This window comes from Nostoc sp. (assembly GCF_036918015.1).
Taxonomy (GTDB): Bacteria; Cyanobacteriota; Cyanobacteriia; order Cyanobacteriales; family Nostocaceae; genus Nostoc.
The window spans coordinates 57,672-115,342 of record NZ_JBALEO010000047.1; the positions used below are offsets into that span (position 1 = coordinate 57,672).

At 43.4% G+C, this 57,671-nt stretch carries 52 protein-coding genes and 1 tRNA gene (2 of these 53 cut by a window edge); 25 read left to right on the forward strand and 28 right to left on the reverse strand.

Annotated features, from left to right (window positions below; all coding sequences use genetic code 11):
* Window positions 1-1,176 carry the 5' portion of an ABC transporter substrate-binding protein gene (locus tag V7K61_RS11060; RefSeq protein ID WP_335053370.1) on the reverse strand. It extends 618 nt beyond the left edge of the window, so the window shows 1,176 of its 1,794 coding nt (coding positions 1-1,176); its start codon is at window positions 1,174-1,176; its stop codon lies off the left edge, out of view.
* A 492-nt stretch (window positions 1,177-1,668) separates the two neighbouring features.
* Here V7K61_RS11060 and V7K61_RS11065 point away from each other — a divergent pair, with 492 nt between their 5' ends.
* The 3 genes from V7K61_RS11065 (at window position 1,669) to V7K61_RS11075 (ending at window position 5,421) form a co-directional block, all read left to right on the forward strand.
* Window positions 1,669-1,836: a hypothetical protein gene (locus V7K61_RS11065; RefSeq protein ID WP_335053371.1), complete on the forward strand. Its 168-nt coding sequence runs from the start codon at window positions 1,669-1,671 to the stop codon at window positions 1,834-1,836.
* Between the two features lie 123 nt (window positions 1,837-1,959).
* Window positions 1,960-4,209, forward strand: a complete 2,250-nt coding sequence (locus V7K61_RS11070) for a TOMM precursor leader peptide-binding protein (protein WP_335053372.1) — start codon at window positions 1,960-1,962, stop codon at window positions 4,207-4,209.
* A gap of 15 nt (window positions 4,210-4,224) precedes the next feature.
* Window positions 4,225-5,421: a cupin domain-containing protein gene (locus V7K61_RS11075; RefSeq protein WP_335053373.1), complete on the forward strand. Its 1,197-nt coding sequence runs from the start codon at window positions 4,225-4,227 to the stop codon at window positions 5,419-5,421.
* Window positions 5,422-5,701: 280 nt separating this feature from the next.
* On the opposite strand, the gene V7K61_RS11080 is transcribed toward V7K61_RS11075, so the two are convergent.
* Window positions 5,702-6,418 carry a molybdopterin-dependent oxidoreductase gene (locus tag V7K61_RS11080; protein ID WP_335053374.1) on the reverse strand — a complete coding sequence of 239 codons (717 nt, stop codon included), beginning with the start codon at window positions 6,416-6,418 and terminating at the stop codon, window positions 5,702-5,704.
* Between the two features lie 177 nt (window positions 6,419-6,595).
* Here V7K61_RS11080 and V7K61_RS11085 point away from each other — a divergent pair, with 177 nt between their 5' ends.
* Window positions 6,596-6,721, forward strand: a complete 126-nt coding sequence (locus V7K61_RS11085) for a hypothetical protein (RefSeq protein WP_262984327.1) — start codon at window positions 6,596-6,598, stop codon at window positions 6,719-6,721.
* Here V7K61_RS11085 and bioF read toward each other — a convergent pair.
* The 8 genes from bioF to xseA all read right to left on the reverse strand — a co-directional run bounded on the left by bioF (window position 6,718) and on the right by xseA (window position 19,208).
* Entirely contained in the window at window positions 6,718-7,881 is a 1,164-nt protein-coding gene (gene bioF / locus V7K61_RS11090) for an 8-amino-7-oxononanoate synthase (protein WP_335053375.1), read from the reverse strand. The genes V7K61_RS11085 and bioF overlap by 4 nt on opposite strands.
* A gap of 113 nt (window positions 7,882-7,994) precedes the next feature.
* Entirely contained in the window at window positions 7,995-8,627 is a 633-nt protein-coding gene (gene ruvA / locus V7K61_RS11095) for a Holliday junction branch migration protein RuvA (protein ID WP_109007998.1), read from the reverse strand.
* Window positions 8,627-9,385, reverse strand: a complete 759-nt coding sequence (locus tag V7K61_RS11100; RefSeq protein WP_335053376.1) for a sucrose-phosphate phosphatase — start codon at window positions 9,383-9,385, stop codon at window positions 8,627-8,629. Before V7K61_RS11100 ends, ruvA begins: the two co-directional genes overlap by 1 nt.
* 736 nt (window positions 9,386-10,121) lie before the next feature.
* A complete protein-coding gene (locus tag V7K61_RS11105; RefSeq protein WP_335053377.1) occupies window positions 10,122-14,645 on the reverse strand; it encodes a PAS domain-containing protein in 4,524 nt (1,507 codons plus the stop codon).
* A 106-nt stretch (window positions 14,646-14,751) separates the two neighbouring features.
* Window positions 14,752-15,234 (reverse strand): response regulator, encoded by a 483-nt coding sequence (locus V7K61_RS11110; protein WP_335053379.1) that lies wholly within the window; start codon window positions 15,232-15,234, stop codon window positions 14,752-14,754.
* Window positions 15,231-17,474, reverse strand: a complete 2,244-nt coding sequence (locus tag V7K61_RS11115) for an ATP-binding protein (protein WP_335053380.1) — start codon at window positions 17,472-17,474, stop codon at window positions 15,231-15,233. The genes V7K61_RS11110 and V7K61_RS11115 overlap by 4 nt, the downstream gene beginning before the upstream one ends.
* 245 nt (window positions 17,475-17,719) lie before the next feature.
* Entirely contained in the window at window positions 17,720-17,947 is a 228-nt protein-coding gene (xseB, locus tag V7K61_RS11120) for an exodeoxyribonuclease VII small subunit (RefSeq protein ID WP_094348247.1), read from the reverse strand.
* Entirely contained in the window at window positions 17,940-19,208 is a 1,269-nt protein-coding gene (gene xseA, locus V7K61_RS11125) for an exodeoxyribonuclease VII large subunit (RefSeq protein WP_335053446.1), read from the reverse strand. Before xseA ends, xseB begins: the two co-directional genes overlap by 8 nt.
* Before the next feature lie 147 nt (window positions 19,209-19,355).
* Between xseA and V7K61_RS11130 the strand changes: the two genes are divergently transcribed.
* Both V7K61_RS11130 and V7K61_RS11135 read left to right on the forward strand, forming a co-directional pair.
* Window positions 19,356-19,604 (forward strand): helix-turn-helix domain-containing protein, encoded by a 249-nt coding sequence (locus V7K61_RS11130; protein ID WP_335053381.1) that lies wholly within the window; start codon window positions 19,356-19,358, stop codon window positions 19,602-19,604.
* A 44-nt stretch (window positions 19,605-19,648) separates the two neighbouring features.
* A complete protein-coding gene (locus V7K61_RS11135; RefSeq protein WP_335053382.1) occupies window positions 19,649-20,635 on the forward strand; it encodes a DNA-methyltransferase in 987 nt (328 codons plus the stop codon).
* Window positions 20,636-20,652: 17 nt separating this feature from the next.
* On the opposite strand, the gene V7K61_RS11140 is transcribed toward V7K61_RS11135, so the two are convergent.
* A complete protein-coding gene (locus V7K61_RS11140) occupies window positions 20,653-21,246 on the reverse strand; it encodes a restriction endonuclease (protein ID WP_335053383.1) in 594 nt (197 codons plus the stop codon).
* Between the two features lie 361 nt (window positions 21,247-21,607).
* Here V7K61_RS11140 and recA point away from each other — a divergent pair, with 361 nt between their 5' ends.
* Window positions 21,608-22,687: a recombinase RecA gene (gene recA, locus V7K61_RS11145; RefSeq protein ID WP_099103724.1), complete on the forward strand. Its 1,080-nt coding sequence runs from the start codon at window positions 21,608-21,610 to the stop codon at window positions 22,685-22,687.
* Window positions 22,688-23,179: 492 nt separating this feature from the next.
* Complete coding sequence (locus tag V7K61_RS11150) at window positions 23,180-23,503, forward strand: thioredoxin family protein (RefSeq protein WP_335053384.1); 324 nt, start codon at window positions 23,180-23,182, stop codon at window positions 23,501-23,503.
* Here V7K61_RS11150 and V7K61_RS11155 read toward each other — a convergent pair.
* Both V7K61_RS11155 and V7K61_RS11160 read right to left on the reverse strand, forming a co-directional pair.
* Window positions 23,490-23,723 carry a hypothetical protein gene (locus V7K61_RS11155; protein ID WP_334838410.1) on the reverse strand — a complete coding sequence of 78 codons (234 nt, stop codon included), beginning with the start codon at window positions 23,721-23,723 and terminating at the stop codon, window positions 23,490-23,492. The two genes, V7K61_RS11150 and V7K61_RS11155, sit on opposite strands and share 14 nt — an antisense overlap.
* Window positions 23,724-23,827: 104 nt before the next feature.
* Complete coding sequence (locus tag V7K61_RS11160; protein WP_335053385.1) at window positions 23,828-25,678, reverse strand: S8 family peptidase; 1,851 nt, start codon at window positions 25,676-25,678, stop codon at window positions 23,828-23,830.
* A gap of 118 nt (window positions 25,679-25,796) precedes the next feature.
* On the opposite strand from V7K61_RS11160, the gene V7K61_RS11165 reads away from it, so the two are divergent.
* Window positions 25,797-26,231, forward strand: a complete 435-nt coding sequence (locus V7K61_RS11165; RefSeq protein WP_335053386.1) for a hypothetical protein — start codon at window positions 25,797-25,799, stop codon at window positions 26,229-26,231.
* Between the two features lie 48 nt (window positions 26,232-26,279).
* Here the strand turns inward: V7K61_RS11165 and V7K61_RS11170 are convergent, their stop codons facing one another.
* From V7K61_RS11170 to V7K61_RS11180, 3 genes are all read right to left on the reverse strand, one after another.
* A complete protein-coding gene (locus tag V7K61_RS11170) occupies window positions 26,280-27,467 on the reverse strand; it encodes an RNA-guided endonuclease InsQ/TnpB family protein (protein WP_335053387.1) in 1,188 nt (395 codons plus the stop codon).
* A gap of 219 nt (window positions 27,468-27,686) precedes the next feature.
* Window positions 27,687-30,572, reverse strand: a complete 2,886-nt coding sequence (locus V7K61_RS11175; protein ID WP_335053388.1) for a choice-of-anchor D domain-containing protein — start codon at window positions 30,570-30,572, stop codon at window positions 27,687-27,689.
* A 259-nt stretch (window positions 30,573-30,831) separates the two neighbouring features.
* Entirely contained in the window at window positions 30,832-31,119 is a 288-nt protein-coding gene (locus V7K61_RS11180) for a hypothetical protein (protein ID WP_335053389.1), read from the reverse strand.
* Between the two features lie 426 nt (window positions 31,120-31,545).
* Between V7K61_RS11180 and thiD the strand changes: the two genes are divergently transcribed.
* The 3 genes from thiD to V7K61_RS11195 all read left to right on the forward strand — a co-directional run bounded on the left by thiD (window position 31,546) and on the right by V7K61_RS11195 (window position 33,876).
* Window positions 31,546-32,379, forward strand: coding sequence for a bifunctional hydroxymethylpyrimidine kinase/phosphomethylpyrimidine kinase (gene thiD, locus V7K61_RS11185; RefSeq protein WP_335053390.1), 834 nt, complete (start codon window positions 31,546-31,548; stop codon window positions 32,377-32,379).
* Window positions 32,380-32,568: 189 nt separating this feature from the next.
* Window positions 32,569-33,177, forward strand: coding sequence for a hypothetical protein (locus tag V7K61_RS11190; RefSeq protein WP_335053391.1), 609 nt, complete (start codon window positions 32,569-32,571; stop codon window positions 33,175-33,177).
* Between the two features lie 360 nt (window positions 33,178-33,537).
* The gene (locus V7K61_RS11195; RefSeq protein WP_012410794.1) at window positions 33,538-33,876 is read left to right on the forward strand and encodes a P-II family nitrogen regulator; all 339 of its coding nucleotides are present in this window, start codon (window positions 33,538-33,540) and stop codon (window positions 33,874-33,876) included.
* Between the two features lie 152 nt (window positions 33,877-34,028).
* Here V7K61_RS11195 and rdgB read toward each other — a convergent pair whose 3' ends face one another.
* Window positions 34,029-34,607, reverse strand: coding sequence for an RdgB/HAM1 family non-canonical purine NTP pyrophosphatase (rdgB, locus tag V7K61_RS11200; RefSeq protein ID WP_335053392.1), 579 nt, complete (start codon window positions 34,605-34,607; stop codon window positions 34,029-34,031).
* Window positions 34,608-34,707: 100 nt separating this feature from the next.
* On the reverse strand, window positions 34,708-36,144 hold the full coding sequence (locus tag V7K61_RS11205; protein ID WP_335053393.1) for a phosphoglucomutase/phosphomannomutase family protein: 1,437 nt from the start codon (window positions 36,142-36,144) through the stop codon (window positions 34,708-34,710).
* Window positions 36,145-36,550: 406 nt separating this feature from the next.
* Between V7K61_RS11205 and V7K61_RS11210 the strand changes: the two genes are divergently transcribed.
* Complete coding sequence (locus V7K61_RS11210) at window positions 36,551-37,060, forward strand: pentapeptide repeat-containing protein (RefSeq protein ID WP_335053394.1); 510 nt, start codon at window positions 36,551-36,553, stop codon at window positions 37,058-37,060.
* A gap of 229 nt (window positions 37,061-37,289) precedes the next feature.
* On the opposite strand, the gene V7K61_RS11215 is transcribed toward V7K61_RS11210, so the two are convergent.
* From V7K61_RS11215 to V7K61_RS11230, 4 genes are all read right to left on the reverse strand, one after another.
* Complete coding sequence (locus tag V7K61_RS11215) at window positions 37,290-37,769, reverse strand: plasmid segregation centromere-binding protein ParR (protein WP_094347280.1); 480 nt, start codon at window positions 37,767-37,769, stop codon at window positions 37,290-37,292.
* A gap of 5 nt (window positions 37,770-37,774) precedes the next feature.
* Entirely contained in the window at window positions 37,775-38,929 is a 1,155-nt protein-coding gene (locus tag V7K61_RS11220) for a ParM/StbA family protein (RefSeq protein ID WP_335053395.1), read from the reverse strand.
* 240 nt (window positions 38,930-39,169) lie between these two features.
* Entirely contained in the window at window positions 39,170-39,793 is a 624-nt protein-coding gene (locus tag V7K61_RS11225; protein WP_094347282.1) for a DedA family protein, read from the reverse strand.
* Between the two features lie 700 nt (window positions 39,794-40,493).
* Window positions 40,494-41,576 (reverse strand): Gfo/Idh/MocA family oxidoreductase, encoded by a 1,083-nt coding sequence (locus V7K61_RS11230; RefSeq protein ID WP_335053396.1) that lies wholly within the window; start codon window positions 41,574-41,576, stop codon window positions 40,494-40,496.
* Window positions 41,577-41,914: 338 nt separating this feature from the next.
* Here V7K61_RS11230 and queC point away from each other — a divergent pair, with 338 nt between their 5' ends.
* Window positions 41,915-42,592, forward strand: a complete 678-nt coding sequence (queC, locus tag V7K61_RS11235) for a 7-cyano-7-deazaguanine synthase QueC (RefSeq protein WP_335053397.1) — start codon at window positions 41,915-41,917, stop codon at window positions 42,590-42,592.
* Window positions 42,593-42,640: 48 nt separating this feature from the next.
* On the opposite strand, the gene V7K61_RS11240 is transcribed toward queC, so the two are convergent.
* On the reverse strand, window positions 42,641-44,035 hold the full coding sequence (locus V7K61_RS11240; RefSeq protein ID WP_335053398.1) for a hemolysin family protein: 1,395 nt from the start codon (window positions 44,033-44,035) through the stop codon (window positions 42,641-42,643).
* A 113-nt stretch (window positions 44,036-44,148) separates the two neighbouring features.
* On the reverse strand, window positions 44,149-44,850 hold the full coding sequence (locus V7K61_RS11245) for a hypothetical protein (protein WP_099102321.1): 702 nt from the start codon (window positions 44,848-44,850) through the stop codon (window positions 44,149-44,151).
* Between the two features lie 295 nt (window positions 44,851-45,145).
* Here V7K61_RS11245 and V7K61_RS11250 point away from each other — a divergent pair.
* Window positions 45,146-45,218, forward strand: a tRNA-Ile gene (locus tag V7K61_RS11250).
* A 184-nt stretch (window positions 45,219-45,402) separates the two neighbouring features.
* On the opposite strand, the gene V7K61_RS11255 is transcribed toward V7K61_RS11250, so the two are convergent.
* Complete coding sequence (locus V7K61_RS11255) at window positions 45,403-45,834, reverse strand: hypothetical protein (RefSeq protein ID WP_335053399.1); 432 nt, start codon at window positions 45,832-45,834, stop codon at window positions 45,403-45,405.
* A gap of 106 nt (window positions 45,835-45,940) precedes the next feature.
* On the opposite strand from V7K61_RS11255, the gene pyrE reads away from it, so the two are divergent.
* Window positions 45,941-46,564 carry an orotate phosphoribosyltransferase gene (gene pyrE, locus V7K61_RS11260; protein WP_094347288.1) on the forward strand — a complete coding sequence of 208 codons (624 nt, stop codon included), beginning with the start codon at window positions 45,941-45,943 and terminating at the stop codon, window positions 46,562-46,564.
* Between the two features lie 20 nt (window positions 46,565-46,584).
* The gene (locus V7K61_RS11265; protein WP_334720432.1) at window positions 46,585-46,914 is read left to right on the forward strand and encodes a hypothetical protein; all 330 of its coding nucleotides are present in this window, start codon (window positions 46,585-46,587) and stop codon (window positions 46,912-46,914) included.
* 223 nt (window positions 46,915-47,137) lie between these two features.
* On the opposite strand, the gene V7K61_RS11270 is transcribed toward V7K61_RS11265, so the two are convergent.
* Window positions 47,138-48,652, reverse strand: coding sequence for an ATP-binding protein (locus V7K61_RS11270; protein ID WP_335053400.1), 1,515 nt, complete (start codon window positions 48,650-48,652; stop codon window positions 47,138-47,140).
* Window positions 48,649-49,353, reverse strand: coding sequence for a response regulator transcription factor (locus V7K61_RS11275; RefSeq protein ID WP_335053401.1), 705 nt, complete (start codon window positions 49,351-49,353; stop codon window positions 48,649-48,651). The genes V7K61_RS11270 and V7K61_RS11275 overlap by 4 nt, the downstream gene beginning before the upstream one ends.
* A gap of 148 nt (window positions 49,354-49,501) precedes the next feature.
* Here V7K61_RS11275 and V7K61_RS11280 point away from each other — a divergent pair, with 148 nt between their 5' ends.
* From V7K61_RS11280 to aspS, 3 genes are all read left to right on the forward strand, one after another.
* Window positions 49,502-49,810 (forward strand): hypothetical protein, encoded by a 309-nt coding sequence (locus tag V7K61_RS11280; RefSeq protein WP_335053402.1) that lies wholly within the window; start codon window positions 49,502-49,504, stop codon window positions 49,808-49,810.
* A gap of 123 nt (window positions 49,811-49,933) precedes the next feature.
* Window positions 49,934-50,587 carry a hypothetical protein gene (locus V7K61_RS11285; protein ID WP_335053403.1) on the forward strand — a complete coding sequence of 218 codons (654 nt, stop codon included), beginning with the start codon at window positions 49,934-49,936 and terminating at the stop codon, window positions 50,585-50,587.
* A gap of 407 nt (window positions 50,588-50,994) precedes the next feature.
* The gene (gene aspS, locus V7K61_RS11290) at window positions 50,995-52,782 is read left to right on the forward strand and encodes an aspartate--tRNA ligase (protein WP_335053404.1); all 1,788 of its coding nucleotides are present in this window, start codon (window positions 50,995-50,997) and stop codon (window positions 52,780-52,782) included.
* A 353-nt stretch (window positions 52,783-53,135) separates the two neighbouring features.
* Here the strand turns inward: aspS and V7K61_RS11295 are convergent, their stop codons facing one another.
* Complete coding sequence (locus V7K61_RS11295) at window positions 53,136-53,627, reverse strand: MarR family winged helix-turn-helix transcriptional regulator (protein ID WP_335053405.1); 492 nt, start codon at window positions 53,625-53,627, stop codon at window positions 53,136-53,138.
* A 116-nt stretch (window positions 53,628-53,743) separates the two neighbouring features.
* Between V7K61_RS11295 and V7K61_RS11300 the strand changes: the two genes are divergently transcribed.
* From V7K61_RS11300 to V7K61_RS11320, 5 genes are all read left to right on the forward strand, one after another.
* On the forward strand, window positions 53,744-54,208 hold the full coding sequence (locus V7K61_RS11300; protein ID WP_335053406.1) for a DMT family transporter: 465 nt from the start codon (window positions 53,744-53,746) through the stop codon (window positions 54,206-54,208).
* Window positions 54,209-54,564: 356 nt separating this feature from the next.
* Window positions 54,565-54,912 (forward strand): DUF3011 domain-containing protein, encoded by a 348-nt coding sequence (locus V7K61_RS34080; protein WP_442936308.1) that lies wholly within the window; start codon window positions 54,565-54,567, stop codon window positions 54,910-54,912.
* 342 nt (window positions 54,913-55,254) lie between these two features.
* Window positions 55,255-56,538, forward strand: a complete 1,284-nt coding sequence (locus tag V7K61_RS11310; RefSeq protein ID WP_335053408.1) for a M16 family metallopeptidase — start codon at window positions 55,255-55,257, stop codon at window positions 56,536-56,538.
* A 122-nt stretch (window positions 56,539-56,660) separates the two neighbouring features.
* On the forward strand, window positions 56,661-57,524 hold the full coding sequence (locus V7K61_RS11315) for a fructosamine kinase family protein (protein ID WP_335053409.1): 864 nt from the start codon (window positions 56,661-56,663) through the stop codon (window positions 57,522-57,524).
* Between the two features lie 126 nt (window positions 57,525-57,650).
* Window positions 57,651-57,671, forward strand: partial view of a histidine phosphatase family protein gene (locus tag V7K61_RS11320; RefSeq protein WP_335053410.1) — the start only. 618 nt of this gene lie beyond the right edge of the window; only the first 21 of its 639 coding nucleotides appear in the window; the start codon lies at window positions 57,651-57,653; the stop codon falls past the right edge of the window.

Below are 57,671 nucleotides of genomic sequence, written 5' to 3' on the forward strand. Positions count from 1 at the left end.
TTGTTTTGGATTGTATTCATAAACTTTGCTCCCCGCTTTTTCTAAAGAAACATAGTAGGGACTCTGTACGGGTATTTGGGAGTTTAACTCTTGTCCCAGTCCTCGATAGACATTATTGATTATTGTCTTCCGATCAATGGCGTAGGCAATTGCTTGTCTAAACTTTACGTTATTGAACCAACGAGATTTCTTGGTTTCAACTAAAGGCTTCTCTCCTCTTCTCCCTTGGTTGAGATTGAAGGACATAAAAGTAACTGAATAGCGAATCCCACTGTTATAAATTGTAAATTTTCCTCGTTTTTCTTCATGCTTAAGTAGAGAAAAGTATTCTGGTGAAACATTAATATAGTCTAGTTCTCCAGAACGAAACTTTAATAAAGCTGTATCTTTTGATTCAATAATTGCACATATAATACGTTCAATATAAGGCAGATGATTCCCTTGCTTATCCTTTTTCCAATAGTAAGGATTGCGTCGAAAAATAAATTGTGTACCAGAGATATAATTTTCTAGTAAATAAGGCCCATTTACAATAAGTTGAGCAGGAGGAGTATTAGTTCCCCAAGTATAAAGAAACTGAAGTTTTCCTTCAGAGTCTTTTTTTCTTACTGATGCTTGTAAAGCATGGGCTGGTAAAATAGGCAAATCAACGTTAGATAAAAAAGGAGCAAAAGGTTCAAAAATACTAAATTCTACCTGGAATTCACCAATTTTTTTAACCGTCGGTAGCGCTTGAGTTTCACCAATTCGCAGACTATCTCTATAGCTAGTAGGAATTTCTTTATTTAGATAAATTTCGTTATATGTAAAGACAACATCTTCGACCGTTAATGGTTCTCCATCTGACCACTTTAAACCCTTACGTAAGGTAAAAATAATTTGCTTTTTGTCCTCAGAAAATTGCCAAGATTCAGCTAATGCGGATTCAATCTCTCCTGTTATCGGATTGTCTCGCACTAATCCTTGATAAATTAGGTCAAAAATTTTATGGTTGCTTTCATTGAGAGCATAATTAAAGGTTGTTGTATCACTTGAGATACTGCCAATTATTTGCGATTGAGGATTAATTTTTGGTTGCCAAATTTCTAAATTACAAGCATGAATAAAAAAAATGGTGAGTGAAAAAAGAACACAACGCTTTATATAAGAGCAAATTTTATTTTTTTTAGATTCCATAAATTTACTCTTTAGATAATTGTCTATGTCTGGTTTGACTCGATCCACATATAACTTTACAACACAATATAGTTCAGTTAAGTCTTTCTTCCTTCTCTTTGCGTACTTTGCGGTTCGTTCAAAAACTTGACTTTGACCAAGAGTTTTAGCCTTAACTGAACCGTATTGCTTTACAACATATCCGATATTGCAGATATCTCGGTGGACACCTAAATAGGTAATCGGGAATGCCATATCGACTCATTATTTTTACTTAGAAATATTTTTTACGTTTTTTATTAAGTATTAGCAGCTAGACCGCACTTACACTCCTTTTGAGCGTATTTTAATCTCCTATTTAGCAGCTAAAATCATGACAAAATGAGAATATACTTCTTTTGGTATATGTCTTTAGGATGATCGCGTAAAGAGAACAAGTCGGGGTAGTATACTTTTTAGTTGATTTTAATCAACTCATGATACTTCGGTATACACCATTAATCGAGGAAGATTATGAACAATTATCAAGAACTCAGCGTTACCTCTGAAGAACTCTTAGCAGAGTTGAATGACGAAGAACTTGGAAGCGCTTCTGGAGCGCAACGAGACAATCAAACCATAACTGTAGACATTCCCAATATAACCCCAGAAGATTTTGTCTGGAAGTCTAACGAGTCATAATACTGTGTTTTATTCCCTCCTCTTACTTAGGGGAGGGTTGGTTTTTATGCTAGACAAAACCAGGGCGGGAAAATCCGAAAATTGTGGACGATGTAACAGTGCTAGAAAGGTAATCATAAATCTGTGACGATCGCTCGACCTCAGTTTAGACACCATTTCCATGTCGAAGTTGTATTACCGAAAACGGTATATCTGCTTAGTGAGACAAAAAAAATTGCCCTAACTGGTCGTCTCTACTGTTGGTTAGCTCCACTGTTAAATGGTCGTCATACAGTTGATGAAATTGTTAGCAAGTTAGAAAAGCAAGTCACCTCTGCTGCTGTTGAACAAGCTCTAACCCTTCTAGAAAACAAGGGCTACATCACCGAGGCAGATGGCACTTTCCCTCCTGAAGTTGCTGCTTTTTGGAATCTCCTAAATGTAGATTCGAGCGTCGCTAAAGCTCGCTTGCAATCAACCAAAGTTTCTGTAATTGCCTTGAATACAGTACCGAAAGAACCATTGCTTGCTGCTCTGCAATCCCTAAATATCTGCATTAGCAACGAGCAGGATCTAACAGTAGTCCTAACGAATGATTACCTGCAACCGGAACTGGCTACTTTTAACCAGGAAGCGCTACGAACCAAAAAGCCCTGGATTTTAGTCAAACCTGTAGGAGCCGTAATTTGGCTGGGCCCGATTTTTCTTCCAGGCCAAACGGGTTGTTGGCAGTGTCTGGCTCATCGCTTGCGGGGGAACCGTGAAGTTGAAACTGCTATTGGGCAGCAAAAAAAAATCCTTAACCCATTTCCCACCTCCCGGTCAATATTGCCCTCTACCCTGCAAACTGGCTTGAGTTTGGCAGCAACCGAAATTGCCAAGTGGATTGTTACGGAAGAACACGAACAGCTTCAAGGAAAGCTGATGACTCTCGATTTGGCATCTTTGAATCTGCAACACCATATCTTGGTTCAGCGCCCTCAATGCCCTGATTGTGGTAGCCCAGATTATCTTACTAACCGTGAACCACAACCTCTGGTGCTAGGGACGCAAAAGAAGCAGTTTACAAGTGATGGCGGACACCGAATTTTCTCCCCAGAGCAAACGCTTAAGCGATACGAACATCTCATCAGCCCGATTACGGGAGTTGTCAGTGCTTTAGAGCGGATATCCGAGGATGGAAACGATCTAGTTCACACTTATGTTTCTGCTCATCCTTTTCCCCATGAAGCTCAGAATTTAAACAGCTTGCGGCAGGTATTACGGATCAAAAGTGCTGGGAAAGGCAAAACCGACCTTCAATCTAAAGCCAGTGCCTTTTGTGAAGCCATTGAACGCTACTCCGGCATCTTTACGGGTGACGAAATTCGGGTGAAGGCGACAATGACTCAACTCGGTGAAAGTGCCATTCATCCCAATACCCTGATGCAATTCAGCGATGCCCAATACCAAAACCGCCAGGTCTGGAATCAGAAGCATTTCCAGTTTAATTGGATGCCACAACCATTCCAGAAGGAGCGCGAAATCGAGTGGACACCGGTTTGGTCTTTGACTTCCCAAACGTTTAAATATCTGCCAACCGCTTACTTGTATTACAATTATCCACTAACTGAAGACCATCAATTCTGTGGTGCAAATTCCAGTGGTTGCGCTGCTGGTAATACCCTAGAAGAAGCCATTTTGCAGGGATTTATGGAGTTAGTAGAGCGCGATAGTGTCGCTCTGTGGTGGTACAACCGACTGCAAAGACCTGCTGTAGATTTGGCAAGCTTTAACAATCCGTATTTGTCGGCTCTTTTAGAGTATTACAAAACGCTGCACCGTGAGCTTTGGGTGCTGGACATTACTAGTGATTTGAATATTCCGGCATTTGCGGCTGTTTCCAAGCGCACCGACCAAGAGGCAGAGAATATTCTGTTTGGGTTTGGTGCTCATTTTGATCCGACAATTGCTCTCCTGCGAGCAGTGACTGAATTAAACCAGGTTTTACCGCTTGAGAAGAGTGTCGAACACAATAAAAACCTGATACCTGTCGAGCAAGATGTGAAAAGTTGGTTAGCGACTGCTACCTTGGCAAATCAACCTTATTTAGCTCCAGACGAGGGTGCTATCCCTAAAGTTTTGACTGATTACCCTTGTTGCTGGAGTGATGATTTGCGCGATGATGTTCTCGCCTGTGTAGAGATTGCCGCACAACAGGGTCTAGAAATACTCGTTTTAGATCAAACCCGACCTGATATCAGCCTGAATGTGGTGAAGGTGATTGTTCCAGGATTGCGCCATTTTAAGGCGAGATTTGCACCGGGTCGGCTTTATGATGTCCCTGTTAAATTAAGTTGGCTATCAACCCCTTTGTTGGAAGAGCATCTCAACCCCATTCCGATGTTTATATAAAAGAGGAAATGAGTCATGTCAGTATACGATCTTGATTTTGAAAGACTGCTTAACCCCATAGAAGTACCAACTTTCTTTAATGAATACTGGGAAAAACGTCCTCTGGTTATTCCCAGAAGTGAGCAGGATTACTACGGCGATTTGCTTTCAATGAAAGATATTGACTCGATTATCTGGTTTACTCGCTGTAAGCTTTTGGGAGTTGAACTGGCTAAGGACGAGTATAGAGTTCCTCCCGGTTCTCCAGGCATAGGAAAATATATCAGTAGAGATGGAGTCCCCGATCTTAATCAGTTATATAGCTCCTACTCTCAAGGTTATAGTTTTACCATCAATGACCTTCACGATCGCTGGCAGCCGGTATCAATTTTTCGCAGAAATTTAGAAGTTTTTTTCAATTATCCGGTAACGGTCAATATGTTTATGACCCCCCAAAATACACAGGGGTTTGCACCTCATTTTGATACACATGAGGTTTTTATTTTGCAGGTTGAAGGCTCAAAGCTTTGGAATATATATAACTCGCCGATCGATTTGCCCCTTGTTTCTAATCAAAAAGACCTACCCAAGTCGAGAGAGGGACTCGGCGAACCTTTAGAAATCTGTTTGAATGCTGGTGACTTGTTGTATATGCCTCGTGGGTACATTCACGAAGCTCGGACTTCTGACACTTTCTCTCTTCATCTGACAGTCGGTGTCCACGTCTTTAGGTGGTCTGACTTGATGCTTAGTGCGGTCAAATTATTAACTCAACGAGATGTCCGCTTTCGACAGTCGCTGCCTGTTGGCTTTTTGCAGCAGGGTGAAGTCCACGAATCCTTACAAGACCAATTTCAAGAACTTCTCCAACTCCTGGCAGATAAATCACAGGTTGAGGATGCCGTTGAAGAAATTGCCGAACGTTTTTTGATGGAGTCACCTCCCTTAGCTGATGAACATTTCTACCAGCTTGAAAATATTAATAACCTGAACCTAGATACGATTGTTAAAAAAAGAGCAGGTATCTGTCGTGTCGTTAAAAAGCAAAGTCGGATTGTCCTTCAATTTACGGGAAACAGCGTAACAGGCCCAGAGACTACAGAGCGAGCGTTCCGCTTCATTGTTGATACTCAAGAATTTCCGATTAAAGCACTTCCCGGCCTCACCGATAACAGCAAGCTAACCTTAGGCCGCCGCCTGATTCGGGAGGGACTGTTAACCACTGTGGGGTAACTAAACTAATCGGCATTTAAATTGGGGCAGATATAGCGTAGCTGACACAAAGTACAAGCTAAACAGCTTAGACCAAGTTTACTGGTCATACGTGAGCTTATTCACTAACTTTTTCTTTGCCAGACGCTACGCGTAGCTTGCTTTTCAATAGATTAGCTTTTTGCCTGCCTTATAGCCCAATACGGTTCAGTTAAGGGCTACTGGCAACAATTCTGGGTTTTTAAGACGCGATAAATCGCCGTCTCTACAAGTGTTTTGGGCTTATCTGAACTGTATTGCCTTATAGCCCTGCAAACCACTCATAACCTTGATCCTCCCAATAGCCTTTAGTAGGTAACAAATTGCTAACGAATGTGATTTGAGTTACCCACTTGCTTTGCTTGTAGCCCAGTTTTATTGGGGATGCTAGGCGCATCGGCGCACCATTATCAACTGATAAGGGTTGTCCATTCTTTTGATAAGCCATGAGAGTTTGAGGATGTACAACAGAAGCAAGATCCCAGCTTTCATAGTAGCCATCAGCAGATTTGAAGTAGACATAGCGGACGTTTGACTTAGGCTGTACCAGCGCTACTAAATCTCGTAATCGCACGCCTCCCCATTGAACGATCGCAGCCCAGCCTTCAACACAAACATGGCGAATCACCATTGAAGTCAAGGGCAGTTTTTGAATATCTGCCATGCTCAATTGCATTGCATTATTGACCTCACCATCAATTATTAAGCGAAACTGTGCCGGATCGATTTGCGGGGTGAAGTCAAAGGTATTAACTAGTAATTTATCTGCTTCTATGGCACTGGCAGGAAATTCAGGTATAGGTTTTTGAGTTAATAGAAGTGCTTCAAGACTTTGGTTTAGTGGCTCAGATATTTGCCGCAGATTATCTGAGAACAAATTTGTCCCACAGCCACCAAGAAGAAAGCCTACCCCTGAAAGTCCAGACACTTGCAATAACCGACGACGGGATAGGGTACGTTTGGGAAGAATCAGACTCATAAAACCTCTACAGAAACATAGATTTCACTAAACGGATGCTTCCTACCTTCTGGGCAAGCAAGGAATGAGCAATTGTAAACAGTATGACAGTAGGAACAGCGATAAAGTGAACAGTTCGTAGAGTTTGCCAACTACCAAACAGCCCGGAAAGCCACTGCTAGCCTGGATTTCTCACAAGTGAGAAATCCAAGAGGTGTGGGAGGTGTGGGAGGATGGGGAAGAAGTCTTACCCCCCACACTCCCCACACTCCCCACACTCCCCTTCCCCTGAAGCCTACACTATGCGTGAGAAATCCGGGCTAGCTAACATCCTTTAGTACTGCTACCAATTTTTCAATATGTGCTACTTCATGAGTTGCCATCACGGATATTCTGATTCGACTTGTGGGCACTGTGGGGGGACGAATTGCTGGGGCAAAAATGCCAGCATCTCTTAGCTGTTTTCCAGCTTTGAGCGCATCTGTCGCATTAGGCAATTGAAAACATAATATGGGTGATTCAGAAGGCAGCAATTTCAGGTTAGGTAACTGTTGCAGCAAAGTTTTCAAGTAATGTATATTTCCCCACAATTGGGCACGGCGTTGCGGTTCTTGTTGCACGATCTCGATCGCTGCTAAGGCCGCGGCTGTATCAGCAGGTGAAAGCCCAGTGGTATAAATCCAACTGGGTGCGCGGTTCCGCAAAAAGTCAATTAGGGCGGTACTTCCTGCTACATACCCGCCTAAACTACCTAAAGCTTTACTCAAGGTGCCAACTTGAATTAATTGCTTTCCTGTACACCCGAAATATTCGACGCACCCAGCACCAGTTTTTCCTAGTACCCCAGTGGCATGAGCTTCATCGACTAGCAGCATACAGTTAAATTCATCAGCGATCGCCAACAGTGCAGGCAACGGACATAAATCGCCATCCATGCTGAAGACGCTATCAGTCAGAATCAAACAGCGTCGGTAATTTTGCCGCTGCTGACTCAACTGAGTTTTTAATACTGCCATATCACAGTGTGGGTATTCCACAACTGCTGCACCGCTGAGAATCGCTCCATTTTTCAGACTGGAATGATTGTACTGGTCAGAAAATATTAGATCGCGCTTGCCTACAAGGGCAGTAATTGCACCCAGATTGGCTAGATACCCAGAACTAAATACCAAGGCATCTTCTGTTTGTTTGGTAGATGCGATCGCCAACTCTAACTCCCTGTGTAATTCTCGATGCCCACTGAGTAATCTAGAACCAGTACTACCAGTGCCAAATTTTGCGATCGCAGCCGTTGCCGCTGCCATCAACCGTTCATCCCCAGCCAATCCCAAATAGTCATTGCTGGCAAAATTAATTACCTCTTGCCCAGCTAAAACCACCGTTGCACCCGGACGACCATTGATAGGTTGTACTGAACGATACCAGTCCGCCCGATGAATTGTTGCTAAGGACTGTTCTAGCCAGGCATAAGGGTCTGTGGGCATAAGTAAGGCAGGGGGCAGGGGGCAGGGGAGGCAGGGGAGGCAGGGGGAGGATAAGAAATAACTAATGACTAATGACCAATGACTAATAACTAATGACTAATGACAAATGACAATTAAACTTGTTCGCTACTGAGATGAGCGATCGCTTGTTTAATCCAGTCTTCGACATAGGCATCTTTGGGTAGTCCGATGTCTTCGCTGACTACGTGCAGGGCGTGACTGACCTCATGGGCAGTGTATCCCAAGGCGAAGAGGGTCATTTGCACCTCTTCGAGAATTCCTGGTGCAGGCCCGCCTGTGGCAACGAAGAACCCGGCTGATTTGCGCCACTCGACCAATTTGCTTTTCAGTTCCAAACAGATGCGTTCAGCGATTTTTTTGCCCACACCTGGAGCCTGAATAAGGATTTGTGTATTGCCAGCGATAATTGCTTGGACTAAATCTGGTAGTTCCAGAGTGTCCAAGAGAGCGATCGCTAAGGCTGCACCAATCCCTGTGACAGTCAGCAAGTGGCGAAATAAATCGCGTTCGGCTGGGGAAGCAAAGCCATATAGAAAGGGCACTTCTTCCCGAATTTGCAAATGGGTAAAAATTTGCGCCACTCCTCCTGACTCTGGTAACTGGTTTGCTAGCCGTTGGGGAACTTGCAAATCATACCCCAAGCCATTCACTTCCAGAGTCAGAATCACGCGATTAGCGCCAATTGTTTGGATACCAGCGACTATACCTTTTAAATAACTAATCATTACAAGAGACCAAAATAATGTAAGCCTTCGATAATTCCACCTGCACAAAAACCTTTTGCCAGGTAGCGGTAGTCTGCGGGATACTCATTGTGCCATTGGAGTAACTCTTTGCGGGCATTCCCCACAATGATTCCCCGTTCGTTGCCTACAGCAAATAAAGCAATATCATTACCTGAATCACCACAGACAACTGTTTGTTCTGCTGCAAATTTCCACTTCTGGCGTAAAAATTGCATTGCTTGACCTTTATCGCTGGTGCGGGGTACAATGTCAAGGTCTATATCGCTACTGTAGATTAACTTTACATTTAATTTATATTTTTGCAACTCCGCTTCAAGTTGTGGTAGAACATTTGCAGATGCTTTTTGTTTTAAAAAGAAGCTGACTTTGAAAGGACGCTGTTCTGAATCTGGTTGCCGTACTAAGTCGTGGTATTTCTCCGTAACAGATAATATTGCTTCGCGTTCCCATCCCGGAGATAAGATTTCTGCCCAATCTGAATCTTGTGTATCAGTACCATTGAGGTAAATTTCAGTACCCACAGAAAGGACGAGGGCATCTGGTTGCAAAAGATTTTTTTGAGCTTGGAGTTCTTTGTAAAGTACAGGCGATCGCCCGGTAGAATAAACTATTTTAGTCCCGTATTCTTGGCGATGTTGACTCAGCAGTTGATTCAGTTCTGGTAAAGCGCTGTCATCGCCAACGGTGCGATATACGAGGGTATCATCTAAATCGGTTACAAACAGAAATGGTTTCATGATTAAACCTCTTGCAAAATTTCGTTATTCTACCGCGTGAAAAAAATTTTGCAATAATTTTGCTGCGGTATTCTTTCTGCAAACACTGCCTTTACTGCAATACTCTTAAGTTAAGGCTAAAATCCTTTTTTTAACGAACCGCATACTCCTACGGAGAAGCAAGCTACGCGTAGCGTCTCGTAGAGAAGGACGCATACTCCTACGGAGAAGCAAGCTACGCACAGCGTCTCGTCAGAGAAGGACGCAAAGGAAGAGAAGCTTAACTGAACTGTATTGGACTTTGCTGTTATGTTTCAGGTAATAAATAGATTTATAAGTTCATTACAATGATTGTTACAAGGGCTTAAGCGTTTCTTATACATGGAAAAGCATTTGTTGCAAAGCATTAAACATTTGCAACAACTAATTATACATTTGCAGCAAATGCTTAAGCGTTTCTTATACATGGAAGAGCATTTGTTGCAAAGTATTAAACGTTTGCAACAACTAATTATACATTTACTGCAAATGCTTAAGCATTTCTTATACATGAAAGAGCGTTTGCAACAAATGCTCCAATTTTGACAACTGATGTTTAAATTCGAGCTATATCTACAGAGAGGTAGCACCGAAAAACAATGTAGAGACGTAGCAATACTGTTCGGTTAAGGCAAGAGACGCGATGAATCGCGTCTGATTATTGTAGAGACGGCGATTTATCGCGTCTTTGTGATAAATTATCATAGATTAAACCAAATCATTTTGAGGAATGAGATGGTTTACTGTGTACAAGTGCCACCACAGATTGAACTAACTCTTCTGGATCGAGGGGCTTGGTAACGTGTCGTTGATAACCACTGGTTATAGCTCGTTCGTAATCATCAACTCTGGCATAAGCAGTCAAAGCGATCGCGGGGATCTCTCCCCCTTTTTCGGGCGTTAAGATGCGGATCTGTTGAATTAGGGAATAACCATCGACTTCGGGCATCCCAATATCACTGACTAAAACATCGGGTTTAAAAGACTCCAGATTTGCTAAAACTTCTGCCGCAGAGGCAACAGTTAAGACTGTAGCTCCGTATTCAGTAAGCAATACTGTTAGTAGTTCACGAGCATCGGGATCGTCATCAACTGTGAGGACTCGAATCCCCGTAAGTTCGAGTGCTGGTTGTGGCAATTCATCTAGCTGCTTGATTTCCGGTTCAATATTTAGCAGTGGCAACTGGACTGTAAAGGTTGCTCCCAAGCCTTCACCAGGACTATCAGCCGCGATGGTGCCGCCGTGAGCTTCAACTAACTGCCGGACGATCGCTAACCCCAATCCTAACCCCCCATACTTGCGGGTAATTGAGACATCTTCCTGACGGAATGATTCAAAAATATATGGGAGAAAGTCTGAGTTAATGCCTTTACCAGTGTCACTGACGGTAATCTGTGCTTGCTCGTTGACTCGCTCTAGTCGGGTTTCTACGCGTCCTCCCTTGGGGGTAAACTTGATCGCGTTGGAAAGTAAATTCCAAACGATTTGTTGAAGGCGGTTGGAATCTCCACAGACTTGCCCAATATTTGGCAGTATGGAATGCAACACAATTGATTTGGAAAGGGCTGCTGTATTTACTGTATCGATCGCAGATTCAATCACAGATGCCAGATTCACAGGAGTAGCCTCGATGCTGAGTTTGCCGCGTAGAATCTTGGCGACATCGAGTAAGTCATCAATCAGTTGAGTTTGCAATTTGGCGTTGCGTTCAATGGTGGCTAAGGCTTCGGCTGTTTTGGCTTCACTAAATTTGCGGGTTTGCAGCAGTTTTGTCCAGCCGAGAATTGGGTTAAGAGGCGATCGCAATTCGTGGGAGAGAACCGCCAAAAATTCATCTTTGATCCGATTGGCGCGTTCGGCTTCGGCTCTGGCTGCTTGTTCTAGTTGCAATAGGCGATCGCGTTCGATTTCAGCTTGTTTGCGATCGGTGATATCCTGTACATTACCGACCATCCGTACCGCATTGCCCGCAGCATCATAGAAAATTTGTCCTTTAGATGCTAACCAGCGAATGCCATCAAGATGTATAGTGCGGAAGTTATCTTCATAGTACTCTTCCTGTTGCTGGATGGTGCGACTCACCGCTTCATTGGCTGAGGTGCGATCGTCTGGGTGCAAGAGACTTAACCACAGTTGATAGGTGATTTCCTTTGTGGTTGGGTCAAGCCCATACAGATTGACGTACTCTTCAGATACATGAGCTTTGTTGTGGATAATGTCCCAGTCCCATAATCCCGATTGCGTGGCTTTGTACGCCAATTTCAACCGGGCTTCGCTCTCCTGCAAGAGGAGTTCTATCTTTTTGCGATCGGTAATGTCTCGTGAAATCAACAAGATTCGTTCCATCTGCCCGGAGGCATCCAAAATCGGGCTAATGACCACTTCCCACCATTTCGGAGTACCTTTTACAGTTGGGCAGTATCCGTTAAAAATGCTGACTTTGCCTGTTTTAGTGGCAGCAAGTGCCTCCTCTGCTTGTTGCCGAGAACTGCCTTCCCAGAAACAGAGCCATTCATTATTGAGATGGGCATTTAAGTCGTCAATTTCCATCAAACACAGTCCACCTGTATTCATGTACAGCAGACGCCCATCAAGGTTTAATACCTTGATGCAATCAGAACTGCTGTCTAAAATGCGGTTTTTAAATTCTTCACTCTGGCGCAAGGCTTCTTCGGTTTGTTGGCGAGTGGTGATATCTCGCCAAGTGGCAACAAATCCATCTCCAAATTTAGCCACGCGGATATCAAAGGCTCTAACTAAGCGTTGCTGTCCGTAATCATCCTCATAAACTAGGCTGTCTTTAATGAGCGGTTGTCCTGTTTCTACTACTTGGCAGTATTCATCAAGCAATCCACTGTCACGATGCCCTGGTAGTAATTCACACAACCCATGCCCAATCTGCTGCTCATAAGTCATTTGATTGTTGAAACAAGCCGCACTATTCACATATTCAGTCACAAAATCGACAATCTGTCCCTGCTCATTCCGTACAGCACGGTATACCCCAAAGCAGTCCAGCATATTTTCAACCGAGGTGCGGAAACGTTCTTCGCTCTTTCGCAGAGCAAGTTCTGCCTGTTTGCGGTGGCTGATATCATGATGGATGCCTGAAAGGCGGAGTGGATTGCCCTGTCGATCGCGCGAAACTACCTTTCCGTGGTTGGCTATCCATTTCCACTCCCCAGACTTGGTTAACATTCGATATTCAAATTTGTAAGATACCGAATCGTCGTGAAGATGAGCATTCAACCGTTCCATCACCCAAACTTTATCTTCAGGATGAATCAGTCGCTCCCAACCGCTAAAGTCCCCAGGTAAATCTCCTTGCTCATATCCCAGCATTTCCAGCCATTGGGAACTTAAATAATCTTCATTGGTAACAATATTCCAATCCCAGAGACCGCCACCAGAGCCTTCTAGTGCCATTTGCAGGCGTTCTTCACTGTCTCGTAAGGCTTGCTCTGCTTGCTTGCGATCGCTAATGTCTTCGGCAATGCCTGCAAACCGATAAATCTCTCCGGTTTCATCTCGAAGGGGAAAGCAGCGATCGTGAACCCAGCGAATACTACCATCGGCTAAAATAATCCGGTATTCCTCATCAAATTTACCTGCAATAGCTTTTTCATGAAACGCTCTGTCTGTCGCTTCTCGATCTTCTGGGTGGATACGATCGACCCATGCTTGTTGTCCTTGATACAATTCTTCCGGGTTCAATCCCCACAGGCGTTTATATGCAGGACTAACATAGCTAACTCGATTTTCCAACACTTCTTTGATCCAGAACACCGCATCAATATTTTCTGCAAGCTGCCGAAAACGTTCCTCACTCTCGCGCAGAGTTTCGGCTGATCGTTTGCGTTCGGTGATATCGAGATCGATACCCGCCATCTGAATCGGTTGCCCGTGTTGGTCGTAGAATACCTTACCCTGACTCAGTGCCCACCGAATCGTACCATTAGGATATACTACTCGAAATTCAATATCATAGTCTTCTCCGGTGGCGATGGCACGATTGACGACTGCTAGAACGCGATCGCGATCGTCAGGGTGGACTCGCGCGGCAAACATCTCGAATGAGCCGTCAAACTCTCCTGGCTCCATTCCAAATGCGGCTTCCAGGTTATCCGACCAGGAAATTTTTCCGGTTTGGATGTTCCAGTTCCACGTTCCCATCCGCGAAGCTGATAGTGCCAATCGCAGCCGTTGTTCGCTCTGGCGTAGTTCTGCTTCTACCTGCTGGCGTTCCTTTAGTTCATGCTGTGCCTGCTGATACAGTTCTGCCTGTCGTAAGGCGATACTCATCTGAGTTGCCAACTCCTTAAGCAAGTCAATTTCTAAGGGCTGCCAAAATCGAGTGGAGGTACAATGATGAGCAATTAGCAATCCCCAAAACTGGTTGTCTTGCAGAATTGGTACAACCAGATGAGCTTTGACTTGAAACTGTGCCAACAATTCAGCGTGGCAGGGGTCAATACTGCCATCGTGAATATCTGATACTGCCGTTACTTGCCCCTGATAATAACGTTCGATATAATTCTTAATCGAGGCGGTATCGTGCCTGACAGGTTGCGGTCGATTCGAGACAATGTAGCTCTCAGCAAGGCAGGGATCGTACATAGTAGACGAAAGCAGCGATCGCCACTGTGTCCCAACTGATTCTGCTATTACTGTGCCATTCCCGTCAGGTTTTAACTGAAAAACCAAGACGCGATCGGTGTGCAGAAATTCTCGCACTTCGGCTACAGTTGTTTGAAGAATTTCATCCAGATTCAGCGATTGGTGAATTTTCTGGGTAATATGTGCGACTACGCGCTCTCGTTCAATACGCTGTTGTAGTTGGGTGCGTAGCCGCACGGTTTCAATTGCCCCATTGACGGCTATTTGCAGCCCTTCTGGGGTGATTTGCTCTTTGATAATATAATCTTGTGCGCCCGCTTTGATCGCCTTAACTGCGATCGCCTCATTGCCCTGCCCAGTGACGACAATCACAGGTAGGCAAGGCTGTTGGGTGGAGGGTTGCAATTGTGCCAGAAATTCCAGTCCGTCCATGTCGGGCAGTCGATAATCAAGCAACACAGCATCAGGCTGATGTTGCTGCCAAAGTTCTAGCCCTTGTTGTCCCAGCGTTGCTTCTAGGATAGTGTAAGAAGACTCGCGATCGCGCAACAAATATCGCCGATAAAGTTCTCGATCTTCTGGGGAATCATCGACAATTAGGAGGGTGCGCTGTTGCTGAGACATCGTAAAATTAATTGAGCGGATAGAGTTAAAGCCCACATTCCGCAGGTTATCATAGAGAGATTACTATTTTAAAAATAGCGCTAAAATCCTCACCAATGTAAAGATTTTAACATAAGGAATCCTGCGGGTAATCAGGCAATGTCGTTACTTCAAACCAATATTCCACGAGCATTTGAATATCTCTTTTCAGTTGAGCAAAATTGATTGGTTTAACAATATAGCTGTTGACACCATATTGATAGCATACTTCAATATCTTTAGGATTGTTAGAGGTAGTAAACACCACCACCGGAATCATCTTCAAGTTGTCATCCTGTTTAATCCGGCGTAACACTTCTCGTCCATCGGTTCCAGGCAGGTTCAAGTCAAGCACAATCAAGCCGGGACGGGGCGCACTCTGGCGCTCTACATAGCTGCCAGTTCGATAAAGAAATGCCAAGGCTTGTTCCCCATTCACACACCTCTGAATAGCGATCGCAATGGTAGATCGCCCTAGAAATCGTTGCAGTGCCTCAAAGTCTTCGTTGCTATCCTCGACAATTAAAAGTAGTGGCATTTGCTGCATCGGGGAGACTGAAATCTGAGTCATGTATTTGCCTCCGCTGAAAGGGTGAAGTAAAATGTACTACCTTCAGTGGGGGTAGATTCCACCCAGATTCTACCACCGTGACGCTCCACAATTTTGCGGGCAATGGTTAATCCTACCCCAGTGCCACCGCCAAATTCGTCCCGTCCATGTAAGCGGCGGAAGATTTCAAAGATTTTGTCGAGATGCTCTGGGGAGATGCCAATGCCGTTATCACGAACGTAGAAAGTTAGAGACGTGGAAGTAGCTCCTTCGATGAAACCAATTTCGACCCACTTCTGGGGTTTATCATTATACTTAATGGCGTTGCTGATTAGGTTGCTGAAGAGTTCATTAATCTGAGCGCGATCGCATTGAATTGTCTTAAAGGGGTGAGGAATACGAAACTCGACTTCGCTTTGCGGTCGGGAAATGGTCAAGGTGGCGATTACCTGGGGTACTAACTCGTTTAGATTCACTGGTTGCCGGATCAGTTCGGCGCGTCCCAACCGCGAAAAATGGAGGAGGGAATTGATCAAGTCTTCCATTCGCTGCGTCAGCCGCACCAAGGTTTGGAGTTTTGCTATTCCATCGCCATCTAGTACGTCTGCATAGTCTTCCATTAAGAAGTTAGCGTAGTTGTGAATGCCCCGCAGCGGTTCTTTGAGGTCATGGGAGGCAACGTAGGCGAAAGAATCAAGTTCTTCGTTACTCCGTTGTAATTCAAAATTCATCGATGCCAGTTTGTCTGCCTGTCGCAACACAACGCCCACAACCAGACTTCGTAGTTCCGCAACCGCTTCAACTTCGCAAGGTTTCCAGGGTAGGGCAGATCCTTGCACCGTTTCTTGCCATAATTCAAAAGATTTGCGAGGAGACATTCTTAAACTGCCATCTGAGAAAACTTCTACAGGCTTGTTGGGGTTGCCGCCCCAATTTACTGTTTGAATCACCTCTGGGCGAAACCAGAGAATGTAATTGTGATGAACTTTGGAAATTTCCAGAGCTAACACGCCACTAGCGATCGCTTTAAATGACTCGGCAGCAGGGTAATCTTTAGTGAGCGATCGCGTCTCAAACAAGTTATGATGCAGTTGAGGTTTAATCCAATCAAGTAAGGTGTGAATCTCTGACTCCGATGGCGTTTTACCCACTTGAATATACTGGTCGCCACTACATATCACCGCTCCCGTGGCACTGACTAGATTGAGTAATTGAGATTTCAGTTGCACCATGCCATCCAGGAAATACTCAGCCTGAGACAAGCCTTCCACAAATTGAGTTTGTAATGACTTTAATTGATTTTTGTAATCAATATCTTCACTTGCTTCTTTATTTGCCAGTTCCACAGACATCACCTGTCCAATGAACTCGCAGATGGTGCGGATATTGTAAGAAACATATTTGGGCGACGAATGATGACAGGAAATCAATCCCCAAAGCTTTTGCTCGTGCATCAGAGAAATAGACATGGAGGCAGTCACGCCCATATTTTGCAGATATTCTAGATGTAATGGAGAAACACTCCGCAACACCGAGAGACTGAGATCCAACGGTTGATTTGTCAAAGGATTGTTCGCTGGAATTAAGGTGGCAGGCTGATAGCTGGCATCTGGAATCAGCCGCAGCCAGTTGAGAATGTATAATTGTCGGGCTTGCTTGGGAATATCAGAGGGCGGATAGTGTAAATCCAAATAGGGCGTTTCCTGATTAGTATCTTCAGCGATGACACTGCCTGCCCCTTCCCGATCGAATCTATAGACCATGACGCGATCTAAACCAGTGATTCGCCGGACTTCTGTAACTACAATCTGGCACATTTCCAGTAGTGTGAGTGCTTTCTGAATGCGGGTAATGGTTCCTCTTACCTGTTGATAGAAGTCAAAAAAGCCTGTTTTGTCCTTCGCTTTTTTCGGCTCTAATTCGAGAATAATAATATTATCTAAACGATGGATAATGCCATCAAAATGAATTGATTTATTTTGATGTTTGATGGATATATTTAGGGGATTAACGCTCTCGAAATCCTCTGACAGACATTGTTGAATCAGCTTAATCTGCTTGACATTGAGTAAATCTGATAGCGGCTTGCCCAGCAAATCATCAGGTTGACGGCCAACGACTTCCTGGGTGTTGCTGCTCACCTGAAGGATTTCCAGGGTGGGATCTTGCAAAACCAGTAAAATCCCGTGAGGCTGGATCAAACTGGGAATGTGGATCGGTTCGCGATCGCAGTTTGTCAAATCAATGATCTCATCAGTCATTCTCTGTTTATCCAACTCTTCATTAGAACTCTGGCTTGAATAATTCGTAATTCGTAATTCGTAATTAAGTTTTGTGACAGGGATTTAGACGCGATAAATCGCCGTCTCTACAAGTGTTTTGTTGCTCATTGTGAACTGTATTGCTTTATATATGAAATTTTGAGTCCTGTATTTTGTACCTCACTTAAAAAGCGAACTCCTATATTCACACTACTAGCCTAGACTCAAACTAGAGTCTCCGACATCTACTCTTGGCTTAATGTTTCAATCAACAAATCTACCTGCTGTTGTCGCTGCTGCAAAAAACCTTCGCACTGACGCAAATACTCTACAGCAGTTGCAAATTGGTCAAACACAGCTTCCAATTCCAACTCACCCGCCTCAATGCGAGTAATAATTCCCTCTATTTCAGCCACCTTCGCCTCATAATTCCAACCTTCCTCAGAACTAGAAGCACTCTTACGTTTAACCATTAACCTCTCTGTGTCCTTGGCGTCTTGGCGGTTCGTTTATTTCCATAACCTTCACTTTAACCCCACCCTGCCCCAACTGAATCACTAACTCTTCTCCCACAGCCAACTCTGCCGCCGAACGAGCGATCGCTCCATCTTCCCTTCTCACCACCGCATAACCACGCTGTAACACTGCTTTCGGGTCAAGACTAGCCAACTTTTGCCGCAATAATTCTAAATGCTGCGTTGCTTGCTGCGATCGCCCAGTCGTAATTTGCACCAAATGTTGACGCTTCCAGGCTAGCTTTTCCACCTCCTGCTGCACTTGCCGATCTAACCGCAAACGTCGCAAACGATTACGTAATACTTGCAGTTTATTCTCAGCATTTTCTTTAAAGTCATGCACCGCCTCATGTAAAGCGACAACTCGCTGCCGATGCTCAATATACAACTCTAAAAGTGCTGGCACAACCATTTCCGCCGCCGCAGTGGGTGTATGCACACATACATCTGCAACTAAATCTGCTAAAGATTCATCTCGTTGATGCCCGATCCCAGTAATTATAGGAATGGAACAACTAGCCAGCGATCGCACCACTCGTTCATCATTAAAGCAGGCCAACTCTTCCACCGCACCACCACCCCGCGATAAAATTAGCACTTCGGCACGACCATCTCTTTCCACGCGCTCAATTGCTTTAACGATAGATTCTGGTGCTTGTTCGCCTTGTACGGTCGCCGGAGAAAATAAAACGTGTAAACCTGGATACCTTTGCTTGAGAGTTTTTTGAATATCGCCCCAAGCAGCAGCCGTTGGTGAAGTGACAACAGCGATCGTTTGGGGATGAGTGGGGAGCGATCGCTTTCTTTGCGCGTCGAACAACCCCTCAGCCAGCAAACGGTTTTTGAGTTGTTGATAGCGTAACGCCTGTAAACCAACACCAGCAGGTAGAGTTTGCCAAACTGATAACTGATACTCTCCCCGTTGCGGATACACGCGAATACTACCCAAAATGATTATCTGTTCACCAGGAACAGGCATTTGGGCGAGTTTTGGCAATTGGCTATTCCATACTACACACTTAATTCCGGCGGTGCGATCGGGATCTTGCAGCGTGAAAAACAACCCACTGCGATGGTGGTTAGCGCTGGAAACTTCGCCAGTTACCCAAACTTGCCGCAATTGTTCATCTTGTTCTAACAGCAAGCGGATATAGTCAGTTAATCCAGATACCGAAAGAGCCGTATCAAGAATCAGAGAGTCGGGAAGGTCGAGAGTCATCAAAGATGCCTGAAAGCATTTGTGCTGGAGAGATTCTAGCATTTTTAATGAAATCCCAAGTTTATGCTAATAAACGCTTTAATCTTTTGTAGACATCATCAATTGCGCTTACCGACTAAAATGTAAATCTTGCTCAAGAAAACATGTATGACAGACTCTGCTTCTAACAAAAGTTCTGAATTAGTCTCTGTAGCTCAAACTGCCAAGTTACTTGGTATAACCCGTCAGCGAGTACACGACTTAATTAAGAATGGTCAGATTATAGCCTGCAAACTAGGGCGTTATTATTACATGGAAGTTGCTGAAGTAGAGAGATATAAGAATCAGCCTACTGGAAAACCCTATCAACCCCGTAGTACAACCTCTCAGAAAAACTCTATTGACAATTGTCAATAGAGTTTGTAAACTCAAGCTACAAAAAAGTACTAAAGGTAAAATCAATGCTCCCTTTTCAACTGATTGCGACTGATGTTGCAACTCAACAAGGATTGCAACAGATTTATAAAAGTGAGTATGGAATTCTCTATCAGGGAGATTGTGTTAAACTCCTTTCAGCATTGCCTAATGAGTCTGTGGATCTGATATTTGCTGACCCACCTTTTAACCTTGGTAAAGAATATGGTGAAGGTGTAAGCGATCAAATGGAGGCAGATAAATATTTAATATGGTCGCAACAGTGGCTTAGTGAGAGCATTCGAGTCCTTAAACCAGGTGGAAGTCTATTTGTATTCAACTTACCCAAATGGTGCATAGAGTATAGTGCATACCTCAATAGGCAAGGAATGTGTTTTCGGCATTGGATTGCTTGTAGAATGCCAAAATCTTTTCCAAGAGGTAAGAAGATGTCTCCTGCTCACTACGGACTAATTTACTACACCAAAGGAGAACCAGCAGTCTTCAACAAAGTCTACACACCCATTCAAGTTTGTCGACATTGCGGTGGAGAAATTCGTGACTATGGTGGGCATCGCAAAAAACTTAATGAGAAAGGTATCAACTTAATGGATGTTTGGGATGCGCCAGAAGACGTTTGGGAAGATGCTTCTGAAGCCGACTCTACTGAGGTTTTATGGACATTGACAGAGGAAATATGGACTGACATTCCACCAGTTCGGCATCGTCGGCACAAAAAACGAGTTCCCAACGAACTTGCTCCTATTATGCTAGAACGAATTATTGCAATGGCATCTAATCCGGGTCAAATTGTGGTTGATCCATTTGGAGGCTCTGGCACTACATTTTACGCAGCAGAAAAACTACAACGTTACTGGATTGGCTCAGAAATAGGGGATACACATCCAGCGCTAGAACGATTAACTAATCTGGCTAATGGCATCATAGAACAATGGGAATCGGCAAGAGGAAGCAAGAAATTAAAACAAAGCAACCCAAATGCGTTACAACTTCCAATTCCTTATTCTACATAGAATGTATGCAGGAAACTTCAGACCAAGGCGCGACCATCAGTACCTTTAGTAAGTGTTGGTACATTGCTATCTAAGCGATCGTGTTCAATTACAAAGATTACAAGAAAACCCTCTTGGATTTGAACTGCCCGCCAAACATCAAAGTATGGCTCTAACTCTTCGTAGTTCCCAATTCGATCCGTTAGATAAGGATAAAGTTTCCTGCTAGGGAGTACCAACGCAGCACCTAGAAAAATACCACGTAGTAATCCGAGAATCATTTTATTGACTGCTCGATGGCTTGAGGAAATATTACCAGTTTCCCACTCAAGAGCGAAAAGATAATTGTCAATGACCTTTGTTGCATCAATCTTTCCTGGTGATTTAGTTGCATATTTAATTCGAGTTTCAAGACTCCATCCAAACCGATCTCTTAACGCAATCATGCAAGCTTCTTTAATTGGCTTGACACCATTCCCATGCCTTATTGGATTGATTGTAAAGCTGGATGTACCTGGAGGATAGACAATTAGAGAGATAGCATCACGAATTTCAGTGCGAATGATACACCAATCGTTTGATTCTTCAAAACTTCCAACACTAATTAAAGAAACTTCTTGAACAATCTTCATCCATAACTCTCACTTGACTTTGTTTCCACCACCCTAGAAGCCATCTACATCTTCCCTTTACCCGATGATGCTCATGTCCTATCGATGATAAGCTGAATAACATTGCCTGTGTTGCTTAAATAATTTTTCTTTGAAAACCCTTGCTTACCCAGCCAAAAAAAGCTATCTCTGAATGCAAGTTGGTATCATTGTGCAAAACTACCCTAATCTGGTAGCGATCGAGTTACGATCTTGTCACACCCTTTTTTGATTTGAGAAGTCCTATTCCAGAATTTTCTGGTTAAAATAGTATATCTGTTCTACTCAAACTCCGACACCAACACTCCTTAAAACCATATATTAAGAGGCATTAGAGACAAGAATGGCTATCAACACCGATACTTCTGGCAAGCAAAAAGCACTGACTATGGTGCTTAACCAGATTGAGCGCAGCTTTGGTAAAGGGGCAATCATGCGCCTGGGCGACGCTACTCGAATGCGGGTGGAAACGATTTCTAGTGGAGCGCTTACCCTAGATTTAGCATTGGGTGGTGGTTTACCCAAAGGTCGGGTAATAGAAATTTATGGGCCGGAAAGTTCCGGTAAAACCACAGTAGCGCTACACGCCCTCGCCGAAGTGCAAAGAAATGGCGGTATTGCTGCCTTCGTTGATGCTGAACACGCCCTAGACCCTACTTATGCTGCTGCATTGGGTGTAGATATTGACAATTTGCTGATTTCCCAACCTGACACTGGCGAATCAGCTTTGGAAATTGTCGATCAGCTTGTGCGCTCTGCTGCGGTTGATATTGTAGTCATAGACTCAGTAGCAGCACTGGTTCCCCGCGCTGAAATTGAAGGCGATATGGGTGACACCCATGTTGGACTGCAAGCGCGGTTAATGAGCCAAGCCCTACGTAAGATTACTGGGAATATTGGTAAATCTGGTTGTACAGTAATTTTCATCAATCAGTTGCGACAAAAAATCGGTGTTACTTACGGTAGCCCAGAAACTACTACTGGTGGTAACGCATTGAAATTTTACGCATCGGTGCGCTTGGATATTCGTCGGATTCAAACCTTGAAAAAAGGTACAGACGAATATGGTAATCGCGTTAAGGTCAAAGTCGCCAAAAATAAAGTAGCGCCGCCTTTTAGAATAGCGGAATTTGACATTATTTTTGGTAAAGGTATTTCTACCTTGGGTTGTGTTGTTGACTTAGCAGAAGAAACTGGCATCATTGTCCGCAAAGGAGCTTGGTATAGTTACAACGGCGATAATATCTCTCAAGGACGAGACAACGCCATTAAGTATCTAGAAGAAAAGCCGGAATTTGCTGAAGAAATTAAGAAACTGGTGCGTGAAAAGTTAGATAAAGGCGCTGTTGTTTCTGCTAACTCTGTAGCTAAAGCCAGTGAAGAAGATGAAGAGGAAGAAGTCGATTTAGAGCCAGAAGAATAAAAAATGTGGATTTATTAATCTGCAATTGCTAATAGATGGTGCGTTACCAAGATAGATAACGCACCTTATTTTTTCTAAAAATCTCGATTTTGGTATGTTGAATGCAAGCCTAAATCCAGACAGTGAATAGCTTTGGAGTGATAAACACATCCTACTTGATATCTTGGCGTAGTGGCCTGTCTTGGCTAAAATGTTGCAAAAAAATTGTAGGTTGGGGAGCCACTGCGTTGCGCGGGTTAAGAGCGTTGTAGCAAGTGGCGTTGGAGGCTTTGCCAAAGCCAACATCCTGATATCTGTTGGGTTGCGCTCCGCTCCACCCAACCTACGTCTAATGCACAATTTTTTTGCTTGTCATGCCACTAGAAGCAGAGAATGAGGAAAAATATTGAATTAGGCTTTCAGCCTAAAGTTGACACTAATGGCCAGCTATATGGTAATATTTCATAGCATTATGCTAAAAAACTTTGCCTAAAATCAAAGAGTAGCCAACCCATGAGTTTAGCTGTAATTAAGTTCTCTTCTGAAGATTGCGGCATCTGCCACAAAATGTCTTTTTATGACAAAAAGGTGGCTGAAGAACTGGGTTTAGAGTTTATCGATGTCAAGATGCAAGATACGACTGCTTACCGCAAGTATCGCAAGATTTTATTAACTCAATATCCCGATAAATCAGAAATGGGATGGCCTACTTACATCCTCTGCAATTCTCCAGAAGGGGAATTTCAGATTGTGGGTGAGGTAAAAGGAGGTCATCCCAAAGGGGAGTTTAGAAGCCGTCTGCAAGAGGTTCTGAATTCCACAGCTAATCAGAACTAATTGCCTCAAAAGATTTGACCTCTAGGACAGGGCCAATCATGGCAGTTGTCATGATATCTTCACGCACCTGTCCTTTAACTTTTGCTTTTTGTCCGGCTTTGAGTAAGTCTTTGTCAGCCCCTCTGAGGATTTCGTAAGTAACACCCTCTTCTGTGACTAACGCCCATGCGCCTGTACCAATATCACGGCGTTCGATTGTACCTGTAAGTGTGATGCTCATAACAGTTCTGAGTGCTGAGTGGGGAGTAGGGAATTAGGAGAGACGCGATTAATCGCGTCTCTACAAGAGTTAGGAGTTATAAAAATTGATTTTCCATTCTCAATTTACGCAATTTTTTCTTCATTTTTCAATGCTAAACGAGCAAGTCCATAACAGACTAGGGCATTAGCAATGAGGAAGAAGCGTGCTAAGTTACCAGTTCCTAATCCCCAAACTGCGGGATCTAAAAATGCACTTACTGTCAAGCAGGCTGCTATACCTAAAGTTGAACCAATGGCAAACAATTTCCAACTAGGATGTCCCAGCAGCAATGCCATTAACACAATGGGAATCAATACGCTGGCAAATAGGGGATTCAACGCATCAGTTCCCTGGAGGGTATTACCTAGTTCAGGAATTGAACTGCCCAAAACCCGGAAAGGCCATTGGGGAAGATCAAAAATATAGATTCCCTTGAGGAAGAATAACCCAGAACTGCCGGCAATTAGTCCACTGGATAAAGACCAACTCCAAGTAAAGGGGAAGTAAACCCGTAAAAACCAAGCTAGCAGATAGGAACCAACTACCATTAAAATCTTGGGTAAGAGCGCGATCGCACCACCATCAATCCAAAAGCCGGGGTTAAGATAGCCGCTATCCCGTAACCACCGGAAGAAATCTGGAAAACTGATTTGTCCGCTAAAGGCTAGTTTGACTGCTGCTTCTGCATTGAGTTGTCCAGCGCCATAATAGTTCAAACCATCATCCTGAATAACTCGCGCTGACTGCTTGAGGACTTTTAAGACTTCATCTGGTTCTTTGATGCCAGCAGCTTTGATTAATGCCGCAACACCGGCAACGTGGGGAGAAGCCATGCTTGTACCCTGGAAGCCCAGAAATACGCCTTCGCCCTTTTCATCGATAGTTTCTTGAAGAATTTTACCAGCTTCACTACCACCAGGAGCAGATATATCTACCCCAGCACCAAAGTTAGAATAGGGCGCTCTTTCGCCATCTGGGCCAATTGCCGAAACACCGATAACGTAGGGATAGCGGGCTGGATAGCTTGCCCCATTGGTGTTTTCATTTCCGGCTGCGGCAATAATAACTACACCTTTTCTATGGGCATACTCGATCGCTTGTTTCATCAACTGGCTTTCACCAGTACCGCCTAAGCTCATATTAATCACATCTGCGCCTTTATCAGCAGCAAATTTAATCGCTTCGGCAATATCGGCAACAGTACCACCGCCATAAGAACTGAGTACCTTCAACGGCATCAGACTGGCTTCGTAGGCAATTCCAGCGACGCCATATTTGTTATTTGTGGCTTGGGCAATAGTTCCGGCAACATGAGTACCGTGGCCATTATCGTCTGTGGCTTCTTCTCGGTCGTTAACAAAATCGTAGCCCTTGACGAATTTTGTCTCATACAAGTCGCGAACCTTGGTAATCCCGGTGTCAATGACTGCGACTGTGATGCCACTGCCTTTAGTTTGACTCCATGCGCCTTCAATACCGATTTTGTGCAAGTTCCACTGCTTGCTGTAATATTGGTCATTGGGGCCAGTTAATGAAGGACTTGCTTCTTCATCTTCTTGGGGTGTTAAAAATTCACCTAGCCAAGCGGTTTTACCTGGTTGGGGAATCTTGTTGTAGATATAGTTTGGTTCAATGAATTCTGTCGCTTGGGCAAACTGAGATTTTTTCAGTTCTTGCAGCCGTTGCCGATCGCCCTTGATAATATACACATTATCTTTTTTAGAAAACTTGTTGTCTAATTGGGGTGTAACGTTGTATTGTTTGGCGATCGCTTGTAGATCCTGTTCCACCACAAGTGATGGAATATCTTCCCGAAAATCAAGCAAAATCGTCTCAAACTCTCCTTTAGCTGCCAATCCCTGGAAATTCAGGAAACCAAATATGGCAGCTCCCAGCCCAATGACAAACAAGCACCATAATATAAGTTTTCTCATATTAACTCATCACCGCTTTTTGCCAGTTTGCTCATACCATAACTTATCTGCACCCCTTGTTGGTAGATTTTGCACTTTTAGTTACAAGTTTCACTCAGGACTCAGGATTTTTTTAACGATGGAACGTGGTCTTTTGTGGTTGCCCCTGTTAGTAATATTTTTCTGGTTAGCTTGGCAAGGCTCGAAGGAGTATCAAAAAGTCGAAGCTTATCGCATCTGGGCAGAGCAATTTGAACGAGCTAAGTATGATATTTATGCTGTATTAGGTCAAAAAGAAAACAATATCACTTGGGGAAAACCCACACCTCAAGGGCCTATTAAACTAGAAACATTCTCCTTGCTTGATATTAAACAAATCCAGCTTTTAGTAGATGAAAAATCAGTAGATGTAAACAATCCACCGGAGAAAGGTCGTTCTATAGAATTAGAATTTCTATTTTCCGAATCTACTAACTCAGTGCGGGTTCCGTTTACAGAAATCCCTTTGGCGGCAGAATGGGGGAAGTTTTTGCAGGGGGCGTTAGAAAGTTTGCGATCGCAACCACAGCAGTAGTTATAGTGACGTACCTAAACTTCCTGAGTACAGGTAAGTGTAGGCTTCTCAAAGACTCCTCATTGAGGACATAGTTTGAGCTTTAAGATCGTGCGCCCCACGATTCTTTATGATTATCGCCGCGTTCATATCCCTACACAAATTGACCTTACAATTAGGACAATTGTGCTTTCTTTCTGATAGCAGTTTTATTACCTTAGTGCCACAACGAGAGCATTCAATGCTTGTACCGTTTGGATTTATAGCAACTACTTTCAGCCCAGCATTTTCGGCTTTGACTGTTAGTATCGAAATAAATTGACCCCATCCAGCATCATTTACACTTTTTGCCAATCTTGATTTAGCCAGTCCTTTGATATTTAGTTTTTCGACTGCAACAACGTCATACTTTTTGAGTAGGTTATTAGCAGTTTTGAGATGAAAGTCTTTTCGAGTATCTGCTACTTTTTTGTGTTGGATGCCTAACTTTTTAATAGCTTTTTTACGTCGGTTAGAACCTTTTTTTCTTCTAGAAACACGACGCTGTGCTGATTTCAGTCGCCGTTCAGCTTTACGCAAAAACTTAGGCGCTGCTATTCGTTCATCGTCTGAAGTGACAATAAAATCAATTAAGCCAAGATCAATTCCAACAATATTATCAACCTTGAAGTCAAGCTTAGTAGTCGGAACTGTTTTGTCATCAAGGCTGAGAGTTACATAATAACCATCAGCTTTTTTGGTAACTGCAACACTTTTAATGTCAAATCCATCTGGTATTTGACGATGAACGATTACTTTAACTGTTCCAATCTTTGACAGTACAATTTTATTGTTAGCAAAATGCTCCCTCTTGAATTGGGGATAAGTGAAAGTCTTGTAACTGCATTGTCCTTTGAATCTAGGCTTACCAGATTTTTTCCCGTTTGTATCACTTTTTAGCCAACGGTCAAACGCCAATTCAACTTTTTTGGGGACTTCTTGCAATACCTGAGAATGAATTTCTTTGTACCAAGGTCTGTCCTTTTTAAGTTGAATCAGTGTTGCTTGCTGACTAAATCTATTAGGCTTATCCTTGAGTTCTGGGATATGACAAACAACAAGTGAGCATCTATCAATAGAGCAGCGATTTTGCTCATACCAATCAAACCTTTGGGCAAGTTGATAATTATATTGATAACGCAGCATATCTAGCGTTTTATCAATTTTTTCTGCAAGACAAGCAGTTGGCTTTAATCGGTACTGATATGATGTTCTCACCTTTTCGACCTAATCGGTGTTAATTTTTTAGTATACACTGATTTAGATATAGTTTAGGTTATCCAAAACCCTTGTAGAGACGTAGCCGTGCTACATCTCTACATTCTTTTTCACTGCTATGTTTATTGCGCCCCTATGGGTATTGTCTATCTAATTGAAAGCCGTCTTAAAAGTCGATTCATGTTTGGATAACACTTCCACTCAGTTGACCCGATCCAGCTATGCTTGAATGATGAAGTCAGAGGCAGTAAGATTGGGCGCACCAGTAAGTTGTGCAAATTGACCACCATTGCCGAAACCAGCAGCGCTACCATTTTGATTGTAAAGTAACTGCCCAGTCATCTGGTCGTAGACAATTACAGCATTGCTAAGTGCCCCTAAACTGGTGATTTGAAAATCACTGGCTTTACTAAAACCCGTTCCCGCAACAGAAGTAATAGCAGTAAAGGTAGTCTTATCGAGAATAATCTTGTCACCTTGAGAGCGATTGAAGTCAGCGATAGTATCAATACCGACAACAGCGCTATTAAAGATGGAATTGGTGTCGTAGAGGAAAGAGTCAGCACCGATACCACCCACAAGAGTATCATTGCCTTGTCCACCAATCAGAAGATCGTTACCATTACCACCCCGCAGCAGGTCGTCACCACCGCTGCCATTGATCGTATCATTACCCCCTTGACCATTAATCACATCATTGGAACTGTAAAAACCGCTGATGTTATTGTTCAAGTCATTGAGGAAAGTGACAGTGTTTGCTGTAGAAATATACGTTTGAGTGGAGTTGGCAGCAATCACATCAAAGCTTTTGGTAACACTGGCTTCTCCGTCAAATATGATGTTGCCGATGGCAGGTCTTGTTGTCGATGCGGCTAAGTTATCTAGGTTTTCTAACTTAAAGTTTTGCAGAGCGACTTTGGTATTAGCCACATTTCCAAAGCTGACTTCTAAATTGTTACCATTTTGAGTTAATTGCAGATTTCTCGCAGTCAATTCAGTCCCAATAAATTGCAAGGTGTCTATTTTGGCAACCACCGCAGCCGAAGGGTTTGAACTAGTACCTACACCACCAAAATTGGTGATGCTGTAATTGCCATCGCCTCGTTGGATAATAAAGGTGTCATTGGAGTTAGTGCCATTGAGAACTTGAATTTCCGGGACAGGAGCGGGTCTGACTGTGCCACTAATGGCAAAGTCAAAGGGGCTTTCATCAATATCGTTGTTGTTTAAACTGAAGCTGCCACTATAGCTACCGGATGTAGTGGGGTTGAGTGCCACCGATATGGTAGTAGAAGCATTAACAGCCACGCTCGTTGGAAGAGTTCCAATCAAACTAAATCCGTCTGGAAGTTTAAGACTACTCAGCTTGAGTGCGCCTGTACCAGTGTTCTTGATGGTAAATGTTTTGGTCAAGGTGTCACCAACAGTCGTTTCACCAAAGTTAATGGCGGTGGTGTTGCCATCTGTAATGTCAACAGTGCCATTGAGAACTTGAATTTCCGGGGTACTAACTGTGCCACTAATGGCAAAGTCAAAGGTGCTTTCATTAATATCGTTGTTGTTAAAACTGAGGCTGCCACTATAGATGCCTGGTGTAGCGGGGTTGAGTGCCACCACTATATTGGTGGAAGCATTGACAGCCACACTCGTTGGAAGAGTTCCAACCAAACTAAATCCGTCGGGAAGTTTAAGATTACTCAGATTGAGTACGGCTATACCAGTGTTCTTGATCGTAAAGGTTTTGCTCAAGGCTTCACCAACAAGGGTCTCGCCAAAGTTAATAGCGGTGTTGCCATCAATAATATTAACTGTGCCATTCAGAACTTGAATTTCTGGGGTTTTGCTAGGGTTGCGGGGAGCTTCGTATGCACCAATATCAATGACTGTACTGCCGTTACCATCACCATCCTGAGGAGTCTTCTTAGTGATGCTATTGAAGGCATTAGAACCACCATCAATCGCAACGCTTTCAGGTTTAAGTGCAAAATTCTTTTTGTCTGCATCAACGAATTGAGGATCTTGACCCAAAAGATTCTGTAGCCCTGTAGCATTTAAATTATCTGAGGCTTGAAATACGTTCGAGTTATAAACAAGATTGCGATCGAAGGTGACATTTGTAGCATACTTGATTCTATTAGCATTTTGATTGTCGCTTGCATACAAAATGTTGTTGTAGACACGGACATTTTCCGAGTAAGTAACACCAATCTCTCCAGAATCTGTAAGAACCTGGGCATTCTTGTAAGCCGTGTTATTAATAACATCAACATTGGTAGCTTCAAAAACATTAATGCCTGCACCTCCATTGTTGTAAGTGATGTTATTTGCAATTAATGCCTTACCTGTATAGGCCACATTATCTTTGCTGACATTGGTAGTATCAAGCATAATCCCATGTCCCTCAGTAATTTTGTCAGTGCCTCCTCCTTTCCAAGGAACTAAACTTTGGTTATCGTAGACAATGTTGTCTCGAAAAATCATTCTGTAGTCAGTGGTATTGTTATCAAAATTAAAACTTCGGAGAGAGGTTATTCCCTGATTGCCGTGAGGCGAATACCAAGCGTTTCCAGAGACAATATTTTTCTCAACAGTTATATAGTCTGAATTACTGAATGCTATGCCTGCACCTGGAAAGTTACGGATTGTGTTACCAGTGATGACAATATGATGGGGATTAGTACCACCTTCACCATCAGCGTTTTTCCATGCATTAACAGCAATACCATTACTATTGGTCAAGGGGTTATTAAGGTTATCCTTCTCTTGTAAAGCATATTCGAGAGTGACGTTTTCTCGATTACCTTTTATATCAAGTCCTTCAATCCGCACGTAGGATGAACTCAATATATTAATGCCACTTCCCGTTGTTGTTATCTTAGGCGTAGCTCCGGGATAAGCTTTTATTGTTGTCCAGTTATCTGGTGAGCCATTCAAGTTAAAAAGCGTAACCCCTTTCATTTGATAATTTCCATTCATGACATAGAGCGTGTCGCCTGCTTTCATCTCATACACGGCTCTACCCAAGTTAAGAAATGCAGAATCTTTATTTAAGCCATTATTTTTATCACTGCCTGTTGCAGAAACGTAGTATGTTGTGCCAGCCATTTGTTTACTCCAAATATGTGTAAGGAAAATTGGTAGTACAATTTCAGCAACTTTCTTTAGTTGCTAAGTAGTTATTTGAATGAGTCATCTATCTGCACTGTTAAGGACAGTCACAGTTATCCGAGCGCGACTTAAAATCGCGTCGATTTAGAAACGCTGTTGTAAACCTGAAATTTTTTTCTCCTGTCAACCGTTGATGGTTAAACTAGGAATATCGATACCGTCAATCGTCAGAGTTTTGTTGAGAGTAATTGGACGATTAACACGTAGATGCTTCTACTCTAGACTTGTCGTCAGGTATCCTCTTAGTAAGACTACATGGAGTTGAATTGAATCGTATCTTTAGCAGCTGTGTAGGCGTAGCCCGCACTTCTTTACCTTCGCGCAGCGTGTCGCAGACAGACGCTGCGCGTAGCTTGCTTCCACGTTCGCGGAGCGTGCCGTAGGCAAGTGGTACGACAAGCTCTGTTACCATCGTAGATATCGCTACTCTTTTAAAACCAGCTTTAGCATCTGCTATATTCGATAAAACGATCGTATTTGGCATAGTAATTCCTCTGAACTTTATGCATTGTTTTAGGTCAGGGGCTTGCCAAATCTGCATGGTAAAATTCACCCTTAACTGATAACTGGGGACTTAAAGTTAAAGCGATCAAAGTGAAATTGGTTGAAACTTTAGTTAGGTTGACCCTTGAACTTAAGGGGACTAATGTAACAACTTAGTTGAACCTGTTTTAAGCGGTGTAACTGAGCATTGTGAACTTAGTTAAAACTAACCTTTACAAATAGCACTTGATATCAGTGAATGCCCGGAATATGGTAAGTTTTTTTACAACAAAATGGAAAAAACTATGGAGGCGTCTGGTGGAGTCAGTCATTGAAATCGGGCAGGAGAGAAGAGGGTTTTAGCCTAGTTCATCAATCTTTGAGATAGTTTGGTTTGATAACGCCAACTTACTTAATCTTCATAAATATGAACACTGACATAAACTCCAGAACACCTGTTGCTTTAACCATTGCTGGTTCAGATAGCGGTGGTGGTGCCGGAATTCAAGCTGATTTACGTACCTTTGCTTTTCACTGTGTCCACGGTACTAGTGCTATAACCTGCGTCACGGCACAAAACACTCTAGGAGTGAAGAGGGTTGATACTATGCCAACAGAGGCTGTTGTGGCGCAAATTCAGGCAGTAGTTGAGGATATTGGCGTACAAGCTGCCAAAACTGGAATGTTGCTCAATCAGGAAATCATCTTTGCTGTTGCCCAGCAAGTGGAAGCTTTACAAATCAATAATCTAGTAGTCGATCCAGTAATGGTGTCACGTACGGGAGCACAATTGATTGATGATGATGCCGTAAAGACTCTGTGCCATGCCTTGATTCCCAAAGCGGTTATGATTACGCCCAATCGCTATGAAGCCCAGATTTTGAGCGGTTTACAAATTGATTCTTTAGAGGATATGCAAGCCGCTGCTGAAATTATTCACAAGACTTTAAAGACAAAGGTTGTTTTAGTCAAAGGTGGAGGTATGCAGGGAGATTTGCGTGGCGTTGATATATGGTTTGATGGGGACAAATTGGAAGTTTTGACTTGCCAGCAAGTAGAGACAAAAAATACCCACGGTACTGGTTGTACACTATCGGCTGCGATCGCTGCTAATCTAGCTAAAGGAAAAGATTTGTGGCACGCAGTGCAACAGGCAAAGGAATATGTGACTACCGCACTCACTTACGCCCTAGATATTGGTGAAGGGCAAGGCCCTGTGGGACACTTCTTCCCATTGTGGGGACTAGGGACTAGAGACTAGGGATTAAGGATTGGAGTGGGGATGGGACTAGAGAAAAGTTTTCTCAGTACCTCATCCCCAATGCCCAAATAAAAAATCTTTGCCCTTTCGGTATTTTTCTATTATTCTTGGGCATAGTTTCAGGGGTGACTATCTCTGTTAGCATCTCTGTACGATCTAATTACTTTGATTTTTAATACCAAGCCCCCGATGCGAACAACCATAGGTTCTGTTCACAGAAATTCGCCAACACCGAGTACTCAAGCCTACCCTCCCTCTGTACCACTATCTGTATACAGGGAATTGTCAACAGAGTTGCAAGCAGCACAGGCGAGGCTAAATGCACTCACCACCCACAATCAGCAACTAGTACAAGAAAATCAACTATTACGCCAAGAAATTACCAAAGTCGTTGAGTCTTTTTCTCGTTTGCAAAATTTTGTGGATTCCCATGCTACAGCTAATTATCCCCAAGCTAACCAAGCTTCTGGTGACGTTAAAAGTACTGCTAAACAGCCAGTAACACAAGCGCGTTCACCTCAGCAGGTTTCTCGTTCGCGTCCATCTGTTGTGTCCAAACAACCAGCCGAAAAAAGCCGCCGCCAAGACTTTTCTGCACCTGTAATGGAAATGAATTTTCCGATATCAGAACCAGTTTTTATAGAAGAGCAACAAGTCAGTTACTATTCCACTACTGAGCCAGATGTCAAGGGACTCAATGGCTGGTGGTTAATTATTACGATCTTGTTAATCATGCTGACTGCCTTTAGTGCTGGATATTTCGTTGTGCGTCCCTTGTTTGAACACCAGAAACGTTAGTTGACATTCCCACAGTCAGCAGCAGTAGCAGGCTTTCGGGCGACCGTATAATTTGGCTGCAATCACTCTCTAAATATCCGAACAAATCTCCTAAATGGTGGAAACGATCTATTTTTAGGTTATAAAAGCTACATAAAATGCTAAATTGACAGCAACTTCTTTATGTTAGAACCTCAAAAATTATCCAATTAATAAATCCTTGCCGCTTTGTATGTCATAAACCCTCAAGTAAAGCACTTACACTTTAAAAAAGTTGTAATTATTACATATTTTTTAGGAAAAGCACCGCTAGTTACAGCTTCAGACAGCGGATCTGGTTAGATATATAAACGAAGCTAGTAGAAGTCAGGAGTAAAGAAGATGAAAAAAGTAGAAGCTATTATCCGCCCATTTAAGCTAGATGAGGTGAAAATTGCTTTAGTTAACGCTGGTATTGTTGGCATGACTGTTTCTGAAGTCCGGGGGTTCGGACGGCAGAAAGGTCAAACTGAACGGTATCGTGGTTCTGAGTACACCGTTGAGTTTCTGCAAAAACTCAAAGTGGAAATCGTAGTTGATGACAATCAGGTTGATATGGTGGTGGACAAAATTATTGCTGCTGCCCGCACTGGTGAAATCGGCGATGGTAAAATTTTCATCTCGCCTGTTGAGCAAGTGATTCGGATTCGCACTGGGGAAAAGAACACAGAAGCAGTTTAAAGAAGTTAGGAGTTAAGAGTTAAGAGTTAAAAGTTATAAGTCAGGAATAATGAATGAAGATTTAGCAGAATTCATAAATCCTAACTCTTGTACAGACGCGATTAATCGCGTCTCTTCTAACTCTTGCATAGACGCGATTAATCGCGTCTCTCCTAATTCTTCACTCTCTCTAGTTGCGGAAGTAAAGCCGTAAAAGCCTTGCCTCGATGGCTAATTGACCTCTTTAACTCCCGTGTCATTTCAGCAAAGGTCAATTGCAACTCTTGCACATAAAAAATTGGATCGTAGCCGAAACCACTATCACCACGAGGCGCATGGAGAATTTCCCCGTGGCAAACACCTTCAGATTGTAATACGATCGCACCATCAGGACGAGCGATCGCTACTGCACAGACAAATTGAGCTTGCCGATTTACCTCATTGCCTAATTCGCTCAATATTCTAGCAATGCGTTCTGAGTCGGTTTTGGCGTAACGTGCAGAATAAACTCCTGGTGCGCCATTTAGAGCATCTACTTGCAAACCTGAATCATCAGCAATTGCCCAGTTTCCCGTAGCTTTAGCAATTTGTGACGCTTTTAGACAAGCATTGGCGGCAAAAGTTTCGCCCGTCTCTTCAATTTCCAACTCTTCAGGTTTAAGGGTTAATTCCCAACCAGAATTTTCCAGGTAAGCTTGCATTTCTCGCAACTTACCTGGATTTCCTGTCGCTACTACAAGTAATTTAGTCATTAGTCATTAGTCATTAGTCATTGGTCATTGGTCATTAGTCATTGATCATTTACCAAGGACAAAGGACAAAGGACAAATGACAAATGACTAATAATGAATTTTACCCCGCCCACTGTTTCGCCCAAGCAAGAGTTTGATGCACTTGCTCAATTGTCGAGGCTTCGCAGTAGAGGCGTAAAACTGGCTCAGTCCCGCTAAAGCGAATCATTAACCAGCTTTTATCAGCTAGACGATATTTATAGCCGTCAATTGTCTGGCAATCAATCACTGCTAACCCGGCAATTTCTGTTAAGGGTTGGGTTTGCAGCTGTTGCAAAAGACGCGATCGCACTTCCATACTTGCTAAGGGTAAATCAATGCGATCGTAAGCTGAGGTAAACCCTGTTTTTTTCTGTAAGTAGCGATAATACTCACCTAAATCCAAACCAGATTCGACGATCGCCTCTAACACGTACAATGCTGACAGCAGTGCATCACGTTCGGGAATATGGCTACCATAACCAATTCCGCCCGATTCTTCGCCACCCAGTAACACTTTTGCTGCTAACATTCTGTCAGCAATATATTTATAACCAACTGCTGTCTCAAAGACTGAGAGGTTATGTAGTGCCGCTACAAGGGGCATCAAGTCGGAACCACTAACAGTTTTGACTATTTCTCCAGTAAAACCCCGCCGCAGGGTTAAATGGTCGATTAATATCGGGATTAAGACTTGGGAACTTAGGAAGTTGGCTTCTCCATCCACTGCTGCAATGCGATCGCAGTCTCCATCAAATACCAACCCCACCGTTAAACCTGATTTATCGGTTTCTCTGTGAGTCTTGATGACTTCAAATAGCTTTGAAAGGTATTTAGGCAAGGGTTCCGGCGCACCACCGCCAAATAGGGGATCGCGTTCTGAGTTGATTTCTTTGACTTGATTGCCTAGTAGTCTCGCCAATCCAGTAGCAGCAGCGCCATGCATGACATCGGCAAATACCGTCAATTTACCAGATGCGATCGCTTCTCGAAGTTTGGCAATATCAACTTTACGTTCTAGTGCTTGGGTATAACTGGGCCAAGGATCGAATTTCTCTTGCTTACCTGGGGTAGCTGCTAGTGGTACTCCCACCGCCAACTGATCTTCTATCTCTTTTGTGACTTCTGGCGGTACCGATCCACCAAAATAACCCTTGACTTTTAAACCCAAATATTTGCCAGGATTATGGCTGGCTGTAATTACCAGTGCCCCTAAAGCATTGAGTTCTTTTGCTGCCCAACTATAAGCTGGGGTTGGGGCATAGCTCTCGCTCAGTAGCACATCAAATCCGACAGCACTGACAGTATCGGCAACAGCACGAGCAAAGTCTTCAGCCATGAATCGGCGATCGTAACCGACAATTATTGTTCGGCTACCAACCGTAGAAAAATACGTATCATATAATACTTTTGCGGCAACTGGTGCGACCAGGGCTAGGCGTTCAAAGGTGAACTCGTCACCAATAATGCCCCGCCAGCCGTCTGTACCAAACTTGATTGAGTTAGCTACAACTGGCATCTAGGTATCCTAACTGTCTACTTGAGGATTCTAGCATTTATACAGTGTGCAGAGTAAAAAAAGAATCTAGTAATAATATGTACTAATAATATTCAATACAAAATTTGTGATTAATTTTTTAAAATTCAGGGGTAGCTTGGGTAGAGGAATAAAACCAAACACTAAGAATCCTTGATTTTGTTAGTTGAACAAAGTTAAACCCAACCTATAAATATTTGATTTTTTCAGAGGGATAAAAGAGCGCTAACTGGGTACTCAGAAATGTTTTAGTTATTTAGGCGTTGGCTGGTTGTCTAGTGAGAAGATCGGTGATTTTAAAGTTGATATTAAATGTGGGATCGAAGAAGATAGGGCAGAGATTAAGTGAGTTATCTTTGTACGTGTTAATTGATGCAAAAGGCGAATTATGAACGGTAAAGAATTGCTGAGACGTTACGCTGCTGGGGAAAGAGATTTTAGCGGGGTCGATCTCAAAGGAGCTAATCTTAGTGGAGTCAGTAGTCGCTTTGACGTTGGGGCTTATGCCGAACCCTACCGCCAGGGAATTACTTCCAATTTGAGCGGGATTAACCTCAGTGGTGCTGATTTGACTCAGGCTAACTTGAGGGGAGTTAATTTGGAAGGAGCCAACTTGAGAAATGCCAACTTGACCCGTGCTAGTTTGAACTATAGCAACCTCACCAATACCGACCTGAGTGGAGCTAACTTGACCGAAGCCTTCCTGGAGTGTGCCGAGTTGGATGGTACTAATATGAGAGGGGCTAACTTGCTTGATGCTGAAATCAGAGTTAGCGATGCATTTAGTCCCGACCTGACTGGAGCTAAAAATGTAGATACCGTCAATTTCACTGGCACGGTTATATATTTGACTTTGGAAGACGGAACTGTTATCGATACCACTGACAACGATTGGTAAATTTACTGCTTCTTGAGCCTCAACTAATAGAGGAGCTTGCAATATTGGTTTTTAATTCTTAATTCACATTAAACATGATTTATAAAAAGTATTTTATGGATATCGCTTTGTATAACTTGATTAGACGCGATCGCATTTCTAAAAAATATAAACATTAATAATCCTTAATAGTTAATACTATTAAGGATTGTTAACATGAGCAAAAACTGCTCACAAACCTAATTGCTCTTTAAAAATCATCGAGAAACTGACTAAGGCGACTGATTACGGGGTCAACCTCTTGAGGAGGGGTAGCAACAGTATAAGAAGTATTATTTACTACTTCTAATTGAGTTGGAGACGGAATGAACGATCGATCGTTGACTATGAGCGCCAGTTGTGCAACTTGTTGAGAAAGTTGCAGTAGATGATGTTCCATCGCCTCCAAACGATTAGATCCCTTGGCAAAAAAACGTTCCTCAAGTCCAGCCACTTGACGTTGCAGTTCACCGATTTGTTGATCAATCGGTGTTGTTACTGCTGTTTGTGGAGCAGGTTGTACAGGTTCCGGTACACATAAAGATTGCCATAAGGCTTCTTTACAGAGGTCGCTGAAAGTCTTGTCTGGTTGTTTTTCCAAATAACTTTCTACTTGCGCTAACAAGCTTTCATCAGCAAGCTCTGGGTTGAACGTGACGGATTTAACTACCTTTTTTGACCATTGGAACATCAGCTTTATGCCCTAGCAGCGCGATTGGAGGATAATTGTGCCTCTCCATAAATATACTGCCCCAAAGCATTCGCCTGACGGGAAGGTGCTGCTAAATGAGCATTAATCTTTGCTTCTTTGAGTAGACGTTGAACGTCGTCCCAGAAGAACTCACCACCACCGCCAGTAAGAATCACATCGGTGACGCGTTCTGGCAACCAGGCTAGCACACGGCTGCAAATTTCGCGAGAAAACATCTCCGTAAGGTTAGGAAGAAAATCATCTAGGTTGGTGGGCTTGCTAGCGCCTTTAGGACGGTAAAAGCGTTCACCTCTGGGTTTGTTAACAGCGGAAATCAGTGCTAGAGATTGACTATCTGCTCCCTCAATTTCGGCAGACACCAATTCATAAAACTTATTCATCCCGAAGTCTTCGCTCTTAGAAGCACCTCTGGCAAAACGGAAGTTATCTACCATCAAAAGATCGACGGTTTGATGACCAATATCGACGATCGCCACCGATATTTTTGTAAAATCGGGACTGCCAGGGTTTTTCTTGGGTTGAGCTTCAGACCACAGCAAGCTGCCGTAGCCTTCTGGCATCACCCATACCTTACTGACGTTCAGCGACACAGATTCGCCTCGGAAGTTCAACACGTGAGGGCCACCTACTTGGCTAATCAATTGTGCTTTTTCTTTTTCAAATTGCTCTAAGGAAAGAAAAGGCAGACCAAGTACGACTGAGATATCGTCTCTGAGTTTGAAGTAGCCAGCACTTGCTAATACTTTTACCAGTGCAGCTTCTACCTTAGATTGTCCGACTCCTAAATTCGCCCCAAAATCGGCTGCTAGTTGACCAACAGCATATCCATTTCCTTGATACTCCAGCCACAAATCCATTAACGGGTCAGTAGCTCTGGCTTCAAAAACACCACCGCGTACTTGTTCGATTGACATCTGCTTGACGTTGGCAGGTACGAACACCACATTACCGGGTTCACGACTCACACAAGTTTTTGTGGAAGTTCTGCCTAAATCAACACTGAGAATAGTTTTTCCCGGAACACCGCCTGTCTTGGGAGGATTATTATTAACAGCATTGATGGGAGTCGATGCCGACACCCTATTCATGGGTATAGCAGCAGCATTGATGGGGGTAGCGGCGGAAGGTTGGTCTGTCATGAAAGCTCCTAGTTCAAACTTAACTGTAAAAAGTTGTCATGCTCATCTTACAAAAATGCGAGCAACCATAAATTCTAGGTTGCGTCAAGTGTAGCTAGAAATACGCCAAAAATTAATTCCGGCTATACCTCCGATAAGCTCATGCCAACGCACATCTAGTATTATTTGGCATAGTGTAGGCGAATTTTGGCCAGATGTAACCCCTGCTTTCACTGCTTTCTAACCAAAAGCGTCCGTGTTTCATCTTCTAGTACGTCTTAACTGGCGCTTGAATATCCAGAAAACAAATGCTAGAACCAAACCGCCAAGTACGATTTTGGATACAGGAGCAAGGTACTTGTCCACAAGTTCATACTGACTACCCAATGCGTATCCTGAGTATGTTAGCAAACCCACCCAAGCCGCGCTACCTAATGTTGTGTAAAACAGAAATGGTAGCAAGGGCATATTGCTGATCCCTGCGGGAACAGAAATCAAGGTGCGGATTCCTGGCACAAGACGACCAATTAATACTGCTTTTCTACCTTGTCGGTCAAACCACTCTTTGGCCTTGGTAATATCTTTACTAGATATAGCCAGCCATTTGCCATACTTATCAGCCCAAGCTTTCAAACGGGTTTCGCCTAAAAACTTACCCGGATAATACCAAATAAGTGCGCCTAATACAGAACCCAAAAGTCCTGCGAAAAATACACCAATGATATTTAGCTTTGCCCCTCCTGGTTGATATGGACTTGCTGTAAATCCAGCAAGTGGCATGATCAATTCTGAAGGAATTGGGGGAAAAAGGTTCTCTAAAAACATTAGTAGGGCGATTCCCCAATAGCCAAAATAATTGATAGTATTAGTTATCCATTCAAGCATTGAGTCAATTCCTGAAATTGCTGGACTAGTCTTGGTGCTAAATTCAGCTTTAGCTTTTTTAAAGGGTAATTATCCCTGCTTGCTAGAGTCAATCTGATTTTGGATTTTGGATTTTAGATTTTAGATTTTAGATTGATTCCGCCCACAAGGGACAAGAAATTTTGGACTTCGGCTTACCTCGGCTCCGCTCGGCACAAGTCGCTCAGTCGAGCGATTTTGGATTAAAAAATCCTCAATCCTCAATCTAAAATTGAAGCGGGACGGGGCTTGAACCAAACACAATCCAAAATCTAAAATTTAAAATCTAAAATTCGGAGGGTCAAGGTAATTTGGCTGCACTAAAAATTGGCATCGCAACTGAAAAATAGAGTCATACAAGTGGAAGCTAGGGGTCTATTTCATTAATGTTGAGAGTGATAAAAGTTCGTAAGTACCTCTAGCCCTTGAGATTGAACGATTTATCGCTCACTACAAACCTCACAAAATTAATGAAATTAACCACTAGGTTTTGTTTTCTAATTTTTTAGATCCCCCTTAGCCTGCTTTTTAAAGAGACTAGGAAGGATCTAAAGATTTGATGGCAAATTTAAAAACAGACTCTAGGTTTTCTACTGAAGTTGGGGCTGTGGGGTAGCACGGAGAGAGAAGGGAGAAAATTTCACCTTCTTTATCCCCCTCATCCCCGTCATCCCCTCTTCTTCTAGGCTGTCGGGGTCAAAGATTGTACCCTTGGTTCCGATTGCCAGTCTAAGGGATTCCAAACTCGATCTTCCAGCGCCATCTGCTCAATTAAACTTGCGAGTCTCAGGGCTTTGAGAGCTTGTTCGCCACCTACTGAGGGTTGATTGCCACCATGTACACAGTTGACAAAATGTTCTAATTCTGCGCTTAGTGGTTGAATATTGCTGGTGTAAACTTTTTCAATTACACCATCTTGCCTGTAAAGTACTTGTCGGTGGTCGGTGAGAGAATTGGCAGTGGTTTGTCGGTGAATCAAAATTTCATTCTTGAGAAAATCTGCCTCAGTAAATGAATTTTTGCAATGGGCGACAATCCGGCGAATTTTGCGGTGGGTGACTTTACTAGCAGTCAGAGTAGCAACAATACCATTGGCAAACCCCAAGGTGGCGGTTACGTAATCTAAATAACCAGAGTCTAAGGAGCGAGTACCGCTAGCAGTCAATTTTGTGACTGGGGAAGCAGCTAATTCCAGAAGTAGGTCGATGTCATGGATCATTAAATCCAGCACAACTGAAACATCGTTTGCCCGATCTGAGTAAGGACTCATTCTGTGGGCTTCTAGCGCCAGTAATTCCTCTGTTTTTAGAACTTGGCTCAGTTCTTTAAAAGCTGGGTTAAAACGCTCAATATGACCAACTTGCAGGATACACCCAGACTCAGCTGCGGCATTTACTAAAGACTCTGCCTCAGAAATACTGGCTGCGATCGGTTTTTCAATCAAAACATGAATTCCCGCTAACAGACAGTTGATGCCCACGGCATAGTGCAAGCGGGTGGGAACAGCTACACAAACTGCTTCCACAAGGGGTAGCAGATCACAGTAATCTTCAAAAAAACGCACCTTGTACTTGCTGGCAGTTTCTAATCCTCGCTCGACGTTAATATCTGCCACTCCGACTAGTTCAACATCTTTCATTGAACTCAGCACGCGAGCGTGGTGTTGTCCCATGTTACCCACTCCAATCACGCCTATGCGGATTGGTCGTGGCTGGTTGCGCTGTGTATATGGATTCGTTTCTGCCACTGACATGCTATTTTGCACTATTATTCTCTCCTCAACCACCAAATTTAGAGACGCTACGGCCGTTGGCGTTTATACTCGAAAGCCGGTTACGATCCGTCTAAAACCATCCAGATGGTAACATAGAGCCTATGTTTATGAAGAATTTCAAAGTTTGCGATCGGTTCCCGTAATCTAAATATCTTTTGTATAGATATTTCGAGTTTCCTGTGAATTTTGCACTTTCTACAAAAATATATGTCTTTTTATTAACTTGAAAAGTTTCAGTAAGACCTAAGTATAAATTCTCCTTGGCCTTGCTTTCTGGCGTCTTGTTAAGGTTTGATGCAGTGATTTGAAATCTAAAATTTGCAACCGAGATGAAAGCTGTAATTCTGTTATCTGGGGGATTAGACTCTTCCACAATTCTGTACAAAGCTCAAGCTGATGGCTGTGAATGTCATGCTATTTCCTTTGATTACCAGCAGCGACATCGACGAGAGTTACAGTCAGCGCTCAGTGTCGCTCAAAAAGCTGCGATCGCAAAACATCAGGTAGTTAACTTTGACTTACGACAATGGGGCGGTTCGGCTCTTACTGATAATGCCATTGATTTACCCCAGGAGCGATCGCTGGATGAAATGTCTCAAAATATTCCTGTCACTTATGTTCCGGCTCGTAATACCATCTTTTTAAGCTTTGCTCTTGGTTTTGCCGAAGCGATCGCAGCAGAGCGTGTCTATATCGGCGTTAATGCCTTAGATTATTCAGGATATCCTGATTGTCGCCCCGACTATATCCAAGCAATGCAGGAAGTTTTTCGCCTGGGAACTAAACAAGGGCGTGAGGGACAACCAATTAAGATTGTTGCACCCCTAATCAACCTGAAAAAAACCGAAATCATCCAACTGGGGAACCAATTGGGAGTTCCTTGGGAACTAACTTGGTCTTGCTATGCAGGTGGAGATGTCGCCTGTGGTGTGTGTGATTCTTGTCGCTTACGGCTAGCAGCTTTTGCCGAATTGGGACTTGTCGATCCACTGGCGTATGCTTCTTGAAGAGTGAGGAGTTAGGAGTTAGGAGTTAGGAGTTAAAATTCATAACTCCTAACTCTCAACTCCTAACTCCTCTAACCGTCGCAGTTGAATTTGATGCAGGCGTGGGCCAACAATTGATACCACGGTGAATTCGAGATTTTGATAACAAAAGATTTCGCCAATGGCCGGAATTTTCTGTAACTCATACAGCAAAAAGCCCCCTAGTGTTTGATATTCTCTGGTTAGGGGCAAATTGAGATGCAAAATCTCGTTGAGGTCTTCAAGGTTGATTTGTGCTTGCACCAAAAATTTTTGCTCATCTAACATCTGAATCAGTAAGTCTTCACTGCTTTCAGATTCGCTGGGGCCGCCAATAATTTCGGCAATGACATCTTTGATTGTCACTAGTCCCACAGTACCGCCAAATTCATTCACTACCATGACCATAGCGGGTTTCTCTTGCTGCATCATGGGCAAAAGTTCACTCAAGGGCGTATGTTCTGGAACGAACCGGGCGGGACGCATCCAAGGTTGGATCTGTGTCTCTAAACTGAGGTTTCCGACTGCCAAAGGTTGTGCCAAATCTTTAAAATAAACAATACCGCGAACATCGTCTAAAGATTCACCAATCACGGGATAGCGAGAGTAACCAGTAGAAGCCATTTCCCTAAGTAATGTCTGGAAGGTAGCATCTTTTGGCAGTGTGATAATACTGGTGCGCGGGATCATCACATCTTGCGCCATGACATCCCCAAACTCGAAGACATTATTGAGCAATTCTCGCTCTGCACGCTGTAAACCAGTAGACCCCCATTCTGTAGAGATGATCAGTTGCAATTCTTCGGGAGTTACAGGCGGTCGCCAGCCTTGACCTGTGTATTGGATGCCAAAAATTCGTAATAAAAAACGAGTTGATTGGTTAAGAATCCAGATGAAGGGGCCAAAAAAACGCACGATCGCTTTTACCGGAGGCCCCAAAAACCTTGCTAGCTGTTCTGAGTACAGCATGGCTAAGGATTTGGGGCATAATTCTCCAATCACAATTTGCAAATAGGCAATTAAGAAAAAGGCTATAGGAATTGATAGGGAATGGGCGAGGAAGGTAGTCATCCCACTGGGTAAAGGCCAGGATCTTAACCAGGCATTCACCAGCACAACAATCGTACTTTCGCCAATCCATCCCAGTGCCAAACTAGAGAGGGTAATGCCTAACTGGGTGGTAGATAGCAGTCTGTCAATACTGCGTTGTAACATTTCTACAGCGATCGCTGGAATATCCCCAGCCTTAACTAGCTGGTGAATACGCGATCGCCGCACGCTCACCATCGAAAATTCCGCCGTCACAAAAAAGGCATTTATGGCAATCAGTAGTAGCACTGATAACAACCGCAGCGCCACTTCTATCAAACTTAAATTAGGAAAACCACTCACCGCCAAAGCTCGTGTAAAACTCACGCCCTCCATTTAGGGGGATTGGGGAGTTAGGAAGGGTATAGGGTAAAGGTTACAGGGTACAGATTATTCCCTATCACCTGTCACCTGTCACCTCTTCTCTAATCCCAATGCCCAATGCCAATCTACCTTTCTACAGGAATATTTGATGCCTCTAGCTTCAATTGTTGAGCGGGATAATCAGTGAGAGCAAGTGATATTTTCTTGACATCATCAAGTAAAGCTGTAGGAATGCTCACTGTACCTGAAAATGCTGGCCCATTTACAGGCAATTCTGTTGGTAAACCCTCTGTACTTGCACTCAGGGTTCGTCCTTTGTCATCGGTAACATCTAAAAAACTATACAGGAAGCGCACAGAATCCTTACCTTTGTTCTGCATTTTCACTTTCAGTAGTAAATCACCACCAGAGTAGCGAGCAGATTGCACAGTCATTGTTACACCCTGACTTTGGGCAGTAACTGGAAAACCTGGTAGGGGCTTTTCTTCAACTACTTCTGGGGGTTTTTCCTCTGGCTTCTGCTTGCTGCTATTGGTTTCTTCATCATCTTCTTCTGGCTTTTCCGATTTAGCGGCTTTGGTCTTACCCTCAATTCGCGCCTTGACAATTTTCAGAATTTCTTCCTCTTTTAATAGCACTAGCCCTCCCTGTTGAGAGTTATTTGCCTTATTGCTGGCAAATTTGGTTGTAGGACGCCCATCTGGTGTAGTCACGCCTTTAAGTGCTGAACTCCCCAGTTCAAAGCCCAAAAACGCGCTCACAGAACCTGCTCCCATCATCAGAATTAACAAAATCAAAGTAAGAAGTACAGTAGAATTTATTTTCATCGCTGACAAGCTATCACAATAGAATGCTGGTCTATTTAAGAATAGTGAAGCTTTTGACCTCAATCCTTAAAGGAACTTAATCAATATTAGTTTGCACTATATCTATGATCAAATTATGTAGTATAAAAATCTAATAAACTATTGTCCAGTATTCACACGTGTTAAATTTGTGCTATATTCATGGAATTGGCTAAACTCAGTGCGTGAGGTATTTTTCTCACTCTAAAATTAGCAAATCAGGTTGACCTAAGAGTTGAAGTAATTTTCTCGTAGCAACCCATAAACCAAAAAACAAGCGCCTTTGGCCGATTGGGGAGGCAACGAACTCATAATTCGTCTTCAGGCTGGTTCGATTCCAGCAGGGCGCACTGAATCATCAAAAAGTAGTAATAGAGGGCATTGGGCGTTAGGAGTGCTGAGTTAGGAGTTAGGAGTTAGGAGTTAGGAGTTAAGAGTTTTATTTATCTCCTTGTCTCCCTTGTTCCCTTGTCTCCCTCATCTCCCTGCTCCCCTGCTCCCCTGCCCCTACTCCCCACTCCCCACTCCCCAATCTTACCGAGATGGTAATGTTTCAAACCTGAATTCAGTTCCTACTTTGAGTTTGTTGCTATAGCGAGGAGACACGAGCAGTGATGTGTCATAAGGATTTGGTAAATCAGGAGTACGAATATAAGGATCGTTGCCAACTTGCTGAGTCAGGGCATCATGATATAAAGTATTAACCAAATTAGCGTCGCGGGCAATTTCATTTTCTGGGAAGGAACCACCGAAACCAGAACCAGATCCAAAAAATGAGTCTAGCTGACGCTTGAGGCCGCCATTTTCGTAGAAATTGCGATCGTGACGAAAATAAGCTCGTTGAAATACATCATTCATAGTTTCAGAATTGGGTGTTGCCGTTTGGGCAGATGCAATAGAGGGAAAAGCAATACCAGCAGCAAGCAGCACCAATAAACCACCAAAGGTTTTAAATTTTATACGCACGTTTCTGACTCCTCAACTTTTGCTTTGGGCGAATCTTAATTTATGCTGAAGTTCAGAACTCTGATGAGTTCAACCTTTGGTGTAGCACAACTTTTAATGTTTTGTAATGACGTATCCTACTGAAACTCTTACCCACTCAGATATTTGGGCAACCACTTCTGATTTGACCACTTTACGCCACAAGCTACTAGATTTATTTTGCCAACTTGCTTATCAAGAGGGTGATTTTCTCCTATCTTCTGGGCTGCGTAGTTCTTATTACGTCAATAAGACACAGGTAACACTCCATCCTCAAGGTGCTTTAGCAGTCGGACGATTACTATTTCCTTTATTACCTGTAGATACACAGGCTGTAGGTGGTTTAACAATGGGGGCTGATCCAATTGTGACAGCAGTGAGTATAGTTTCTGTTTATGAAAACCGCCCAATACCAGCGCTGATTATTCGCAAGGAAGCCAAGGGTTATGGGACAAGAGCTTATATAGAAGGCCCCAGTTTACCAGAGGGTGCAAAAGTAGTAGTTTTGGAAGATGTAGTCACAACTGGGCAATCTGCTCTAAAAGCGGTTGAGCGTCTTAAAGATGCAGGTTATACCGTAAATCAAGTAATTTCACTGGTAGATCGACAACAAGGGGGAGGTGAGTTGTACCAGTCAGCAGGGTTGAAGTTTGAAACTTTGTTTTCGATTCAGGAAGTTCAAGAACGCTACCGACAACTTGCAAATTCATGAACAAAAGGAGATAGATAAATATGCAAGCAACAGTATCTACAGAACTAACACAAGAAAAAGTCGATAAAGCTGTGAATGCAATTCTTGAAGTATTAGGAAAGCCAGAAAATGATTTACACCACAAAGCGTTAACAGCTTTTCAGAGTGGCGATTATCAAACTGTAAAGAGACTGGCATCTACCAATTTGACTGATGATTATTGCAAAGCTTTGGGATATCTGGGAGGAGCGCTGAAGCTGACTCCAAACACCGATACTATTTTGGCAGAATCGGCTCGTAGTGCAGCTGAATTTGTCAAAGAAAAAGCATTGCAGCACCTTGGTATTAAGATCGCTGATGCTTTAAATTAACCAATGCAATGAGCTTGCGCGATCGCTATAAATAAATCAAAAAACCCTCTTGAAAAACTTTTCAAGAGGGTTTGTGTAGTAATTATACCAATTCAATTAATGATTGCAACACATCCTTGGGTAAAGACGCGATGAATCGCGTCTCTACAAATGGTCTATTTGTCGCATTCTTTTTTCAAATTGGTATTACTTTTTCCGACTTCCTGTAGTAACAAAAGAGAGATTACTTCATCGGTAAGGTGAGGGTGAACGCTGTTTGACCAGAAGATGTTAAGTCAAGAGTAAGGTCGCCACGATGTGCCCTGGTAATTTCTCGTGCTAGGCTCAGTCCTAGTCCGATTCCTTCTACCTTGCGGTTACGTGAGGGATCGCCGCGATAAAATCGGTCAAAAATGCGATCGCGATCGCTTAAAGGAATATCTTTTGATGCATTGACAATGGTGACGTGAAGAGTTGTAGGAGTTTGATGAGCGCGAATCTTTATCCAGCCGTTGGCGAGATTGTATTTAATTGCATTACTAAATAGATTTTGCAAAACTTGAATTAAAAGATCGCGATCGCCTTTTACCCACAACCCATCAGTAAAGTCAGTTTCCACAGTCAAATGGGGAGCTAGCATTTCCACATCTTCTAGCATCTCCATCAGCAACTCAGACATATCCACTTCAACCAGATACAAGCTCATTTTTCCGGCATCTGCCAGAGATAGCAACAAGAGTTTTCGCATAATTCCACTCAGGCGGCGCACCTCATCTAACAGGTTACTTAAGCGCTGTTGTACTTCACTACCAGGATCGACCTGTTGGAGTGTTCGTTCTAGTTCGCCTTGCAAAATAGTCAGTGGGGTTTTTAGTTCATGAGCCGCGTCACCACTAAAGCGGGAAGCTTGGGTAAAACTACGTTCCAAACGTGACAACATCAGGTTAAACACCTGAATCAGTTCGACAAATTCAATATCAGTTGTGCCAATGGGAATGCGCTGATCTAGCCCTTTGACAGTTACCTGTTGAATTACGCCCGTTAATTGCCGGATGGGACGTAAAGCACCGCCAGAAACTAACCATGCTCCCACCGCAACCAACAGCAGCGCTCCCGGAATTGAAACCAGGAAGATATTGCGAATGGTAGCCATTTCTTGATCTACGGCTTGCAAGCTAATGGCAATGGCAATCTGAGCATTGGGAAATTTAGCTGCCCCAATCCGCCAAACTGCTGTTGTTGTCCGCTCTGTGACAAATTGAGGTGGGCGTGGACGAATCAGTGGTGGCCGCTCGAAGGATGGATTGGTATTAGAAGGTAAAGGTGGTGGTTCTCTCTTCAGGGACGGTGCTAGAGGTGTCAACTGGAGACGCTTCAGCAACAGACGATTCACCTCAAGATCGGCAGGTAGGGAGTTGGATTGATAAAGTATGTTGTTATTTGCATCCAGCACCACCAGGGCGACAGGGGTTTTTGTATTGGTTCCGAAGGAATAAGATAATGAATCTTCGTAAAACTGCCATCGGGAGCGATTGCGTGAGTTTTCTCTTCTGGGAAAGGCTGCGCTAGCGGGAGGTTCCTCTGGTGGAGGGAAGTTCGGAGCTGCCCGCATCAAGTGATTTAATAGTTCTGCATCTAGGCGGCTAATCTTAGCATTGCAAATCTGAAACCAGGAAACCGCGCCAAATCCGACTAATGTGCTGCCAGCTAGAGCCGCAGACAACAGAGCAATGCGGAGTCGAAAGGAAGGGAGTTTCATGATGAAGAATCTGGCTTGCGAAATCGATATCCAACCCCTCGAATGCTTTCAATCCAGACTGCTTCATCAAGGGGATCAATCTTTTTACGAATTCGCTGGATACAAACATCCACAACGTTGGTGTTGGGGTTAAAATCGTAGCCCCAAACGTGTTCTAGGATTTGGGTACGAGTGAAAACCCGTCCGGGAGAGCGCATGAGATATTCTAGAAGATTAAACTCGCGGCTGGTGAGTTCTATGGCTTGGCGATCGCAAGTTACTTCCCTAGTGATGCGATCGAGTTTGATCGGGCCGACGCAAAGTAGATTTTGGCGTAGGCGTAGCCCGTCGGAGACATCGCTTACACTCCGGCGCACAACTGCATGAATTCTAGCCGCTAACTCTTCCACAAAAAACGGTTTAGCGATATAGTCATCCGCTCCTAAATTTAGCCCTTGCAAGCGATCGTCTAGTTCATTCCGAGCCGTCAACAAAATCACCGGAGCGTTCCGACCTTGCCGCCGTAATAGTTTTAGAATCGATAGTCCATCTTTTCCCGGCATCATAATGTCGAGTATAATGGCATCATATTCGTTGTCTAATGCCCGCAGATATCCATCATCACCGTTATCGCAGTAGTCTACAACAAATCCCTGCTCCTTTAATCCAGCCCGGACAAAGTTAGCAATTTTCGCTTCATCTTCAACAAACAGAACGTTCACAGCATTTATTAATTCATATATTCTTCTATTCTAAATTCATTATTTTTTATTCAAATTACAAAACTGTAATTTAGAAAATAAGAAAGCTGTAATTTTGAGGTGGCTCAATTAGAAATATGAACACCCTAGCTTTTGAAGGTTGATTTCTATGAATATCCGTCGAATCTTAACCGTAGCAGCAATTCCTTTTTTGATTGGTACATTCGGTTTTGTTGCACCCAATCAGGCAAATGCCGCTAATCCACCTCATCGGAACGCCGAGATTTCACAACACGCTAATCCATCTCATCGGAACGAAGAGATTTCACAACAGCCCAACAAACGGCAAATATCTGATGAAAAACCACAAATCAGACATTCTAAACCCCGTCCACATCAGAAAAAGCGTACTCCCCAACGTCCCCAAGCTCATAATCAAGAAGTAGGTCAAAACCGGGTAGAACGCAATAACCGTTAATTGATGCACCTTTGCATTTCGCCAGAGTATTGTTGTTTCTAAATTACAAAACTGTAATTTAGAAACAGGGCAAACTGTTATTTTGAGAAGACTTAATTAGAAATATAAACCTTTGGAGATTTAATGATGAATATTCGTAGACTACTAGTAGTAACAGCGATTCCTGTTCTAGTTGGCACATTTGGTTTTCTTTCACTCAATCAAGCAAATGCTGCTAATCAATTCGAGCGAATTGCACAGGCGCAACAACCACCCAACGAAACATCAAACGAACGGCCGCGTCCACCCAGACCTGATTTTGCAGCCGCAGCGACAAAGTTAGGAGTTACAGAAGCCCAGTTAAAGGCGGCGCTAGGAGTCCCAGCCAATCCGCCAAATCCAGGCGATCGCAGTCAACGTCCACCCAGACCTGATTTTAAAGCCGCAGCGACAAAGTTAGGAGTTACAGAAGCACAGTTAAAAGCAGCGTTAGGAGTTCCTGCCAATCCGCCAAATCCAGGCGATCGCAATCAACGCCCACCCAGACCTGATTTTAAAGCCGCAGCAACAAAATTAGGAGTTACAGAAGCTCAGTTAAAGGCGGCGCTAGGAGTCCCTGCCAATCCGCCAAATCCAGGCGATCGCAATCAACGCCCACCCAGACCTGATTTTAAAGCCGCAGCAGCAAAGCTGGGTGTCACTGAACAACAGTTGATCGACGCACTAGGTGTTCCACCTCATCCTCCTGGCGATGGCGGAGCCTCTCCCCAAGAAAATCGTCCTAATCAACCAAAATAGTAAATAGACTACGCGGTAGGGGCGCAAGACTTTGCACATAGGTGCAACTTAACGCTAAACCCGCTTGGTGAGAACGTTTTGCCCTCACCCCCAGCCCCTTTCCCATCCGTGAGAGGGGAGCTAGACATTCAATTCCCCTTCTCCTTTGGGAGAAGGGGTTAGGGGATGAGGGCCTGAGGGATTTGCAAAACGCCTGTCCGATATAGTTTTCAGCTTAAGTTGCCACCAATGGGCCTTGCACCCCTACGACAGGTGTGGTTCAAATACATGAAAACTGCTGTATATATAGTGTGAGATTATTTGATTTTTTATTTCACCAGAACTACTACAATTACTATTGATGCTAGATAATGGGAAGGCTTTGACATTTTCTTGCCAATCTAGCCCGGAAACAATAACTAAGACTTATGCGAACTCACTATTGCGGCGAACTCCGAAAAGAACATATTGGAGAAACTGTTACCTTTTACGGATGGGTAGACCGTCGCCGCGATCATGGTGGTGTGATATTTTTAGATTTACGCGATCGCTCTGGAATTGTCCAAATCGTCAGCGATCCGCAACGCACCCCAGATTCTTACGAATATGCGAATGCCCTACGAAATGAATATGTTGTCAAAATCACTGGTAGGGTAACACAACGTCCCGAAGAATCGTTGAATACCCGCATTCCCACAGGCGAGGTAGAAATCTACGCCGATAAAATTGAACTACTCAATGCTGTTCGCAAACAGTTACCTTTCCAAGTTTCTGTAGCTGACACCGAGACAGTGCGGGAAGATTTACGGCTGAAATATCGTTATTTGGATTTGCGACGCGAACGTATGGCGCAAAATTTGCAACTGCGTCATCAAATTGTCAAAGCCATGCGTCGTTATTTAGAAGATTTGGAAGGTTTTATCGAAGTCGAAACCCCAATCCTTACCCGTTCTACCCCAGAAGGGGCGCGGGATTATGTTCTACCCAGTCGCGTCAATCCTGGTGAGTGGTATGCTTTGCCGCAATCACCCCAGCTATTTAAACAATTGCTGATGGTATCCGGCTTAGATAGATATTATCAGATTGCCCGTTGCTTTCGTGACGAAGACTTACGCGCCGACAGACAACCAGAATTCACCCAGTTGGACATGGAAATGAGCTTCATGTCCCAAGAAGAAATTATCGAACTAAATGAGAATTTAGTTTGCCATATCTACAAAACAGTTAAAGGCATTGAGTTACAGCGCCCTTTCCCCCGTCTCACTTATGCTGAGGGGATGGAACGCTACGGTAGTGATAAACCAGATACACGCTATGGTTTGGAATTAGTTGATGTCTCAGATATCGTCAAAGATTCTGGTTTCAAAGTCTTTCGGGACACTGTTACCAATGGTGGTATCGTCAAAATTCTGCCCATTCCCAACGGTAACGATGTCATTTCTAATGTCCGCATTAAACCAGGTGGCGACTTATTTAAAGAAGCCAGCGAAGCCGGTGCTAAAGGTTTAGCTTTTATCCGCGTCAGGGATGATGGCGAAATTGACACCATTGGGGCGATTAAAGACAACTTAAGCGAAGAACAAAAACAAGAAATTTTACGCCGCACAGGTGCAAAAGCTGGACATTTGCTGTTGTTTGGGGCAGGGGAAGCTGCTACAGTTAATAAAACATTAGATAGATTACGACAAGCGATCGCTAGAGAATTTAACTTAATCGATCCTGAAAAAATCAACTTGCTGTGGATCACAGATTTCCCAATGTTCGAGTGGAATGCTGACGAAAAACGTCTAGAAGCATTACATCACCCGTTCACAGCACCACATCCTGATGATTTGAGCGACTTAAAAACTGCACGCGCCCAAGCTTACGACATAATACTCAACGGGGTAGAAGTTGGCGGCGGAAGTCTGCGGATTTATCAGCGAGAAATTCAACAGCAAGTGTTTGAAGCGATTGGTTTATCTCCTGAAGAAGCACAAAGTAAATTTGGCTTTCTTTTAGAAGCATTTGAATATGGTACACCGCCGCATGGTGGCATCGCCTACGGTTTAGATCGTTTGGTCATGTTGTTAGCTGGAGAAGAATCGATTCGGGATGTCATTGCTTTTCCCAAGACACAACAAGCACGTTGTTTGTTAACAGATGCGCCTTCGAGTGTAGATGCTAAACAGTTGAAAGAATTACACGTTGCTTCGACTTATAAACCAAAGTCTTAACCGACTTTATCCAATTAGGCGGCATAAACAGCAATATCGTTTGTTTCATTGCCAATAGACATCTCCAGAAAAGAAAAAGACCCCTCTCCAAACCTCTCCCCGAAGCGGAGAGAGGCTTTAAAATCCCCCTTCCCTGGTAGGGAAGGGGGGAAGGGGGGTTAGGTCTGCGTATAATTGTGTGGTATCTAAATCTTTTCTGGAGATGTCTAATACCAAACAAGCCAACTCAAGGTGCGCTCTATCACCCAGTGTTTTGGAAACAAAGCAAAGCTTTGCGTTCTTTGGGTTGGAGTACTACTTATATAATTCAACGGCAAAAGTCCATTATCTACTGTGTGAATAGGTTTCAAATGCTACTCCTCAAACGAAACTAAAAGCTTACGAAGCAAATCAGCCAAGGCTTTACGTTCCGATTCTTCTAAAACACTAAGGATACGACGTTCATTCACAACATGAGCTTCAACAGCTTTTTCTATGACGTTAAAGCCTTTATCAGTTAATTCAATAAGCGTTCCTCGACGATCGCTTGAATCAGGAATGCGCTTCACAAGTTTAGCTTGCTCTAAGCGATCAATGCGATGCGTCATTGTACCGGATGAAACCATCAGTGTATTAAACAACTCAGTTGGTGAAAGCTGATACGGCTGACCAGAACGACGTAACGCAGCCAATACATCAAATTCTCCAACATTTAAGCTAAATTCTGAAAACGTCTCTTGGAGTGCTCGTTCTAAGTGCTTGGCTAACCGCCCCATCCGCCCAATGATTCCCATCGGCGAAACATCTAAATCAGGACGCTCTCGCTGCCATTGAGCTAAAATTTTATCGACTGGATCAAACTCCATTGTGCTACCCACTCATATAAGCATCTTAGCATTAAGTATCTTAACTTCAAGATAATTGTTATAATCTTGCCATTAAGTATCTTAGCTTCAAGATAAGTTCACCGGGAGTTTTGAAGATGAATGGACGCACGATTTATCTATTAGCGGCACTTGCTGGCGGTGCTATTCTACCTGTTCAGGTCGCCCTTAACACCCTACTGCGACGCTATGTGGGTCAACCAATGCAGGTAACATTCATTTCCTACCTTGCAGGTACGTTAGCATCCCTCATCATCTGCTTGTTGGCGCGATATCCTCTTCCTGCTTTGACTTCGCTTTCGCAAACTTCTTGGTGGATGTGGATTGGTGGCTGTTTAGGTACTTTGTATGTTTGGTCAACCATTTTCGCCACACCCAAGATTGGAGCTGTTCTTGCACTCGCACTCACGATCGCAGGTCAGACGATCGCAGCACTTTTCCTCGATCATTACGGTGTCCTCGGACTTACTAAGTATGCAGCGAGTCCAACCCGCATTGTAGGAGTTGTATTTGTAATTTTGGGCGTTTCCTTGGTTGCCGGGAGTAAAGCGGTAATTGAATAGCAACCTAAACTCTCAATTAAGAAAGCAACTGAGAAAAAATCTGATGACTTCGTTAAAAAGTCTTATTTGTCTTCAGCAGCAGAAAGAAGTCATCAGCTATTTATTATCCTTTCACTAAAGACTATCAACGGCATTGGAAGTTGGGTTGTTGCAGGATTGAACATTTAAAAAAGCTCAATTCAAACCCTTGCAAAGGTTAACTGCTTGATAGAGCCTGTCATCTTTGATGAAGTTCGGAATGCAAATATTCTTTGCATTTAATCTGATTTATTCATTGGCTCTGAATGCAATTTGCTAGAATTATTATAGTTTTTGTTTCTAAGATTTGCGAAGAAATCTAGCATTTTATTATGATTATGCGCCTTCCCACAATTGCTGCGACCTTTCTGGTTGCTAGTCTTAGTATAGGTACTCTTTTGAGTATTGCTGCCCCAGCTTCGGCTCAAGAGATAGTAACTTGTGCAAGCCAAAATAATCGAAGGAATACTTGTTCGGTAAATACAAGAGGCAGAGTCAGGCTTGTTAGGCAATTGTCTAACACTACTTGTAGAGGAAATTGGGGCTATCGGAGAAATCGTATTTGGGTGAAAAATGGTTGCCGAGCAGAGTTTTCAGTTGGCGATCGCAGAAACGACAGATATGACAGAGATAATAGAAACGATAGATATGACAGAGATAATAGAAACGACAGATATGACAGATAAAAGACTGGGTATTGCATTAATCTAGTTAAGCAGAAATTAAGAAACTTACTTCTGAATTCTGTTAGCGCAGCGGGGCGCAGCCCATTCTGACTCCTGAATTCTGCTGTATTTTGACTTTTCAAACATCCTCTTGTGATTGACGAATAAAAAAATACTCAACTACTTCTCGTGAGGTGGGCTTCTCGCTATTAGTGTCAACTTAAGGCAGATGCCCTGTCAAGTCTTCTTTGCGTCTCTTGCTAATGCGATCGCTTCTTCTTTTGTAGAGAAGCGATCGCAGTACTTATTCTATAGTCGCAGATAAGATAAAGAAGTAACATCGCTCCTCACACACAAGTAGCAATGACCTCAACCCTGCGGAAATTTCCCCGTCTCAATGCTCCGACGCTGCACAAGTTGCCCAATGGTTTGACAATCATTGCCGAGCAAATGCCAGTTGAAGCCGTAAACCTCAACTTGTGGATAAAAGTTGGCTCTGCTGTAGAACCTGATGCCATTAACGGCATGGCTCACTTTTTAGAACACATGATTTTTAAAGGAACAGAACGACTTGCTAGCGGCGAATTTGAACGTCGAATTGAAGAACGGGGTGCTGTCACCAATGCCGCTACTAGCCAAGACTATACTCATTACTATATAACTACTGCCCCTAAAGATTTTGCCGAGCTTGCACCACTACAAATAGATGTAGTATCGAACGCGAGTATTCCTGATGATGCCTTTGAACGTGAGCGATTGGTAGTTTTAGAAGAAATTAGGCGTTCAGAAGATAATCCCCAACGGCGTACATATCGCCGGGCGATGGAGACAGCCTTCGATTATCTACCCTATCGCCGTGCGGTATTGGGGCCAGAATCGGTGATTGCCGGACTAAAACCCCAGCAGATGCGGGATTTTCATGCTAATTGGTATCAACCGCAGTCAATTACTGCTGTAGCTGTGGGCAATTTGCCCGTGGAAGAATTAATTGCAACTGTTGCGGAAGGATTTACAAAAGCTAATAAAACTCCCTACTCCCCACTCCCTACTCCCGACTTTCCACTCAACCCTGAGTCACCATTTACAGAAATTGTCCGTCGAGAATTTATCGATGAAAGTCTGCAACAAGCAAGGCTAGTAATGGTTTGGCGGGTTCCAGGAATGATGCAGTTAGATCGTACCTATGGATTGGATGTTTTAGCCGGAATTTTGGGACACGGACGGACATCAAGACTCGTGAGGGATTTACGGGAGGAACGGGGATTAGTTTCTTCGATTTCTGTAAGCAACATGAGCAACGAGCTACAAGGGATATTTTATATTTCAGCCAAATGTGCAGTAGAAAATTTATCAATTGTAGAGGATGCGATCGCTCAACACATTCGCCAAGTACAAACAGAGTTGGTAACAGAATCAGAAATTGCCCGTGTGCGGCAGCGAGTAGCTAACAGATATGTTTTTGGTAACGAAACACCAAGCGATCGCTCTGGATTGTATGGTTATTATCAATCTTTGGTGGGAGATTTAGAACCCGCCTTTAACTACCCAGCGATAATTCAGAGCCAAGATGCAACAGACTTGATGCAAGCAGCCAAAGATTATCTATCTCCAAATTCTTATGGTGTAGTTTTTGTCAAGCCCTTTTAGAGTTAGGAGTTAAGAGTGAGGAGTTATGAGTAAAAAGCCATGATTGTAACTCCTGACTCCTAATTTTTATTTAGCTCCTTACTTCTAACTCATAACTCATAACTCATAACTTTTATTTAATCATGTGGACTCAAATCGACACCCATATTAGCCAGGTGACTGGCGAAAAATTTCAAAGTCAGCAAAGGCGATCGGTTGGTGGTGGGTGTATCAACCAAGGTTATGCTGTCTCTAATGGTGAGATAACCTACTTCGTCAAACAAAACCTTGCATCTCAAGTTGCAATGTTTGAAGCTGAGGCGTTGGGTTTAGAGCAAATGATCGCAACAGCTAGTATTCGCATCCCCAAACCAATTTGCTGGGGTACTGCTGATAATTCTAGCTACATCGTCCTGGAATGGTTGGAACTTGGTAGCGGTAACAGCAATTCATGGGAAGAGATGGGACGCAAGTTAGCGGCGATGCACAAAGCTAGCAGCAGTCAAAATTTTGGTTGGAAAATTAACAATACTATTGGTTCCACGCCGCAAATCAATACTTGGACAGCAGACTGGACGGAATTTTATGTTAAACATCGGCTGGGTTATCAATTTCAGTTGGCAAGGCGACGGGGAGGTAATTTTCCCCAGCAAGACAAGTTATTAGCAGCTATCCCTGAACTATTGGCAAATCATCAAGTACAACCTTCGTTGGTACACGGCGATTTATGGGGCGGAAATGCTGGGTGTACTGCGTCGGGAGAACCAGTGATATTTGATCCAGCAACTTATTTTGCGGATAGAGAAGTTGATATCGCCATGACCGAATTATTTGGTGGTTTCCCCGCGGCGTTTTATAAGGGTTACAACGAGGTGTTTCCTTTAGATGTAGGCTATGAACGCCGAAAAACGCTCTATAACCTCTATCACATTTTGAATCACTTCAATTTATTTGGGGGTAGTTACGATTCGCAAGCCAATAGGATAATTGACCAGATTTTACGATAAGGGATGCGGATTGTGGTTGATTGACTTTTTTGGTTGATTACTTTGTCCTGGTGTCACAGACTCGATTGCGAGATTGATGGTATTTTATTTTTGCACAAACTCCTTTATCCCAATCGCATACAAGCTATGACACTCAATTTATATTTA

Coding starts and splice junctions, on each gene's coding strand:
- V7K61_RS11220 (WP_335053395.1), bottom strand. CDS start 38,929: ATGACAGACCAACCTTCCGCCGCTACCCCCATCAATGCTGCTGCTATA.
- V7K61_RS11175 (WP_335053388.1), bottom strand. CDS start 30,572: ATGGCTGGCACAACATACTACGTTTCTGCAACAGGCAGTGATAAAAAT.
- V7K61_RS11110 (WP_335053379.1), bottom strand. CDS start 15,234: ATGACTCAGATTTCAGTCTCCCCGATGCAGCAAATGCCACTACTTTTA.
- V7K61_RS11115 (WP_335053380.1), bottom strand. CDS start 17,474: ATGACTGATGAGATCATTGATTTGACAAACTGCGATCGCGAACCGATC.
- xseB (WP_094348247.1), bottom strand. CDS start 17,947: ATGGTTAAACGTAAGAGTGCTTCTAGTTCTGAGGAAGGTTGGAATTAT.
- xseA (WP_335053446.1), bottom strand. CDS start 19,208: ATGACTCTCGACCTTCCCGACTCTCTGATTCTTGATACGGCTCTTTCG.
- V7K61_RS11265 (WP_334720432.1), top strand. CDS start 46,585: ATGCAAGCAACAGTATCTACAGAACTAACACAAGAAAAAGTCGATAAA.
- V7K61_RS11080 (WP_335053374.1), bottom strand. CDS start 6,418: ATGAGTCTGATTCTTCCCAAACGTACCCTATCCCGTCGTCGGTTATTG.
- V7K61_RS11135 (WP_335053382.1), top strand. CDS start 19,649: ATGCTCCCTTTTCAACTGATTGCGACTGATGTTGCAACTCAACAAGGA.
- V7K61_RS11130 (WP_335053381.1), top strand. CDS start 19,356: ATGACAGACTCTGCTTCTAACAAAAGTTCTGAATTAGTCTCTGTAGCT.
- ruvA (WP_109007998.1), bottom strand. CDS start 8,627: ATGATTAGTTATTTAAAAGGTATAGTCGCTGGTATCCAAACAATTGGC.
- rdgB (WP_335053392.1), bottom strand. CDS start 34,607: ATGACTAAATTACTTGTAGTAGCGACAGGAAATCCAGGTAAGTTGCGA.
- V7K61_RS11210 (WP_335053394.1), top strand. CDS start 36,551: ATGAACGGTAAAGAATTGCTGAGACGTTACGCTGCTGGGGAAAGAGAT.
- V7K61_RS11190 (WP_335053391.1), top strand. CDS start 32,569: ATGCGAACAACCATAGGTTCTGTTCACAGAAATTCGCCAACACCGAGT.
- recA (WP_099103724.1), top strand. CDS start 21,608: ATGGCTATCAACACCGATACTTCTGGCAAGCAAAAAGCACTGACTATG.
- V7K61_RS11105 (WP_335053377.1), bottom strand. CDS start 14,645: ATGTCTCAGCAACAGCGCACCCTCCTAATTGTCGATGATTCCCCAGAA.
- V7K61_RS11150 (WP_335053384.1), top strand. CDS start 23,180: ATGAGTTTAGCTGTAATTAAGTTCTCTTCTGAAGATTGCGGCATCTGC.
- V7K61_RS11285 (WP_335053403.1), top strand. CDS start 49,934: ATGATGAATATTCGTAGACTACTAGTAGTAACAGCGATTCCTGTTCTA.
- V7K61_RS11140 (WP_335053383.1), bottom strand. CDS start 21,246: ATGAAGATTGTTCAAGAAGTTTCTTTAATTAGTGTTGGAAGTTTTGAA.
- queC (WP_335053397.1), top strand. CDS start 41,915: ATGAAAGCTGTAATTCTGTTATCTGGGGGATTAGACTCTTCCACAATT.
- pyrE (WP_094347288.1), top strand. CDS start 45,941: ATGACGTATCCTACTGAAACTCTTACCCACTCAGATATTTGGGCAACC.
- V7K61_RS11180 (WP_335053389.1), bottom strand. CDS start 31,119: ATGCCAAATACGATCGTTTTATCGAATATAGCAGATGCTAAAGCTGGT.
- V7K61_RS11100 (WP_335053376.1), bottom strand. CDS start 9,385: ATGAAACCATTTCTGTTTGTAACCGATTTAGATGATACCCTCGTATAT.
- V7K61_RS11270 (WP_335053400.1), bottom strand. CDS start 48,652: ATGAAACTCCCTTCCTTTCGACTCCGCATTGCTCTGTTGTCTGCGGCT.
- V7K61_RS11165 (WP_335053386.1), top strand. CDS start 25,797: ATGGAACGTGGTCTTTTGTGGTTGCCCCTGTTAGTAATATTTTTCTGG.
- V7K61_RS11240 (WP_335053398.1), bottom strand. CDS start 44,035: ATGGAGGGCGTGAGTTTTACACGAGCTTTGGCGGTGAGTGGTTTTCCT.
- bioF (WP_335053375.1), bottom strand. CDS start 7,881: ATGCCCACAGACCCTTATGCCTGGCTAGAACAGTCCTTAGCAACAATT.
- V7K61_RS34080 (WP_442936308.1), top strand. CDS start 54,565: ATGCGCCTTCCCACAATTGCTGCGACCTTTCTGGTTGCTAGTCTTAGT.
- V7K61_RS11155 (WP_334838410.1), bottom strand. CDS start 23,723: ATGAGCATCACACTTACAGGTACAATCGAACGCCGTGATATTGGTACA.
- V7K61_RS11310 (WP_335053408.1), top strand. CDS start 55,255: ATGACCTCAACCCTGCGGAAATTTCCCCGTCTCAATGCTCCGACGCTG.
- V7K61_RS11280 (WP_335053402.1), top strand. CDS start 49,502: ATGAATATCCGTCGAATCTTAACCGTAGCAGCAATTCCTTTTTTGATT.
- V7K61_RS11245 (WP_099102321.1), bottom strand. CDS start 44,850: ATGAAAATAAATTCTACTGTACTTCTTACTTTGATTTTGTTAATTCTG.
- V7K61_RS11195 (WP_012410794.1), top strand. CDS start 33,538: ATGAAAAAAGTAGAAGCTATTATCCGCCCATTTAAGCTAGATGAGGTG.
- V7K61_RS11075 (WP_335053373.1), top strand. CDS start 4,225: ATGTCAGTATACGATCTTGATTTTGAAAGACTGCTTAACCCCATAGAA.
- V7K61_RS11160 (WP_335053385.1), bottom strand. CDS start 25,678: ATGAGAAAACTTATATTATGGTGCTTGTTTGTCATTGGGCTGGGAGCT.
- aspS (WP_335053404.1), top strand. CDS start 50,995: ATGCGAACTCACTATTGCGGCGAACTCCGAAAAGAACATATTGGAGAA.
- V7K61_RS11315 (WP_335053409.1), top strand. CDS start 56,661: ATGTGGACTCAAATCGACACCCATATTAGCCAGGTGACTGGCGAAAAA.
- thiD (WP_335053390.1), top strand. CDS start 31,546: ATGAACACTGACATAAACTCCAGAACACCTGTTGCTTTAACCATTGCT.
- V7K61_RS11215 (WP_094347280.1), bottom strand. CDS start 37,769: ATGTTCCAATGGTCAAAAAAGGTAGTTAAATCCGTCACGTTCAACCCA.
- V7K61_RS11300 (WP_335053406.1), top strand. CDS start 53,744: ATGAATGGACGCACGATTTATCTATTAGCGGCACTTGCTGGCGGTGCT.
- V7K61_RS11065 (WP_335053371.1), top strand. CDS start 1,669: ATGAACAATTATCAAGAACTCAGCGTTACCTCTGAAGAACTCTTAGCA.
- V7K61_RS11205 (WP_335053393.1), bottom strand. CDS start 36,144: ATGCCAGTTGTAGCTAACTCAATCAAGTTTGGTACAGACGGCTGGCGG.
- V7K61_RS11295 (WP_335053405.1), bottom strand. CDS start 53,627: ATGGAGTTTGATCCAGTCGATAAAATTTTAGCTCAATGGCAGCGAGAG.
- V7K61_RS11225 (WP_094347282.1), bottom strand. CDS start 39,793: ATGCTTGAATGGATAACTAATACTATCAATTATTTTGGCTATTGGGGA.